The organism is Streptomyces sp. NPDC048481 (assembly GCF_043200075.1).
Lineage (GTDB): Bacteria > Actinomycetota > Actinomycetes > Streptomycetales > Streptomycetaceae > Streptomyces.
Genome location: NZ_JBICXC010000006.1, coordinates 224,909 through 282,579 on the forward strand (window position 1 = coordinate 224,909; position 57,671 = coordinate 282,579).

Below are 57,671 nucleotides of genomic sequence, written 5' to 3' on the forward strand. Positions count from 1 at the left end.
GAGCTTCAGCGGCGCGAAGCCGTAGCCGGTGATCCCGAGCCGCGAGAACTGCTTGGCGTCCGTGCCGCCGGACATGCAGTACGGCACCACGTGCCCCTCGGGCGCGAACTCCTCGACGGCGGCCCGCATCCGCGCGTACAGCGGGGCGTCCACCGGTGCCTGGAGGGCGACTTCGCGGTGGTGGAACTCCCAGTCGACGTCGGGGCCGGTGAGTTCGTCGAGGGTGGCGCGGAACTCGTCCTCGGCGCCCGCGAGGAACCGGCCGTCCACGAACGCGACGGCCTCCCCAGGGATCACGTTCACCTTGTAACCGGCTTCCAGCATCGTGGGGTTGGCGCTGTTGCGCACGGTGGCCTCGACGAGGGCGGCGGCCGGCCCCAGCTTGTCCAGCAGGGCGTCCACGTCGTCCAGGTCGGGGTCGACGCCGTACAGCGCGGCGAGTTCGGTGAGCGCGGCGGCGACGGTCGGGGTGAGCCGGGGCGGCCAGACGTGCTCGCCGATGCGGGCGACGGCCGCGGCCAGCCGGGTCACCGCGTTCTCCCGGTTGACCTTGGAGCCGTGCCCGGCGCGGCCCCGGGCGGTGAGCCTGAGCCAGCCGGTGCCGCGCTCGCCCGCTGCGACGGGGTAGATCCGGCGCCCGGCCCCGTCGTGGAAGGTGAACCCGCCCGATTCGCCGACGGCCTCGGTGCAGCCGTCGAACAGGTGCGGGTGCCGGTCGGCGAGGAACCCGGCCCCGTCCGCGGCGCTGGCCTCCTCGTCGGCGGTGAAGGCGACGACGAGATCGCGCCGGGGCCGCACGCCCTCACGGGCCCAGGCCCGCAGCACGGCCAGGATCATCGCGTCCATGTTCTTCATGTCGACCGCGCCGCGCCCCCACACCACCCCGTCGCGCACCTCGCCGGAGAACGGGTGCACGCTCCAGTCGGCGGCCTCGGCGGGGACGACGTCCAGATGGCCGTGGAGCAGCAGCGCGTCGGCGCAGGGGTCGGCGCCCTCGACGCGGGCGACGACGTTGGTGCGGCCGGGAGTGCGCTCCAGCAGGACCGGCTCGATTCCCGCCTCGGCCAGCAGCGCGGCGGCGTACTCGGCGGCCGGCCGCTCGCGGCAGTCCCCGCCGCCCCGATTGGTGGTGTCGATGCGGATGAGGTCCGAGGTGAACCGGACGACCTCGTCCTCCGCCTGTGCGTCAGCCATGCCGCTCCCGTTCCCCTTCCGCTGCTTCGCCGCCGCTCCCGGCGTTCCCGGCCGCTCAGCCATACTGCTCCTCGATCGCGGCCGAGACGATCGTGGTGACCGCCTTGAAGGTGCGGATCGTCTCGTACATGGTGGCGCCGGTGTACGCCGCCTTGCGTTCGCCGGCCTGCTCGACGCCGGGCACGACGGTGGCCGCCGACGCGAGATGCTCGGCGTCGAACTCCACCTCCACGGTGAACGGCCCGGCGTCCACCGGTTCCTGACGGACCGCCAGCGCGGTCGCCGTCTTCGCCGCGGCCCGGATGTCGGCGGCGGTGCGGGACGGGGTGCGGCACACGGCGGCGTAGCGCGAGACATGGTCCTTGACGGCGACCTTGGGCGCCTGCGGCGCGTAGCCGAGGGCGTCCTCGCAGGTGACGTCGTCGCCGGTGACCAGGACGACCGGCACGCCGTACTCGGCGACGACGTGCGCGTTGAGCAGCCCTTCGCTGGCGCGCACGCCGTTCAGCCGGACGCCGGTGATCGAGTTGGCGAGGTAGGTGTGGGCGAGGACGCCCTCGGCCCCGGCGCCCGCGTGGTAGCCGACGAAGGCGACGCCGTCGACGTCGCCGTACTGGACGCCCTCCACCATGGAGAGGGCCTTGTGCCGTCCGGTGAGCATCTCGACCCGCTCGTCGAGCCGTTCGAGGAGCAGGTTGCGCATGGTCCAGTGGGCCTCGTTGACCAGGACCTCGTCCGCGCCGCCGTCGAAGAAGCCCTGCGCGGCGGCGTTGACGTCCGAGGTGAACATCGGCCGGCAGCGCTCCCACTGCGGGGTTCCGGGCAGCACGTCGGCCGGCCAGGTGACGCCGGTCGCGCCCTCCATGTCGGCGCTGATGAGGATCTTCACGTCCGCCTCCCGCCCTCTTCGGGCCGCCGTCTTCGGGGCTGTCCTCCAGGAGGCCCGAGCCTAACCGGCCGTCCCGCGCGGGAAGACGTTGGCGCGGCCGGGCCGCGACGTGCTGTGATCGGCGCGCACACACCGACACAGCGGCGCCGCGAGTCAGCCGGCCGGCGAACCAGCGCAACGGCGACCGGGCCACCCGGCCGCACGCGACGCGGCCGCACCACGGACGGGGACCTGCCATGACCACCCACACCGCACTGCCTCCGGAGCGCTTCGAGGCCGAACGGCCGCATCTGCGCGCCGTCGCCTACCGCATGCTCGGCTCGCTCGCCGAGGCGGAGGACGCCGTGCAGGAGACCTGGCTCCGGGCGGCGGCCGCGGACGTCGCCGCGGTGGACAACCTCGGCGGCTGGCTGACCACGGTGGTGGGCCGGATCTGCCTCAACATGCTCCGCTCGCGCAGGACCCGGCCCGAGGTGCCGCTCGACGACCGGCCGGCCGAGCCCGTCGCCGGCCCGGGAGAGGGCGGCGACCCCGAGGAGGAGGCGCTGCTCGCCGACTCGGTGGGGGTGGCGCTCCTCGTCGTCCTGGACGCCCTCGCCCCGGCGGAACGGCTGGCGTTCGTCCTGCACGACCTGTTCGCCGTCCCCTTCGACGACATCGCCCCGCTGATCGAGCGCACCCCGGCCGCCACCCGGCAGCTGACCGCCCGCGCCCGCCGCCGGGTGCGGGGCGGCGGGACGCCGGCCACCGACCCGGCCCGCCGCCGTGAGGCCGTCGACGCGTTCCTGGCCGCGACCCGCGCCGGCGACTTCGAGGCGCTGCTCGCCCTGCTCCACCCGGACGTGGTCCTCACGGCCGACCGCTTCGTGGTTCCGACGCCGCAGCCGGTCACGATGAGCGGCGCCCGGACCGTCGCGCAGAGCGCGATGGCCGCGACCGGCCGGGCCCGGTTCACCGGAGCGGCCCTGCTCGACGGCCGGGTGGGCCTCGTCATGGCCCCGCAGGGCCGGCTGCGGGTGGCCCTGCTGTTCACCGTCGCGCCCGACGGGATCACCGGCATCGACGTCGTGGCGGACCAGGAGCGGCTGGCCGCCCTCGACGTCGCGGTGCTCGACGCCGGGGACGACCCGCTGGCCGCGGACGACTGACGCGGGACACGGGGGCGGGGGCGGCCGGGGTTCCCGGCCGCCCCCGCCCCTCCCGGCCCGGTCAGAAGGCCAGGACCAGGGAGGCCACCGCGGGCGCCGCGTACACCAGCGGGAACGCCACGTGCGAGAACCAGCGGGCCCGCGCCACGGTGACGGCGGCCCCGAGGAAGTACAGGACGAGGCCGATCGCGGCGAGCACGCCGATCACGGGCACGAACAGCCCGGCCAGCAGCCCGGCCGCGCCGGCGGCCTTGGCCGCGGCGAGCCACGACCACCACGAGCGCGGCACTCCGTAGTCGGCCAGCGGCTTCACCGTCCACTCGGCGCCGAAGAAGAGCGAGCCGGCCGAGAAGGCCGCCATCGCGGCTCCGACGGCGGTGACGACGACGTAGGCAGTGGACATCTCGGGCTCCTCATCAGGGGTTCGTGCGTTGCTTCATCCCCCTGACACGGCGCGGCCCGCGGATGTGACAGCCGACGACCCCCTTTTCGTGTGACGGCGCTCACACCTTCCGCGGTGGGGCCGCTCACTCCTCCCGGGCGGTCACGAACCACCGGGACGGCAGCTCGATCCGGCTGCCGTCCGGCGTGAACTCGGTGGTGGCAAGCGGCAGTTCTCCGCAGGCCAGCAAGGTCAGGCCGGCCGCCCGCAGATGGCCGGGCACCGCGTCGTCGGCGACCTCGCCCGGAGCGATGCCGTGCCGGAGGACCGGCGCCAGCTTGGGCGGCGGCCCCGCCGGATCCTGCGCCAGCGCGCCGAGGACGGGCCGGGCGGTCTCCGACAGTTCCACCAGGAGGGCCCGGCCGCGCCGGCCCAGCAGCGCGGCGATCCCGTCCACCAGCGGCTGCCGGTCACCGGGTTCGCACTGGTGCAGCACGCCCCGCACATACACGTTGGCGTCCCCCGCTTCGGCGTGCAGTGCCTCGACCCCGGCCTTGTCCGTCGCGTCCAGCAGCCGGTAGGCGGCTCCGCGCCCGGGATCGGCGCGGCGGGCGTGGTCGAGGGCCGCGGCGGACAGGTCGACGCCGATCACCTGGTCGAAGCGGTCCGCGAAGTAGCGGGTCTGCGTGCCGTTGCCGCAGCCGAGGTCCACCAACGGCAGTTCGGGGTCGGTCAGATGGGGTTCGAAGAGGGCGAGGTGCAGGGCGGCGGTCACCTTCGCGTCCGCGTCCCAGAACACCCCGCCGGGCTCCCCGGGTGCCTCCCGCCAGAAGCCTTCCCACGCCGCCCGGTACCGACTGTCCACGCTCATGCCCAACTCCCCAGGACGCAAGGCCGATCCGTCGTCAGCGACGGGCGGATACGGTCTACCGCCCCGCGGCCGCCGCTACAAGCGCGGTACCCGTTCCCGCCCGCAGCATCCGGGATCCGCGCGCCGCTTCCCGCGGGGCGGCCGGAGCGGGGCGGGCGGGCCGCCGGGCGGACGGCCGCGTCCGGGCGAGGGGCGGTGGAGGGGGCGGCGGAGCGGATTCAGCGGTGCGGCAGCGCCAGTTCGAACCAGACCGACTTCCCGTCCGCCGTGCGGCTCGCACCCCACTCGCGGGCCAGCGCGCTCACCACGCGCAGCCCGCGCCCGGATTCGTCGCCGGGTCCGGCGCTCAGCAGGTCGGGCAGCTCGTGGTCGTCGTCCTCGACCTCGCAGAGCAGGGTGTCGCCGCGGACGAGCCGCAGTCCCGCGGGACGTCCGCGGGAGTGCCGCACGGCGTTGGTGACGAGTTCGCTCACCATGAGTGCGGCGGTGTCGGCGAGGGCGTCCAGTCCCCAGCCGTGCAGCCGCTCGCGGACCGCGGCACGGGCCCTCGCGACCTCGGCCGGGTCGGGCGCGAGGAGCAGTTCGGCGACGTCTGCGGGCTCGATGCCGCCGAGCCGGGCCATGAGCAGGGCGACGTCGTCCTTGCGGTCACCGTGACCGGCCCGCGAGAAGGCCGCGGCGAGGGCGCGGACGATCGTGTCGCAGGCGTCGTCCATGGAGGCGGCCGGATGGGCCGCGGACTCGCACAGGGCCGCCAGCCCCACGCCGATGTCCTCGCCGCGCATCTCCACCAGCCCGTCGGTGCACATCACGAGCCGGTCCCCCGGCTCCACGCGCACGCGGACAGCCTCGAAGGGCACCCCGCCGACGCCGACGGGCGCGCCGGTGGGCAGGTCGAGCAGCTCGCTGCGGCCGTCGGCGGCGCGCACCAGCACCGGCGGGATGTGTCCCGCGTTGGCCAGGGTCAGTTCGCCCGCGATCGGGTCGTACACGGCGTACAGGCAGGTCGCCAGATAGGTGTCGCCCAGGCGTTGCGCGAGATCGTCGAGGTTGCGCAGGAGCTGGGCGGGCGGCAGGTCGAGCGCGGCCAGGGTCTGCACGGCCGTGCGCAACTGGCCCATCATCGCGGCGGAGTTGAGGCCGTGCCCCATGACGTCGCCGACGACGAGCGCGGTGCGCGCGCCGGGAAGTTTCACCGAGTCGAACCAGTCCCCGCCGACCCGGCCCAGCAGGGTGCCCGGCAGATAGCGGGTGGCGAGGTCGCAGCCGGTCCTGCGCGGCGGGATGTGCGGCAGCATGCTGTCCTGGAGGGTCTCCGCGACGCTTTCCTGGTGGGTGTACATGCGCGCGTTGTCGAGCACCAGGCCTGCGCGGGCTGCGAGTTCGGCGCCCGTGACGCGGTCCATGTCGTTGAAGACGGCGCGCTCGGGGTGGCGCAGCAGGATCATGAAGCCGAGGACGACGTCACGGGCCTTGAGCGGGACGACGAGCATGGAGCGGCCGGTGATCAGGGGCCGGATGTCCCGCTTCTCGAACTGCGAGGCGATGGCGTGGCCCAGCTGCTCGCTGATCCGGGGCACGAGGACGGGCTCGCCGGTGGTCATGCACTGGAAGAACGGGGTGTGGGCGGGGAACGGCATGGCCTCGCCCACGGGCACGACGTCGTCCCAGCGGCCGGGTTCGTCGGTGTGCTCCAGGGCGACGCGGTGCCACAGGGTGGTGGTGTCCGGCACGCCGCGGGGGAATCCCTCGCCGGCGACGACCTGTTCGCGCAGATACGTGCCGGCGACGTCGGTGAAGCGCGGGACGACGGCGCGGCTGACCTCGACGATGGTGCGGGACAGGTCGAGGGAGGTGCCGATCCTCCCGCTGACCTCGTTGAGGAACTCCAGCCGTTCGCGGACGGCGGCGTGTTCGAGGTCCTCGCCCTCGTCGGCCGGGTCCTGCGGTATCGGGAGCCCTTCGGCGGCGGCGCGGGCGGCGCGCGCCTGTCGGGCCCTGCGTTCGACGCGCCGGGCCACGCCCCAGTCGGGGGTCACGGGCACCCGGTCGTTCTGGCTGAACTCCATGACGGGGTATCCGAGTTCGAGGACCTGGGCGACGATGCGGGCGCTTTCGCCGACGCTCATGCTGGGCAGGATCTCGGGCAGTTTGCGGGCGAGGTCCTCGGCGCCGGGGAAGTCGGTGTGCAGGGCGAAGCCGGGGGCGATGCGTTCGACGGCCGACGGGTTCGCGGGCTCCTCGGGGCGCAGGGCGGTCGCGTCGGCGGCCAGCACCAGCAGCCGTTCCGTGCCCGGTCCGACCAGCGGGTAGGCCCACCACAGCACGTCGGCGCGCGCGTGGCCGGCGTCGGGGGCGGGCACCGTCAGCCGGGCCCGGCCGGCGGCCGGGTAGCCGAGCCCGCGGCCGAGGGAGGAGTCGAGGCCCGGGCCCACGCCGTCGGCGGCGGTGTACTCGCCGTAGGGGTCGTCGGCGAAGTCGGCGAAGTCGTCGTCGGGGTCGGGGAGCGCGCCGGAGACGGGGAGCAGGTCGATGGCGGGCTGCCCGATCGCCTCGTCCTTGGCGACGCCGAACAGCCGGCGTGCGCCCGCGCTCCAGTGGGAGACCAGGCCCTCGCGGTCCACGACGACGACGGCGAGGGGTACGCGCCCGGCGCCGGCGGGTGCGTCGGCGCCCTCGGGACGCGGCGATCCCCGTTCCGGCCCGTCCGTCGCCTCGCTCGCGGTTCCGCGGCGGGGAGGCGCGTCCCTCTCGGTGCCACGGTCCATGGCGCAGGCCCTCTCTCCCCAGAGCTGTGCAAGATCTGTCCCGCCGTCCCCACCGTACGGCGCACGCCGCTCGATGCGGGCGTCAATCCTGGAATTGGTTTCGGCGCGGTGCGCCGGGGTACGCCCTTCGTTCCGCCCGCGCCCGCGCGCCGTCAGTCCTCCTGGCCGAGCCGCAGGTCGCGTTCCGTGCGACCGCCTCCGGCGACCCGCAGGACGGTGGCGACCGGCGGGTAGCCGGCGGCGATGACGGTGTACTCGCCGCAGGACAGATCGCCGAACCCGAACGTGCCGTCGGCTCCGGTGGTGAGGGTGGCGACGACGTTGCCCGCCGCGTCGAGCAGGGTGACGCGCGCGTCCTCGACCGCCCGTCCGCCGGTGGCCCGGACGGTGCCGCGCAGCAGTGCGCCACCGGCGAGTTCGACGTCCCGGCGGGTCTCGCGGGCGGCCTGGACGGTGACCGGCACGGCGGCCGGGCGGTGGCCGGGGGCGCCGGCGGCGAGCGTGTAGTCCCCGGCGACGAGCCCGGCGAGGAGGTAGCCGCCGTCGCGGCCGGTGCGGGCGGAGGCGACGACCTCGCCGCGGGCGTCGGTGAGGGTGACGGCGGCGTCCGGCACCGGGTCGCCGCCGGCGGTGACGACGCTGCCGGTGAGCCGGCCGGCCCCGCCGAGGACGATGTCCAGCTCGACGGGGTGCTCGCCGACGGTGACGGACACGGCCTGGGGCTGGTGGCCGCCCGCCGCGGCGATCAGGACGTACGTGCCGCGGTCCGGCGCGGGCAGGGTGTAGCGCCCGTCCTCGCCGCTGGCGCCCCGGCCGGTCTGCACGCCGCCCGCGTCGACGAGGGTGAGCGCGGCCCGGGGCACGGCGCTTCCGTTCGGATGCCGCACGGTGCCGTGGACGAGGGCTCCCGCGGCGGTCGGGGCGGGCGGCAGGGCGAGCGGGGTCGCGGGCGCGGGCGCCGTCCCGGCTTCGTGGGGGGACACGAGCGGTTTCTCCTTGAGGAAGAAGGCGATGAACAGTCCGAGGACGAGCACCGGCACGAGCCAGAGGAAGATCCGCGGCATGGCGTCCGCGCAGGCGGCGACATACGCGTCGCGCAGCGGGGCGGGCAGCGCGCGGACGAGTTGCGGGGTGAGCGACTCGGGGGCGGGCAGCGCGGTCGCGGACCCGGCGGGCAGGCGGGTGCGCAGGCCGTCGGCGAGCCGGTCGGCGAACAGGGCGCCGAAGACGGCCGCGCCCACGCTGCCGCCGATCTGACGGAAGTAGGTGTGGGCGCTGGTCGCGGCGCCGAGGTCGCAGGGGCGCACGGAGTTCTGCACGGCGAGGACGAGGACCGGCATCACGAGGCCGATGCCGGCGCCGAGGACGGCCGTCCAGAGGCCGTACTGGAGCCGGGGGGTGTCGGCCTCCAGCCGGGACAGCAGCCACATGCCGAGGACGGACAGGGCGCTGCCGATGACGGGGTAGATCCGGTAGCGGCCGGTGTGGGTGATGAGCTGTCCGGACAGGATCGACGCGACGACGACGCCGCCCGTCATGGGCAGCATCAGCAGGCCGGACTCGGTGGCGCTCGCCCCGTCGACCATCTGGAGGAAGGTGGGCAGGTAACTTGCGGCGCCGAAGAGGGCGACCCCGGTCACCAGGCCGACGAGGGCGGTGACGTCGAAGACGGGGTCCCGGAACAGCCGCAGCGGGACGAGGGGTTCGGCGGCCCGGCCCTCGACGAGGACGAAGCCGACGGCCGCGGCGGCCGCCCCGGCGGCGAGGGAGTGGACGACGGCGGAGTTCCAGGCGTACTCGGTCCCGCCCCAGCTGGTCAGCAGGATCAGGCAGACGGAGGCGGCGGCGAGCAGCAGGGCGCCGAGGACGTCGAAGCGGGGCGGGGCTGCGGGCTTGGGCAGTTTCAGCACCACGGTGACGACGGCCAGGGTGAGCAGCCCGAACGGGACGTTGACGTAGAAGCACCAGCGCCACGAGAGGTGGTCGGTGAAGTAGCCGCCGAGCAGGGGTCCGGCGACCGAGGCGACGCCGAACGCGGCACCGATCAGGCCCATGCAGCGGCCGCGCCGCCGGGGCGGCACGATGTCGGCGATGATCGCCTGGACGCCGGTCAGCAGCCCTCCGGCGCCTGCGCCCTGGACGGCGCGGAAGGCGATCAGGCGGTCCATGGTGTCCGCCCGCCCGGCGAGCGCCGAGCCGAGGACGAAGACGACGATCGCGAACTGGAAGACGCCCTTGCGGCCGAGGAGGTCGCCCAGTTTGCCGTACACGGGGAGGGTGACGGTGGCGGTGAGCAGGTAGGCGGTGATCGCCCACGACATCCGGTCCAGGCCGTGCAGTTCGCCGACGATCCTCGGCAGGGCGGTGGCGACGATCATCTGCTCCAGCGCCGCGAGGAGCAGCGCGAGCATGAGGGCGGGGAAGACCAGCCGCTCCCGGCGCCGGGCCGCTCCCGAGGGGCCGGCGGCCGCCGGCGGGGCTTTCGCGGGAGTCGCCGTGACCGGCTCGTCCAGCAGCGAAGTGGTTGCGCCCATCAGCCGTTCCCCTCGTCGCACCCGCCACACGGTTGTCGCGTCAAGCGACAACCACGGGCGAGTGCGACGGGTTACGGCGCCGTCCCGGTCACGAGGGGGAACCACTCGATCCGGTGACGATGATCAACGCGCCGGGGGACGCGGGGCGTTGGGCTACTTCTCGACCTCGGCGGCGAGGTTGGCGAGGACGGCGTCGTGGATCCGGCCGAGGCCCTTGGGGGCGAAGGTCTTCTCGAAGAAGCCGCCGATGCCGCCGGCGCCGTTCCACGTGGTGGTGACGACGACGCGGGACGCGCCCTCGCCGGCCGGGGTGACACGCCAGACCGTGACCATCGAGGAGTTGCGGTCCTTCTCCACGAGTTCGCCGTCGGCCGGTTCGGAGACCTCCAGGAGGCAGTCGCGCACGCGCTTGCTGGTGGCCTGGAGCTTCCAGTGGACGAGGGTGCCCTCGCCGTCGCCGCCCTCGCGCACCTCGTACTCGCTGAAGTGCTCGGTCAGCAGCTTCCCGCGCGTGCCGCTGTAGTCGGCGATCGTGTCGAACACCTTGTCCGGGTCCGCCGCGACGACCCGCTCGGTGGTGGCCTCGACCTGCGCCATGGGGTTCCTCCAGGTCCGTGTTGCTCAGGGTTGCTCAGGGGTGCCTCAGGTTCGGGGCAAGCCAACCACCCCGGTCCTCGGCCGCCCAAATCGGGGCCCGCGAAGCGATCGCGGGCCGATCGCAAACCGGTCGGGAAAGGTCCGCCGCACGATCATGGGAACAGATGTTCTATTGTGGGGGCAGTGCTACCGAGGAGGCGTCATGCGCTGGGAGAACCTCGCCGTGGAGACCCGCCACGACCGGCCGGCGGACGCCGCGCTGTTCGGCGCGGACACGGTCACGACCAGGACGTTCGACACGCCCGAGTTCGCCGGCATCACCTTCCACGAGATCCGCGCCCGGTCGATCCTCAACCGGGTGCCGGGCGCCTCCCGGATGCCGTTCGAGTGGACGGTGAACCCCTACCGCGGCTGCACGCACGCATGCGTCTACTGTTTCGCCCGCCGCACGCACAGCTATCTCGACCTCGACACCGGGATCGGCTTCGACACCCAGATCGTCGTCAAGGTGAACGCGCCGGATCTGCTGCGCCACCAGCTCGCCTCGCCCCGCTGGACCGGCGAACACGTCGCGATGGGCACGAACGTCGACTGCTACCAGCGCGCGGAGGGCCGCTACCGGCTGATGCCGGGCATCCTGTCCGCCCTGCGCGACCGGGCCAACCCCTTCTCCATCCTCACCAAGGGCACCCTGATCCTGCGCGACCTCGACCTGCTGCGGCAGTCCGCCGAGGTGACCGACGTCGGGGTCTCGGTCTCCGTGGGCTTCACCGACACCGAGCTGTGGCGCACCGTGGAGCCGGGCACCCCCGCGCCGCAGCGCCGGCTGGACGTGGTGCGCACCCTCACCGACCACGGCATCGGCTGCGGGGTGCTGATGGCGCCGGTCATCCCCTTCCTGGGCGACGAACCGGCTCAACTGCGCGCCACCGTCCGGGCGATCGCGGCCGCCGGGGCCACCTCGGTCACCCCGCTCGCCCTGCATCTGCGCCCCGGTGCCCGCGAATGGTTCATGGCCTGGCTCGGACAGCACCACCCCCACCTGGTGCGCCGGTACGAGCGGCTGTACGCGGACGGCGCCTACGCCCCGAAGTGGTACCAGCGCCGGATCACCCGTCAGGTGCACGAGCTGGCCGAGGAGTACGGCATCGGCCCCACGCGCACGGGGACACCGCGCCGCATCCGCCCGCCCGCCCCGGCCGAGCCCCCCGCCGCACCGGGACCCACCCAGCTCACGCTGCTCTAAGAGGCGTTCGAGCGCATCCGGGTACTCGAACGGGTCAATAAGCCGCAGAACAGGTATTTCCCGACGATCTTTCCGGGACGATCCGGCAAGGGCCGTGACCCGCGCGGTCCGCCTTCGCCGGCCCTTTCGTCCCGGGAGCAGTCCATGAACACACGCGCAGCCGTGCTGTGCGCCGCCGCCGCAGTCGTGGCCGGGACGGTCACGGCCGTGCCCGCCGGCGCGAGCCCGTCACTCCCCGCCTCCCCCGTCTCGGCCGCGAAGCTCGCCTGGAAGAGCTGCGGCATCGCCGACCGGCCGGCCCTGCAGTGCGCGTCGTTGAAGGTGCCGCTCGACCACGCCCGGCCGGACGGCAGGCAGATCACGCTGGCGCTGTCCCGTGTGCCGCACACCGCGAAGACGTACCAGGGCCCGCTGCTGGTCAATCCGGGCGGACCGGGCGGCCAGGGGCTGAGCCTCGCCGGGTTCGTCGCCTCCGCGCTGCCCAAGGCGGTCGCGGCGCAGTACGACGTGATCGGCTTCGATCCGCGCGGGGTGGGCAGGAGCACGCCCGCCCTGAACTGCCGGCCGGGCCACTTCGCCCCCGTCCGGCCGGACTCCGTGCCGGTCACCGAGGCGATCGAGCGGGCCGGCCTCCAGCGCGCCCGCTCCTTCGCCGAGGCCTGCGGCAAGAAGTACGCCGACGTCCTGCCGTACATCGACACGATCGACGCCGTCCGGGACATGGACGCGATCCGCGCCGCGGTCGGCGCCGAGCGGCTCAACTACTTCGGCTACTCGTACGGCACCTACCTCGGCGCGGTGTACGCCAAGCTCTACCCGCAGCGGGTGCGGCGCCTGGTCCTGGACTCGATCGTCGACCCGACCGGCGTCTGGTACGAGGACAACCTCACCCAGGACCTCGCCTTCAACGACCGCCACCGCGCCCTGATGGCGTGGATCGCCCGGCACGACAAGGCCTACAAGCTGGGCGTCGACCCGGAGCGGGTCGAGGCGAAGTGGTACGCGATGCGGGCGGCGCTGGCGAAGAAGCCGGCCGGCGGCAAGGTGGGCGCCTCCGAGCTGGAGGACACGTTCATGCCCGGCGGCTACTACAACGGCTACTGGCCCCACCTCGCCGAGGCGTTCGCGGCCTACGTGAACGCCGGGAACACCGCCCCGCTGGTCGAGGCGTACGAGAACTTCGCCGCGGTCGACGCCGCCGGCGACAACGGCTACAGCGTCTACACCGCGGTGCAGTGCCGGGACTCCTCCTGGCCCGGCGACTGGGACGAGTGGCGCTCCGACAACTGGTCGGTGCACGCCAAGGCGCCCTTCATGACGTGGAACAACGCCTGGTACAACGCGCCGTGCGCGTTCTGGCCGACCCGGCCGCAGACTCCGCCGAACGTCGTCAACGGGAACCTGCCGCCGGTCCTGCTGTTCCAGGCGACGAACGACGCGGCGACCCCGTTCGAGGGCGGTGCGACGGTCCACGCGCTGCTGCGGGGCTCCAGCCTGGTGGTCGAGGAGGGCGGGCAGAACCACGGCATCACGCTCAGCGGGAACGCCTGCCTGGACAAGCACCTGGCTGCGTACCTGGCCGACGGCGTGGTGCCGCGCGGGAGCGGTGAGGCGGACGCGGTCTGCCCGGCGCAGCCCGACCCCGAACCGCTGGACTCGAAGGTCGCCCAGCGCTCGGCCCACGGCACGACGCTGCACGGCCTCCTGGGCTTCCGCGGCTGACCGGCGCCCCGGGCCGGCCGGGGCGGGGGCGTCGTCGGGCCGCGGTCATCATGGACGCATGAGCGAACCGACCAGGACGACCGCCCCCGACGGCGCCGCCCCCGCGACCCGGTACTCCGGCGCGGCCCCGGTGGTGCGCGAGATGACGCTCGCGGACGTCGGGCGGGTCTCGGAGATCCGTGTGCGCGGCTGGCAGCGGGCCTACCGCGGCCTGATGCCGCAGGCGTACCTGGACGCGCTGAGCGTCGCCGAGGACGCCGAGCGGCGCCGGGCGGGCTTCGGGCGAGGCAGGCCAGGCGTGGTGAACCTGGTCGCCGAGCGTGCCGGGACGGTGGTGGGCTGGGCAGCCCTCGGCCCCTGCCGGGACAGCGAAGTCCGCACGCCGGACGCCGAGTTGTACGCCCTCTACGCGGCCGTCGACCACTTCGGCACCGGCGTCGGACGCGCGCTCCTCGGGGAGGCCGCGCGGCGGGCCGAGGCCCTGGGGCACCCGGCCATGCGGCTGTGGGTGCTCAGGGACAACCTCGCGGCCCGCCGCTTCTACGCGCGAGCCGGGCTTCCCGCGGACGGTGCCGAGGAGTCCTTCGAGGTGGCGGGCGTCGCCGTGCCGGAGGTGCGCCACGGGGGCGGTCTGCCCCTGAAGCGGCCCTAGCCGACGGTCATCTGAGGCGCCGTCAACGCTGACGGGGGATCCGCGCGAGGGCCTGCACGGCCGCCTGCGCGAGCACCGGATGGGCCAGGGCGTCGTTGAGCACCGGGCGGGCCCGGCGGTCGCCCAGCGCGCCCAGCCCTTCGACGCAGGCGAGGGCCACCCTCCGGTAGGGGTCGTGCGGGCGCAGCCGCCGTTGCAGCGTCGTGATCAGAGCGGGCACCGACTCGGGTGCGCGCAGTTCCACGAGCAGCCGGACGGGGTGCAGGGCATAGGCGACGCGCAGTTCGTTGGTGGCCAGTGCGGCCGCGGCCCGGGCGGTGCGGGGGTCGCCGAGGCGGGCGAGGGCGTGGGCGGCGGAGGCGCAGCGCGGGGGGTCGCGGTGGTTCAGCAGCAGGACGAGCGTCTCGAAGGCCCGCCGGTCTCCCGCGAGTCCGAGCCGGAACGCGGCCAGCTCCCTGGCCCACAAGGGCTGTCCGGGCTCGGTGAGAACGTCCGCCAGTTCGTCGGGGTCCGCGGCGCCCGCCAGCCGCTCGTACGCGGCCGTCGCGCCGGACTCGTGCCGTAAGCGCTCCGTGAGGGATCGCAACTCTTCGTCCATGCGCCGAGCGTAGGACAAGCGCCGGTGGCGCACGGAGCGCGGCGGCGCACGGGAGCACGACCGGGCGCACAGCCCGTGCCGTCCCCGCGCCGGGGAAGACCGCACGACGGTCCGACGGCGGTGCCGCCTCGACGTCCGAGGCCTGACCGGTGCGGGACACGTCACAGAACGGATCGGCGGAAGAGGGCTGGCGCGCTCGTTACCCACCGGTTAAGCTCATACGAGCGAGACACCCACTCGCACCTCCTCGTGGCGGCCTGGTGACGCAGTCGCCGCGAGACGTCGGTTCGGTACCACGTGTACCGCTGTACGACCCGGCCACGGGACAGGGCCGGTCGGATCCGCCGTTCGGCCCCGGGCGTGTGCACGCCCTCGGCCACGGCACCGGGCGTGTGCGCTCGCAGCCCGGCACAACACCCGCATTCCTTTTCCGTGCACCCGGTGCGCCCGGGCCTCGCAGAGGTCCCTCGGGCGTACCGGGGCGCGTTCCTTCAGTCGTCACCCTCTTCCTGGAGTCCGCGATGGCCACTCCCCTGTCCGACACCCCTCTGTCCCCGCTCCGGACGATCGCCGTCATCGGCCTCGGCACCATGGGCACCGGCATCGCCGAGGTCCTCGCCAAGGCCGGCCGTGAGGTGATCGGCGTCGACGTCAGCGAGGCCCAGGCCGCGCGGTCCGTCGCCGCGCTGGAGACGTCCACCGCCCGCGCCGTGCAGCGCGGGCGGCTCACCGAGCAGGAGCGCACGGCCGTCCTGGGCCGCGTCCGCGTCTCCACCGACCTGCGCACGGCCGCCGAGGCCGACCTCGTGATCGAGGTGGCTCCCGAGTCGTACGAGATCAAGCAGCAGATCTTCCGTGAGCTGGACTCGGTCGTGCGGCCCGAGACCATCCTGGCCACCGGGACCAACGCGCTCTCCGTCACCCGTCTCGCCGCCGAATCCGCCCGTCCGGAGCGGGTGTTGGGCCTGCACTTCTTCAACCCGGCGCCGGCGATGAAGCTGGTCGAGGTGGTCTCCTCGGTGCTGACCGCGCCGGCCGCCGTCACCGCCGTCACCGAGCTGGCCGTCGACCTCGGCAAGGAGCCCGTCGCGGTGGGCGACCGGCCCGGCTTCGTCGCCGACGGCCTGCTGTTCGGCTACCTCAACCAGGCGGCCGCGATGTACGAGGCCCGCTACGCCTCCCGGGAGGACATCGACGCCGCGATGCGGCTGGGCTGCGGACTGCCGATGGGCCCGCTCGCCCTGCTGGACCTGATCGGCGTGGACACCGCCCGCACGGTCCTGGAGGCCATGTACGCCGAGTCCCACGACCGGCTGCACGCGCCCGCCCCCATCCTCAAGCAGCTCAGCGAGGCGGGCCTGACGGGCCGCAAGGCGGGCCGCGGCTTCTACACCTACGACTCCCCCGGCAGCGCGACGGTCGTTGCGGACGCGCTGACGCCGTCGTCCGGCGGGACCGGCGCCGCGGGCCGCGAGGTCTCCTCGGTCGGGGTCGCGGGCTCGGGCACCATGGCCTCGGGCATCGCCGAGGTCTTCGCCAAGGCCGGCTACGACGTCGTCCTCGCCGCCCGCAGCGAGGAGAAGGCGCAGACCGCCAAGGCGCGGATCGGCAAGTCGCTGTCCCGCTCGGTCGACAAGGGCCGGCTGACCGCCGAGGCCGCCGCGCAGATCCTGGACCGGATCACCCCGGCCGGCTCCTACGACGCCTTCGCCGACGTCGACCTCGCCCTGGAGGCGGTCGCCGAGGACCTGGAGGTCAAGCAGCAGCTGTTCGCGGCCCTGGACAAGGTCTGCAAGCCCGGCGCGGTCCTCGCCACGACGACCTCCTCGCTCCCGGTCGTCGCCTGCGCCCGCGCCACCTCGCGCCCGCAGGACGTCATCGGCATGCACTTCTTCAACCCGGCACCGGCGATGAAGCTGGTCGAGGTGGTCCGCACGGTGCTCACGGCCGAGGACGTCCACGCCACGGTCCGCGAGGTGTGCGCGCGGATCAAGAAGCACGCCGTCGACTGCGGGGACCGCGCGGGCTTCATCGTGAACGCGCTCCTCTTCCCGTACCTGAACAACGCGATCAAGATGGTGCAGGAGCACTACGCGACCCTCGACGACATCGACGCGGCGATGAAGCTGGGCGGCGGCTACCCGATGGGCCCCTTCGAGCTGCTGGACGTCGTCGGACTCGACGTCTCGCTCGCGATCGAGAAGGTCCTGCACCGCGAGTTCCGCGACCCGGGACTGGCTCCGGCCCCGCTCCTGGAGCACCTGGTGGCCGCGGGCTGCCTCGGCCGCAAGACCGGCCGTGGCTTCCGCGAATATGCCCGCCGCTGACGGGCTGGGCGACCGCCGCCCGGCGCGCGGGGACTGGGGCGGGCTGCTCGGGCCCGCCGGCCGGTCCCCGTCCGCCGGGGCCGGGGCAGGACCCGGACCTGCGCACCGAGCTGCGCGCATGCAGTACGTTCAGGTCATGTCCCAGCCCGCCAGGTCCTCACGCACACCCGTCACGCCCGACGCGCCCGAGAGCGCCGCGGGCAGCCGCGCGGCCGCCCAGCGGCTCAAGATGCGCCGAGAACTGGCGGCCGCGGCCATGGAGCTGTTCTCCACCAAGGGCTACGAGGCGACCACGGTCGACGAGATCGCGGCCGCGGCCGGGGTCGCGAGGCGCACCTTCTTCCGGCACTTCCGCTCGAAGGAAGAGGCGATCTTCCCCGACCACGACGACACCCTGATCCGGGCGGAGGCCGTTCTCAACGCGGCCCCCGCGCACGAGCACCCGCTCGACACGGTGTGCCGTGGGATCAAGGAGGTCATGAAGATGTACGCGGCCCGGCCGGAGATCTCGGTCGCCCGCTACCGGCTGACGCGCGAGGTGCCCACCCTGCGCGAGGCGGAGATCGCGTCGGTGGCCCGCTACGAACGCCTCTTCACCCGCTACCTGCTCGGCCACTTCGACGAGCACGCGCACGACGACGACGCCAACGACGACCCGCTGCTGGCCCGGGTGGCCGCGTCCGCCGTGGTCACCGCCCACAACCACGTGCTGCGGCGCTGGCTCAGGGCCGACGGGCAGGGCGACGTCGAGGCCCAGCTCGACCACGCCTTCGCGATCGTGCGCCGCACGTTCGGCACGGGCATCGGGGCCGGACGCAGCGGCGGGGGCGCCCCGCAGCCGGCTCCGGCGTCGGTCTCCGCGCACGGCGAAGTGCTGGTGACGGTCGCCCGGACCGACGCCCCGCTGGACGAGGTCATGCGCACCATCGAGCAGGCGCTCAAGGAGCGCTGAGACCTCGCGGGTCCCCTCGGGTCCGCTTCCCGCTGTGATGACGGCCACCCCTCGGGGTGGCCGTTTTGGCATGTCAGAGGCCCTTTTGGCGCGGAATTCCGAGCCCGTTCGATCGATCATCGCTCATATGTTGCGTAAAGATTTCATCTGAGTGGAACTTCTGGCACTCAGTGCCTTGCGAGGTGACACGCGGTGTCATACGTTGAAGGTGTCCGGGCGGCCGGCGTGCAGCGATCACACGTACGCCGGCTGTCCCCGCAACCTCATGGGTCGCGCGCCCGGACGCCTGCGTCACAGGCAACCTCCCGCGCCACAAAGCGCCGCCGAACAGCACACCGCCGAACCGACGGCACCTTCCATCACACCCTCAGCAGCACCGCCGTAACCCTCAGCGCCCCTCCCTCAGGGCGTTCACCGCCGGAGGCAACACCGTGACCATGCAGAAGATCCTGGACGCGATCCAGTCGCCGGACTCGACGTCGGCCGACTTCGCCGCCCTGCCGCTCCCCGAGTCCTACCGCGCGATCACCGTGCACAAGGACGAGGCGGAGATGTTCGCGGGCCTGGAGACCCGGGACAAGGACCCGCGCAAGTCGATCCACCTGGACGAGGTGGCCCTGCCCGAACTCGGCCCCGGCGAGGCCCTGGTGGCCGTCATGGCCTCCTCGGTCAACTACAACTCCGTGTGGACCTCGATCTTCGAGCCCGTCTCGACGTTCTCCTTCCTGGAGCGCTACGGCAGGCTCAGCGAGCTCACCAAGCGGCACGACCTGCCGTACCACGTCATCGGCTCCGACCTCGCGGGCGTCGTCCTGCGCACCGGTCCCGGCGTCAACGCCTGGCACCCCGGCGACGAGGTCGTCGCGCACTGCCTCTCCGTCGAGCTGGAGTCCTCGGACGGCCACAACGACACGATGCTCGACCCCGAGCAGCGCATCTGGGGCTTCGAGACCAACTTCGGCGGGCTCGCGGAGATCGCGCTCGTCAAGTCCAACCAGCTGATGCCCAAGCCGGACCACCTGAGCTGGGAGGAGGCGGCCGCCCCCGGCCTCGTCAACTCCACCGCCTACCGGCAGCTGGTCTCCCGCAACGGCGCCGGCATGAAGCAGGGCGACAACGTCCTGATCTGGGGCGCCAGCGGCGGCCTCGGCAGCTACGCCACCCAGTTCGCGCTGGCCGGCGGCGCCAACCCGATCTGTGTCGTCTCCTCGCCGCAGAAAGCGGAGATCTGCCGGTCCATGGGCGCCGAGGCGATCATCGACCGCACCGCCGAGGACTACCGGTTCTGGAAGGACGAGAACACCCAGGACCCCAAGGAGTGGAAGCGCTTCGGCAAGCGCATCCGCGAACTCACCGGCGGCGAGGACATCGACATCGTCTTCGAGCACCCCGGACGCGAGACGTTCGGCGCCTCCGTGTACGTCACCCGCAAGGGCGGCACCATCACCACCTGCGCCTCGACCTCGGGCTACATGCACCAGTACGACAACCGCTACCTGTGGATGTCCCTGAAGCGGATCATCGGCTCGCACTTCGCCAACTACCGCGAGGCCTGGGAGGCCAACCGGCTGATCGCGAAGGGCAAGATCCACCCGACGCTGTCGAAGGTGTACTCGCTGGAGGACACCGGCCAGGCCGCCTACGACGTGCACCGCAACCTCCACCAGGGCAAGGTCGGCGTCCTCGCGCTGGCACCCGAGGAGGGCCTGGGCGTGCGAGACGAGGCCAAGCGCGCCCAGCACATCGACGCCATCAACCGCTTCCGCAACATCTGAGACACCCGGGGTCATAGATGACTGAGCGTCAGTCCGCCGAAGGAAAGCGGGAGAAGGACCGGCCGTGGCTCATGCGCACGTACGCCGGTCACTCCACGGCCGAGGCGTCCAACGAGCTGTACCGGCGCAACCTCGCCAAGGGGCAGACGGGTCTGTCGGTCGCGTTCGACCTGCCGACCCAGACCGGGTACGACTCCGACCACGTCCTCGCCCGCGGCGAGGTCGGCCGGGTCGGCGTGCCGGTGGCCCATCTCGGCGACATGCGCAGGCTGTTCCAGGACATCCCCCTGGAGCAGATGAACACCTCGATGACGATCAACGCCACCGCCATGTGGCTGCTGGCGCTCTACCAGGTCGTCGCCGAGGAGCAGGGCGCCGACGTCACCCTGCTCCAGGGCACGACCCAGAACGACATCGTCAAGGAGTACCTGTCCCGCGGGACGCACGTCTTCCCGCCGGGACCGAGCCTGCGCCTGACGACGGACATGATCGCGTACACGGTCTCCCACATGCCGAAGTGGAACCCGATCAACATCTGCAGCTACCACCTGCAGGAGGCCGGGGCCACGCCGGTGCAGGAGATCGCGTACGCGATGTCCACGGCGATCGCCGTGCTGGACGCCGTCCGGGACTCCGGGCAGGTGCCGGCCGAGAAGTTCGGCGACGTCGTCGCCCGCATCTCCTTCTTCGTGAACGCGGGCGTCCGCTTCGTCGAGGAGATGTGCAAGATGCGCGCCTTCGGCCGCATCTGGGACCAGGTCACCCGTGAGCGCTACGGCATCGAGAACCCCAAGCAGCGCCGCTTCCGCTACGGCGTCCAGGTCAACTCGCTGGGGCTGACCGAGGCGCAGCCGGAGAACAACGTCCAGCGGATCGTGCTGGAGATGCTCGCCGTGACGCTGTCGAAGGACGCCCGCGCGCGTGCCGTGCAGCTGCCCGCCTGGAACGAGGCGCTAGGGCTGCCCCGGCCCTGGGACCAGCAGTGGAGCCTGCGCATCCAGCAGGTCCTCGCCCACGAGAGCGACCTGCTGGAGTACGAGGACATCTTCGACGGTTCGCACGTGATCGAGGCCAAGGTCGCCGAGCTGGTCGAGGCGTCCCTCGCCGAGATCGGGCGGATCCAGGAGATGGGCGGCGCGATGGCCGCCGTCGAGTCCGGCTACCTCAAGTCGCAGCTGGTCTCCTCGCACGCCGAGCGCCGGGCCCGGATCGAGTCCGGGCAGGAGAAGATCATCGGCGTCAACATCTTCGAGACGACCGAGCCCAACCCGCTGACCGCCGACCTCGACACCGCGATCCAGACGGTCGACCCGGCTGTCGAGGCCCGCGTCGTCGCCTCCCTTCAGAACTGGCGCGACACGCGCTACCAGCCGCCCTTCAACCACCCGCGCCCCTGCAAGGCGCTGGAGAAGCTGAAGGAGGCCGCGAAGGGCACCGCCAACCTCATGGAGGCCACCCTGGAGTGCGCCCGCGCCGGGGTCACGACCGGCGAGTGGGCCGGGGCGCTGCGCGAGGTGTTCGGCGAGTTCCGCGCACCGACGGGCGTGTCGTCCGCGCCGGTGGCGGTCCCCGCGGAGGAGGGTTCGGCCATGTCCGACGTGCGCCGCAGGGTCGACCTGACCGCGAAGGACATGGGCGTGGGCAAACTGCGCTTCCTGGTCGGCAAGCCGGGCCTGGACGGTCACTCCAACGGCGCCGAGCAGATCGCCGTGCGCGCCCGTGACGCCGGGTTCGAGGTGGTCTACCAGGGCATCCGGCTGACGCCCGAGCAGATCGTGGACGCCGCGCTGGAGGAGGACGTCCACGCCGTGGGCCTGTCCATCCTCTCCGGATCGCACGCCCAGCTGGTGCCGGACGTCCTCGAACGGCTCCGTGTGGCCGGTGCCACAGACATCCCGGTGATCGCCGGTGGCATCATCCCGAACGGGGACGCCGAGCAGCTCAGGGCCGCGGGCGTCGCCGCGGTCTTCACCCCGAAGGACTTCGACATCACCGGAATCATCGGCCGCATCGTCGACGAGATCCGCAAAGCGAACAAGCTCGACCCCCTGGAGGTCCCCGCATGACTGTCAACCGTCTTCGTCCGCGGCGCTCCTGTCTCGCCGTTCCGGGCAGCAACCCCCGCTTCCTGGAGAAGGCGCAAGGTCTGCCGGCCGACCAGGTCTTCCTGGACCTCGAGGACGCGTGCGCGCCGCTCGCCAAGCCCGAGGCCCGGCACACCATCGTCAAGTTCCTCAACGAGGGCGACTGGACGGGCAAGACGAGGGTCGTGCGCGTCAACGACTGGACGACCGAGTGGACGTACCGCGACGTCGTCACGGTCGTCGAGGGCGCCGGCCCCAACCTCGACTGCATCATGCTGCCGAAGGTGCAGAACGCCCAGCAGGTCGTCGCCCTGGACCTGCTCCTGACGCAGATCGAGAAGACCATGGGCTTCGAGGTCGGCCGCATCGGCATCGAGGCGCAGATCGAGAACGCGCAGGGCCTGAACAACGTCAACGAGATCGCGCAGGCCTCGCCGCGCATCGAGACGATCATCTTCGGCCCGGCCGACTTCATGGCCTCCATCAACATGAAGTCGCTGGTCGTGGGCGAGCAGCCGCCCGGTTACCCGGCGGACGCCTACCACTACATCCTGATGAAGATCCTGATGGCGGCCCGCGCCAACGACCTCCAGGCGATCGACGGCCCCTACCTGCAGATCCGCAACGTGGACGGCTACCGCGCGGTCGCGCAGCGCGCCGCCGCGCTGGGCTTCGACGGCAAGTGGGTGCTGCACCCGGGCCAGGTCGAGGCGTCCAACGAGATCTTCTCGCCGTCGCAGGAGGACTACGACCACGCCGAGCTGATCCTGGACGCCTACGACTACTACACGTCCGAGGCGGGCGGGAAGAAGGGCTCGGCGATGCTCGGCGACGAGATGATCGACGAGGCCAGCCGCAAGATGGCGCTGGTCATCTCCGGCAAGGGACGGGCGGCCGGCATGCGGCGCACGTCGAAGTTCGAGACCCCCGACAACTAAGGAGCGCTGGGCGCGATGCAGTTCGGACGCACCTACGAGGAGTTCGAGGTCGGGGCGACGTACAAGCACTGGCCGGGCAAGACGGTCACCGAGTACGACGACCACCTGTTCTGTCTCCTCACCATGAACCACCACCCCCTCCACATGGACGCGAACTATGCGGAGAAGACGACCGATTTCGGCAAGAACGTCGTCGTGGGCAACTACATCTACTCGCTCCTGCTCGGCATGTCCGTGCCGGACGTCTCCGGCAAGGCGATCGCCAACCTGGAGATCGAGTCGCTCAAGCACGTCGCGCCGACGTTCCACGGCGACACGATCTACGGTCAGACCACCGTGCTGGACAAGTGGCCGTCCAAGTCGAAGAACGACCGCGGCATCGTGTACGTCGAGACCAAGGGCTACAAGCAGGACGGCACCCTGGTCTGCGTGTTCCGCCGCAAGGTGATGGTGCCGACCGAGACGTACATCAAGGAGCGCGGCGGCGAGCAGCCCGGCCGCCCGGAACTTCAGGAAGGCTGATCGATGGCCCGCCTCGCCCAGACCGCCGGTCTGACCGACGTCCAGCAGGAGATCCTCTCCACCGTCCGCGACTTCGTGGACAAGGAGATCATCCCGGTCGCGACCGAGCTGGAGCACCGCGACGAGTACCCGCAGCAGATCGTCGACGGGCTCAAGGAGTTGGGCCTGTTCGGCCTGATGATCCCCGAGGAGTACGGCGGTCTGGGCGAGTCGCTCCTCACCTACGCCTTGTGCGTGGAGGAGATCGCCCGTGGCTGGATGTCCGTCTCGGGCATCATCAACACCCACTTCATCGTGGCGTACATGCTCAAGCAGCACGGCACGCAGGAGCAGAAGGACCACTACCTGCCGAGGATGGCGGCCGGCGACATCCGCGGCGCGTTCTCCATGTCGGAGCCGGCCCTCGGCTCGGACGTGTCCGCGATCACGTCGAAGGCGGTGAAGGACGGCGACGAGTACGTCCTCAACGGCCAGAAGATGTGGCTCACGAACGGCGGAACCTCGTCCCTGGTGGCCGTTCTGGTCAAAAGTGACGAAGGACACCCCGAGGGCACGGCGCCCCACAAGTCCATGACGACCTTCCTCATCGAGAAGGAGCCCGGCTTCGGCGAGGTCCGCCCCGGCCTGACCATCCCGGGCAAGATCGACAAGATGGGCTACAAGGGCGTCGACACCACCGAGCTGATCATGGACGGCCTGCGGCTTTCCGCCGATCGGGTGCTCGGCGGGGTCACCGGACGAGGTTTTTACCAAATGATGGATGGGGTCGAGGTTGGCCGCGTCAATGTCGCGGCGCGTGGCTGCGGCGTCGCTCAGCGTGCCTTCGAACTCGGCGTCCGGTACGCCCAGCAGCGGCACACGTTCGGCAAGCCGATCGCCCAGCACCAGGCCATCCAGTTCAAGCTGGCCGAGATGGCTACCAAGGTCGAGGCCGCCCATGCGATGATGGTGAACGCCGCACGCAAAAAGGACTCGGGAGAACGAAACGACCTCGAAGCAGGGATGGCGAAGTACCTCGCCTCCGAGTACTGCAAGGAGGTCGTGGAGGACTCCTTCCGGATCCACGGCGGGTACGGCTTCTCCAAGGAGTACGAGATCGAGCGCCTCTACCGCGAGGCCCCGATGTTGCTGATCGGTGAAGGCACCGCCGAAATCCAGAAAATGATCATCGGGCGCAGATTGCTCGAGGAGTATCGGTTCCAGGGCTGATTGTCCCGGTTGGGGGTGTTTTCTTCGAGAAGAAGATCACACCCCGTCAACTTTCCCCGGCCGTCGACTCCGCTTCCTGGCTTACCCAGTTGTGGCCCCGAACCGCTACGATCGCGGAAAGCCGCCGTCCCCCCGTCGAAGCGCGGCATCATCCGCTACGAAGGTCATCCATGCCCCACAGCCAAACCTCTGCACACCGCGACAGCCTGGTAGGCGCACGCCTCGCGCGCGGAGCATCGCCGTGGCTCCTGCCGACCGTCGCCACCGCAGCCGTCAGCCTGCTGCGCGCCCGCCGCTCGGGCGCCGCCAAGGCCGTCGCCGTGCCCGCCACCGCTCTCGCGGCGGGCATGCTGTGGTTCTTCCGCGACCCGGAGCGCGAGATCGCCCCGGGCCGGGTCATCTCGCCCGCCGACGGTGTGGTGCAGAGCATCATGCCGTGGAAGGACGGACGCACCCGGGTCGCGATCTTCATGAGCCCGCTCAACGTCCACGTCAACCGCGCGCCGCTGGCCGGCACCGTGACGTCGGTCGAGCACATCCCCGGCGGGTTCGTGCCGGCGTTCAACAAGGAGAGCGAGAACAACGAGCGCGTCGTCTGGCACTTCGACACCGAACTCGGTGACATCGAGATGATCCAGATCGCCGGAGCCGTCGCGCGCCGCATCGTCCCCTACATCCCCGAGGGCACGAAGGTCGAGCAGGGCGAGCGGATCGGCCTGATCCGTTTCGGCTCGCGCGTCGACGTCTACCTGCCCGAGGGCGTGGAGGTCGCGGTCGAGGTGGGGCAGAAGACCGTGGCAGGGGTGACTCGCATTGACCGTGATTGACCCGGAGACCCAGGCGGGCTGGGTGCCCGAGGCCGACGACGTGGACGACGACGAGGAGATGCCCCTCTCGCTGCGTCTGTCGATAGCGGACACCCTCACCCTCGGCAACGCCACGTGCGGCTTCATGGCGGTGTACTTCACCACCACGGGCATCCTGATCCCGCACCTCACCGGCAGCCAGGAGTCGGGCATGGCCCGGCACAGCGCCGCCACGGCGGTCATCCTGATGCTCTGCGCGGCCGTCTTCGACCTCTTCGACGGCCTGGTCGCGCGCAAGCTCCGCTCCTCGCCGATGGGCGCCGAGCTGGACAACCTGTCGGACCTGATCAGCTTCGGCCTGGCCCCGGCGTACTTCGTCCTGGTCTACGGCATGGTCGCCGACGACGCGCACCAGCGGGTCGCGGCGGTCGGCGCGATCGTGGTGCTGCTGGCGGTGGTGCTCAGGCTCGCGAGATTCTCGTGCGTCACCGTCAAGGACGGCACCTTCCAGGGCATGCCGTCGCCGTTCGGCGCGCTCACGGTCGTCTCCATCGTGCTCCTCGAGCTGCCGTTCGCGGCGACGCTCATGGCCATCCTGGGCACCGCCTGGCTGATGGTGAGCCGGGTCGAGTACCCGAAGCCGCGGGGCCGCCTCGCCGGCGCGATGCTCGCCTGGATCGTGCTGTCGATGGGCCTGCTGGCGGCCTGGGCGTTCGACGCCCCGAGCGGTCAGCTCCTGCTCCAGACGGGCTGCGCGCTGCAGCTGGTCATGGGCGCGGTCATCCCGCTGTTCGCCACGGCCCGCCGGGTGAACAACTTCCGCGACAACCGACGCGAGGCCCGGGCGGCGCAGCTGCCCTGACCTTGTCACGGCGTATGACGGGTGTGGCCCGGACCATCGAGGTCCGGGCCACACCCGTTTCTCGTTCAAGGACGTCCGTCGTGTGCTCTTGACCCGTCAACTACCCGCGATCCGCGCGCGGTTGCGGAGAGTGAGGAGGAAGAGGACCGGGGAAAGGGGGGATTATGACACATTCGCCCCTCTTCGCACCTTTCGGAGCTGAGCCATGCCCTCACTCGTCCTCAGAGAACATTTGGTGCCGCACGTCTCGAAGATCCCGGCGAACTACGGGGATCCGGTGCAGCTCCCCGTCAGGGAGTACGACGGCATCCACGGCGACAACCCCCACAAGCCCGTCCTCATGCTGCACGGCCGAAGCGTCCCGGCACTGGCGGGGTTCGACCTGGCGCCGGTGCCCGGGGGCCGCGCCACCCGGTACAGCTGGGCCCAGGAACTCGCCCAGGACGGATACGACGTCTTCCTCATGGATCTCCAGGGCTCCGGCCGGTCGCCGCACCCGAGGGTGATGGACGAGCCCTGCAACGCCAATCCGACGCAGCAGCAGTCGGTCCTCGTCCCCCATCCGCTCCCGGAACCGTGCTCCGCCCTGCCCCCGTACCCCCACGAGCTGGGCAACACCGAGAGCGAGACCGCGGAGCTCGAGACGGTGGTCCGGTTCATCAGGGACCTGCCCGGACTGGACAAGCCGGTACGGTTCGTCGGCTGGTCCGCGGCCGCACTCGTGATGGGCCCGTACGCCCTTCAGCATCCCGGGGACGTCGAGAGCATGTTCCTGCTCGCCCCGATCTTCCCGCCGAAGGGGCGCTGGTCGGAGAAGCCCGACGATCCCTTCGGACGCCCGCCGGACGCCGCGACGCTGCCCGTGTCCAGGCCGGCGAACATGTTCGGCTTCCCGATGCACGTCGCCGGCAAGACCGGCTTCAAGGCGTCGCTGGCGAGCACCCCCGCGTTCTGGGAGCCCGGGGTGGACGAGCGCGCCTGGGACGCCTGCGTGCAGGACGACCCCGTCACCGCCAAGTGGGGACACGAGGAGGCGCCGGGCGTCTACGAGGGCGTCCTGCGGTACCGGAACACCTACTCCTGGGGCTGGAACAGCCGGACCGCCCCGCACGAGGACCCGGCCGGGACGCGGGTCCTCGGCACGAGGATCCCCCTGCTCATCGTCCACGGCGAGCTGGACCGGACCGCCAACAGCCCCGCGACGTTCCCGGACGTCCTGCGCTTCTCCGTGCCGGCCCTCTACGACGCCGTCAAGGGAGCGAAGACGCTGATGTTCTGCCTGGCCGGCGCGGGTCACTCCCTGGTCTGGGAGACGACCGCGGAGACCGTCCACACCATGTCGAGGCAGTGGTTCCACAACGGCAAGGTGGAGGGCCTGGGCCACGGCAGCTACTTCCGGCAGACCGACGGCGAGCTGATCCCGCTCCCCTAGGTCAGGAAGTCCCGGCCGATCCGCTCCGCGACGCGCTCCAGGATCGGTCCCGCGTCGGCGATGCAGGCCGCCACGTCCGGCTCCTCGTCGGTCAGGGGGTAGGCCCGGCGGATCCCGGCCCGTCCCAGTGCCTCCGGCGGGAGCTGGAGGCGGCCGCACACCGCGACGACGTCCTTGCCGGCCGCGCGGGCGGCCGCGGCCACGCCCGCGGGAGCCTTGCCGTGCAGGGTCTGCTCGTCGAGCGAGCCCTCCCCCGTGATGACCAGCTCGGCCGGCTCCAGCGCCGCCGCGAAACCCAGCACGTCGAGCATGACCTCGATGCCGGCGCGGAAGCGGGCGCCCACCAGCAGCGCCCCGTAGCCGATGCCGCCCGCGGCGCCCGCGCCTGGCGCCGCCGCGTACTCCGCGGCCCTCGGGCCCGCCTCGGCCTCCAGGATCTTCGCGAAGTGGACGAGCGCCGCGTCCAGCGTCCCGACGTCGTCCGGCGAGGCGCCCTTCTGCGGCCCGTAGACGGCGGGCGCGCCCTTCGGACCGGTCAGCGGGTTGTCGACGTCGCTCGCCAGGACCAGCTCCACGGCCGGCAGCCGGGGGTCCAGCCCCGACAGGTCGGCCCGCGCCAGGTCCGCGAGACCGCCGCCGCCCGGCGCCACCGGCTCGCCGTCCGCGTCGAGGAACCGCGCGCCGAGGGCCGACAGCATGCCCGCGCCGCCGTCCGTCGTCGCGCTGCCGCCCACGCCGAACACGATCGTCCGGACGCCTTCGTCCAGCGCGGCGCGCAGCAGCTGCCCCGAGCCGTACGTGGACGCCGTGAGCGGGGCGAGGACGCCCTCGGGGAGCCGTTGCAGCCCGCTCGCCTCGGCCATCTCCACCACCGCCGTGTCGCCGCGCACCGCGAACGCCGCGGTCACCTCGTCGCCGAGGGGTCCGGCGACCCGCACCTCCCGGCGCTCGAAGCCGGCCGCGACCGCCGCGGCCACGGTGCCGTCACCGCCGTCGGCGACGGGCAGGGCCGTCACCTCGACGTCCGGTACGGCCCGGCGCAGCCCCGCCGTCACCCGCTCGGCGACCTGCACGGCCGTCAGCGAGCCCTTGAACTTGTCCGCGGCCACGAGCACCCGTCGGGTGCCCTGCGTTGCAGCGTCCGCCACCTTGCCATCCCCTTGCTCTCCGGGCCCCGCGCACGTCAGGGCCAGTCGCGCCGCTGTGACCTTAACCGCACGACGCCCCCGCCGTCATGCGGCGCCCGCACCCTGGACGCGCCCGCCGGAGCGGCGCGGACCGGCCCCGGACCGGGGAAGACCGGGCGGGATGCGCCGCGATCGGGTAGACCGGAGGAATGACCGCTGTGGCCGACGGACCGGAGCTCGCCGACCGCGTCCTCGGAGGCTGGCTGGGCCGGATCGCGGGCAACATGCTCGGCAAGCCGGTCGAGCAGGGCGAGGTGTGGACCCGCGAGCGCATCGACCGCTTTCTGCGGCGGGCCGGCGCCCTGCCGCTCACCGACTACTTCCCCGAGCCCGCCGACGACGAGGACACCCGGCTGCTGCGCCCGGAGTGGCGTGAGTGCGTACGCGGCCGGATCCACGGCAGCTGCCGCGACGACGACGTCGACTACGCGATCCTCGGACTCGACCTGCTGGAGACGCACGGCTTCGGCTTCACCACCGAGCAGGTCGGCGAGCTGTGGCTGCTGCGGCTGCCGTATCTGCAGACGTTCACCGCCGAGCGGGCCGCCTACCGCAACCTCACCGCCGGACTGAAGCCGCCGCTCACGGCGACGTACGACAATCCCTGGCAGGAGTGGATCGGCGCTTTGATCCGCGCCGACATCCACGGCTGGACCTGCCCGGGTCGCCCCCGCCTCGCCGCCGCCCGGGCCCGCCGCGACGCGGTCCTCTCGCACACCGGCAACGGCGTGTACGGCGCGATGTTCGCGGCGGCGCTGGTCTCCGCGGCGTTCACGGCGCCGACGGTGCGCCACGCGCTGGACGAGGCACTCGCCGTCGTCCCCGCGGGCAGCCGTCTGGCGCGTACGGTGCGCCGGGTCGCCTCCCTGCACGCCGCCGGTCTGAGCTGGGAGGACGCCCTCGCGACGATGACACGGGAGACCGCGGGCGCGCACTGGATCCACGTCGTCCCGAACGTCGCCGTCCTCACCGCGGGACTGCTCTACGGCGGCGGCGACTTCACCGCGACGATCGCGCTCACCGTGCGCGGCGGCCTGGACACCGACTCCAACGGGGCGACGGCCGGTTCGGTGGCCGGGGTCCTCGTGGGGGCCTCGGCGATCCCCTCCCGGTGGACCGAGCCCCTCCAGGACACCGTGCGCAGCGCGGTGTCCGGTTTCGACGGCTCACGCATCGGCGATCTGGCGCGCCGGACGCTGCGGCTGGCCGAGTCGCGGGGCGCTCACGGGGAGGACCCGCGGGACGCCGGACCGGCCGGGGCGCCGCCGTCTACCCTTCCCTGATGAGCACTTCCAGCAGCGACTTCGCCGCCTACGTCGCCTCCCTGCCCCGTGTCCTGGCCGGCGCGGCCACGATCTTCCGTGACGCCGGGGGGCGGGTCCTTCTCGTCGAGCCCAACTACCGGGCGGGCTGGGCCCTGCCGGGCGGCACGATCGAGTCCGACGAGGGCGAGAGCCCGCGCGCCGGGGCACGCCGCGAGACGCTGGAGGAGATCGGCCTGGACCGCGAGCCCGGACGGCTGCTCGCGGTGGACTGGGTGCTCGGTGCGCACCGGCCGCCGCAGGTGGCGTACGTGTACGACGGCGGCGTCCTGGACGAGGACGATCTCGGGGCGATCCGGCTCCAGGAGTCGGAGCTGTTGTCCTGGCGGCTGGTTGCGCGCGAGGAGCTGACCGGCTTCCTGCTGGGCTCGCTGGGCCACCGGGTGCTGGCGGCGCTGGACGCCCTCGACGACGGCTCGCTGACCGCCGAGCTGGAGAACGGCCGCCCGGCGGGCTGAACGCCGCCCCGCCGATATCCGCTCGCGACGGCGGCGCGCCCCGCCCTACGCTCCCCTTCATGAGCAAGCCCCTTGTCGCCCTCCTCAGCGGGGCCGGGATCTCCACCGACTCCGGCATCCCCGACTACCGCGGTCCCGACGGGCTGTGGCGGCGCGATCCCGAGGCCGAGAAGCTCGTCACATACGCGTCCTACATGGGCGATCCCGAGATCCGCCGGCGGTCGTGGCAGATGCGTCTGCGGGTCGGGGCCCTGTCGGCCGGGCCCAACGCGGCGCACCGCGCGGTGGCCGAACTGGAGCGTTCGGGGACGCCGGTGCGGGTGATCACCCAGAACGTGGACGGGCTGCACCAGCTCGCGGGCATGCCGGCGCGCAAGGTGTTCGAGCTGCACGGGACGGCACGGCGCGTGGTGTGCACCGCGTGCCACGAGCAGGGCCCGATGCGGGACGCGCTGGCGCGGGTCGAGGCCGGGGAGGCGGATCCGCCGTGCGGGCGGTGCGGCGGTGTGCTGAAACCGGCGACCGTGATGTTCGGTGAGCGTCTCGACCCGGTGGTGCTGGGCCGGGCCGCCGCCGTCGCCAAGGCGTGCCAGGTCTTCCTCGCGGTCGGCAGCAGCCTCCAGGTGCATCCCGCCGCCGGGCTGGTCGGCGTCGCCGCCGACCACGGGGCCCGGCTGGTCGTCGTCAACGCCGAGCCGACGCCGTACGACGAGATCGCCGACGAGGTCGTCCGGGAGCCGATCGGGACGTCGCTGCCCAGGCTGCTGCGCGAGCTGGCCGGTTCCGGCGCGGTCTGAGCCCTCGGGGGCGCATCGCCGGCGGGGGTCCGCCGGCCCTCCCCCGCCGACGCGCTTCAGAACAGCGTGCCCCCGGAGGGTGCGCCCCGTTCGAAGTCCAGCAGGCGCTGTTTGCGGTCCAGGCCGCCGCCGTAGCCGGTGAGGCCGCCGCCCGCGCCGATCACGCGGTGGCAGGGGACGATGATGCCGACGGGGTTCCTGCCGTTGGCCAGGCCCACCGCGCGGGAGGCGGCGGGGCTGCCTAGGGCTCTGGCGAGTTCGCCGTAGCTCCGGGTCTCGCCGTACGGGATCGACCGCAGCCGGTCCCAGACGCTGCGCTGGAACGGGGTTCCGTGCAGGCGCAGTTCGAGGGTGAACTCCTTCGACTCGCCGGCGAAGTAGGCGGCCAGCTGTTCCTCGGCCTCGTCGAAGGGGCTGTCGTCGCGGGGGCCGAAGTCCTCCTGGGGCGGGCGGTGGCGCTGTCCGGTCATGTAGAGGCCGCACAGGACGCCGTCGTCCGCGACGAGGGTGAGGTCTCCGTAGGGACTGTCGACGACGGTGTGCTGTTTCACGGAACGTCCTTATACCGGGAGGAAGTTGACGGGGTGGCTGTCGGTCGCCCACAGGTACTGGACGGCGTACGCCCGCCAGGGCCGCCAGGCGGCCGCGCGGGCGGTGAGCGCCGCCGGGGTGGCGGGCAGGCCCAACTCGCGTGCGGCGCGCCGGATTCCGAGGTCGGTGGGCAGGAAGGCGTCGGGGTCGCCGAGGGCGCGCATCGCGATGACGTCGACCGTCCAGGGGCCGAAGCCGGGCAGTGCGAGCAGCTGTTCGCGCGCCTTCGCCCAGTCGCTCTCCACTCCCAGCTGGAGTGTGCCGTCGGCCAGCCGGCCGACCAGGCCGGTGAAGGTGGCGCGCCGGGCGCGGGGCATCGCCAGGGAGCCGGGGTCGACGGCGGCGAGCGCCTCGGGAGTGGGGAACAGGTGGGTGAGGCCGCCTTCGGGGTCGTCGACCGGATCGCCGTGGGCGGCGACCAGCCGGGCCGCGTGGGTGCGGGCCGCGGCGGTGGAGACCTGTTGGCCCAGCACGGCGCGGACCGCGAACTCGGCCTCGTCGACCGTGCGCGGCACGCGGCGGCCGGGGGCCTTGTCCACGAGGGGCGCGAGCAGCGGGTCCGTGCGCAACTGGTCGTCGACGGCGACCGGATCGGCGTCCAGGTCGAGCATGCGCCGGCACCGGCTGATGGCGACGGTGAGGTCGCGCAGGTCGCTGAGGGTGAGACGGCAGCCGATGTGGTCGGGGCGCGGGGTGAGCGCCACGACGCCGTGCCCGTACGGCAGCCGGAGCGTGCGGCGGAACGCGCCGCCCCGCCACTCCTCCACCCCGGGGACGCCGGTCGCGGCCAGATGCCCGAAGAGGTTGTCCGGGTTGAGGGGGGCGCGGAACGGCAGGCGCAGGGCCAGTGTGCCCGCGCCGGCCGCGGGAAGCTCCGGTGTGCGGTGCGGGACGCGGGCGCGCAGTTCGGTCGGGGTGAGTGCGAAGACCTCGCGCACGGTGTCGTTGAAGGTGCGCACCGAGGAGAAGCCGGCGGCGAACGCGACGTCCGCCATGGGCAGTTCGGTCGTTTCGACGAGGAGCCGGGCGGTCCGGGCGCGCTGCGCCCTGGCCAGCGCCAGGGGGCCGGCGCCGACTTCGGCGAGGAGCTGGCGTTCCACCTGGCGGCTGCTGTAGCCGAGCCGGGCGGCGAGGCCGGGCACGCCCTCGCGGTCGACGACGCCGTCGGCGATCAGCCGCATGGCGCGGGCGACGAGGTCGGCGCGCTGGTTCCACTCCGGTGAGCCGGGGCTGGTGTCGGGACGGCAGCGCTTGCACGCGCGAAAGCCGGCCTGCTGGCAGGCGGCGGCGCTCGGCTGGAACACCATGTTCCGCGGCTTGGGCGGCACGGCCGGGCAGCTGGGCCGGCAGTAGATGCCGGTGGTCAGCACCGCCGTGTAGAACCAGCCGTCGAAGCGCGCGTCCTTGGACCGGACGGCGCGCACACAGCGCTCCCTGTCGGTGTACATCCCGTTCCGCATGCGTCCAGGATCGCCCCGCGGCCGCCGCGTCGCTGGCGGGAATCCGACATCGACGCCGGGCGTCCCGCACCGGCGCAACGCTCACGTCACGTCACGTCACGTCGGGGCGGGTGGCGCCGGCCGGCCAGGTCGTCAGGGAGTGGATCACGAACACGTCGATCGCCATGAGGGTGAGCGACCAGAGCGGCGCGTGGGGCAGGAACAGGAACTGGGCGACGAGACTCAGGGCGGCGAGGAGGACGCCCGGGTGGCGGGCGCCCCTCACGCCCTTGAGCAGGGCCGCGCCGGTGACGGCCGCGAGGGCGCCGAACACGATGTGGATCCAGCCCCAGCCGGTGAGGCCGAGATCGTAGACGGAGGAGCCGACGCGGGCGTACACGTCGTCGTCGGCGACGGCCGCGATGCCCTGGAGGACGGCGAGGACGCCGCCGCACAACATGAGGACGCCGGCGAAGACCACGCCGTCGGGCCGGCGGGCGGGAGGAGCCGGCCGGGGCGGGCCGCCGCGCGGGACGGACCAGGCGGTGCCGATCTCACCGTGCGGGCCGTCGGCGGCCGGGCGGCCGTGCGGGTTGCCGGCCGGGCCGCCGTGCGGGGAGGTCGGGCTCATCGGGCGTGCTCCTCTCGGCGGCGCCGGAACGCGAGGAGGTCAGCACATCGCGGACGCGCGGCGGCGGCGAGCGCGGCGGGCCCGTCCGGGTGAACGGGCCCGCCGTGCGCGTGCGCGGGAGCTACATGTTGATCATGTGGCCGGCCAGGCCGTGGACGGCCTCCTTGACCGCCTCGCCCAGGGTGGGGTGGGCGTGCACGTTGCGCGCCACCTCGTGGACGGTGAGGTCCCACTGCTGGGCCAGGGTCAGCTCGGGAAGCAGTTCGGTGACGTCGGGGCCGATGAGGTGGCCGCCGAGGAGTTCGCCGTAGCGGGCGTCGCTGATCAGCTTGACGAAGCCGGTGGCGTCGCCGAGGCCGTGCGCCTTGCCGTTCGCGGTGAACGGGAACTTGGCGACCTTGACGTCGTGGCCGAGTTCGCGGGCCTGGGCCTCGGTGTAGCCGAAGCTGGCGATCTGGGGCTGGCAGTAGGTCGCCCGCGGGATCATGACGTAGTCCAGCTCCATGGTCTCCGCGTCCGCGAGGGTCTCCGCGGCGATCACGCCCATCGCCTCGGCGGTGTGCGCGAGCATGAGCTTGGCGGTGACGTCGCCGATGGCGTAGATGTGCGGCACGGAGGTGCGGCAGCGGCCGTCGACGTCGATCGCGCCGCGGTCGGTGAGCTTGACGCCGGTGTTCTCCAGCCCGTACCCGGTCACGTTCGGGGCGAAGCCGATCGCCTGGAGGACCTTGTCGGCCTCCAGGACCTGCTGGGCGCCGTCCTTGCCGGTCACGGTGACCCGCACCTGCGGACCCGACTCGTCGATGGACTCGACCCGGGTGGAGGTGAGCACGTCGATGCCCAGCTTGCGGTACTGCTTGGCGAGCTCGGCGGAGACCTCGGCGTCCTCCAGGGGCGCGACCCGGTCCAGGAACTCGACGATCGTGACCTTCACGCCGTAGTTGTGCAGGACGTAGGCGAACTCGATGCCGATGGCGCCCGCACCCGCGACGACGATCGACCGCGGGAGGTCGTCGGCGAGGATCTGCTCCTCGTACGTCACCACGCGCGCACTGCGCTTGGTGCCGGGGAGCAGCTTGGGGGTGGCGCCGGTGGCGATGACGCAGTGGTCGAATCCGAGGGTGCGGGTCTCCCCGTCGTAGCCGGTCACCCGGAGGGTGTGGTCGTCGACGAAGTCGCCCCGGCCGTCGAACTCGGTGATCTTGTTCTTCTTCATCAGGTAGTGGACGCCCTTGACCCGGCCGTCGGCGACCTTGCGGCTGCGCCGGTACGCCTCCCCGTAGTCGAAGGAGACCTGCCCGTCGACCTTGATGCCGAAGGTCTTCGCCTCACGGGTGACGATGTGGGCGAGTTCGGCGTTGCGCAGCAGCGCCTTGGTGGGGATGCAGCCCACGTTGAGGCAGACGCCGCCCCAGTACTTCTCCTCGACGACGGCGACGCGCTTGCCCAGCTGGGCGGCGCGGACCGCGGCGACATATCCGCCGGGCCCGGCGCCGAGCACCACGACGTCGAAGCGTTCGTCCTGCTCGGGCATGAAGTCTTCCTTTTCCGTGAAGTCCGCGAATCCCTCGGAGTGGCTGTCGTACATCCCGACCCTACGAGATCCCGCCGCGGTCCGAGTGCCCGGGCCGCGGGACGCGGGCCCCCCTGCGCCCGCGTCCCGTGCCCCCGTGACGGCCCGGCCCCTCCCGCTCTCGTCTGCCGCCGGGCGAGACCGCTACGACGTCGCGGTGGGCCGCCGGGAGGCTCCGGTGGCCCCGGCGACGTCGGTCAGCGGCCGCAGCCGGTAGGTGTACGCGTAGTCGCGGTCGGCGAACAGCTTGTACTCGTCGTGGGTGTGCGCGCCCCAGCTGTTGTCGCCGCCCACGCCCATCTGACGGTGGTTCAGGCGCAGGACGACCTCCTTGCGCGGGGTGAGCTGGTAGTCGTGCCGCGCCCCGACCGACAGGTCCTCGGGGGTGAAGTGCGAGGCGTTGACCTCCAGGAGCGGTTCGCCGCTGACGAGCAGGCCGGCGCCGTGGGCGTCGGTGAGGGCGGCCCAGCGGACGTCGGTCTTGTTGCCGCTCTCCTGCGGGCGCAGATAGGGGGTCCGCTGGGCGGTGACGGCGCCGGAGTACAGGCCGACGTCGGTGGCGTCGTTGCGGTCCCAGTGGTTCTCCTCGGGGCCGCGGCCGTAGTAGTGCAGGTGCTCCAGGCGGGCGGGCAGGAAGAGCAGGGTGCCGACCTCCGGGATGTAGGGCAGGTTCGGGGCGCCGGGGTGGAGCGTGTTGTCGACCTTGATCTCGCCGTTGCCGAAGACGGTGTAGACGGTGGTGCAGGCCGAGGGCGTCGTCGTGGGCAGGGTGCCGGTCACCTTGATCTCCACGGCCCGGTCGCGCAGCGCGCGGACGCGCACCTCGGTCACCGTGCGGCGGGCGCCGGCGTCGCGCCAGGTCTGGTTGCGGGTGTGCTGGCCGTTGCCGCGGTCGTTGTCGGTGGGGGCGCGCCAGAAGTTGGGCGCGGGCCCGGAGACCAGGAGGGGGACCCCGCCGGCCCGGTAGGAGGTGATGAGGCCGCTGCGCTTGTCGACGGTGACGGTGAAGTCCCGGCCCGTGACGGTGACCGTCGTGGCGCCGTCCCGGTGGCGCAGGGCCGGGACGGAGCCCAGCGGCACGGGGGTGACGGCGGGTGCGCCGGCGTCGACGGGGAGCTGCCGGCGGGCCACCTCGTGGCCGGCCTTCGCCCACTTGGCGTTCTCCCTGGTGGTGAACGACAGGTTGAGGAAGTACTCCGTGCCCGGGGCGGGGTCGCGCGGCAGGCTGAACGGCACGGTGACGTCCTTGGCCGACAGCGGCGCGACGTCGAGCTGGGCGCGGCTCAGCCGTCCGTGCTGCACCGCCTTGCCGTCGGCGACGAGTTCCCACCGGCCGTCGAACGCGCGGACGCCGGTGAAGAGGTACTCGTTGGTGAGGGTGACGGCCGCGCCGGGCACGAGGGGGCGGCCGTCGGCGGGCTCCGCCTGGATCGCCTGGTAGACGCGCTTCACCTCGGCGGACTTGCCGGTCGGTGCGCGGTCGGCGGTGACGATGCCGTCGCCGGAGAACGCCCCGTCGTTGGGGTTGTCGCCCCAGTCGCCGCCGTAGGCGCGGAAGGTCCGCTCGCGAGGCCGCTTCTCGGTGAAGGCGACGGTGGCCGCGTCGAACCAGAACCGCACGCCGTCGTCGCCGGGACCGCGTCCGGCGTCGGCCAGTTCGGCGGCGGTCAGCGCCCGGGCGTACACCCGCGCCCGCCGCACGGTGCCGCTGAACTCGCGGGTCGGGTTGTCGACGTCGGTGGCCAGGGACAGGGGCGCGGTGTTCACGGCGGGGCGCACGGTGGTGGTCCGGGTGGCCCGGCGCACGCCGTCGGCGTACAGGGTCACGGTGCCCGCCGTCGCGTCGAAGACGCCCGCCACATGGTGCTCGGCGCCGGTCCAGCCGTCCGGCAGCGGCCAGTCGGCGGCCGCCCACTGGCCGCTGCCGTAGATGAAGAACTCCAGTCTCGCGTCGGACTGCTTGAGGGCGTAGTGGGTGTCGCCCTTGGCGAGGATGGGCTGGTGGTAGCCGGTCACCCCCGGCGTGACCCAGGCCTCCAGCGTGAGGGAGCCGGTGAGGTCGAGGCGCTCGTCCCGGGCGAAGACGGTGCCGCCGCTGACCCCCTTGTCACGGGTGAAGGCGCCGCTGGGGGCGACGATCTCCCCGCGCAGCGCGGCCGGTCCGGCCTCGGTGAACAGCTTGCGGGTCGGGGTGGGCCAGTCGAGGGCCTGGTCGGCGAAGTCCCAGATCCAGCCGCCCTGGAGCACGTCGTGGCGGCGCACGAGGTCCCAGTACTTCGTGAAGTTGCCGCTGGAGTTCCCCATGGCGTGCGAGTACTCGATCATGACGTACGGCCGGGCGTCGCTCGTGTCCGCGGCCCGTGCCGCGACGCGGGCGGGGCTGTCGTACATCTCGGAGCGGATGTCGCTGATCCCGGGGCGGTCGTCGCCCTCGTACTGGATGACGCGGGTGGTGTCGTAGGAGCGGATCCAGTCGTGCATGGCGGTGAAGGTGCTGCCGCCGCCGGCCTCGTTGCCGAGGGACCAGATGACGACCGACGCGTGGTTCTTGTCGCGGTGGACCATGCTCTGGGCGCGGGCCACGCAGGCGGCCGTCCACTCGGGGTGGTCGCCGGGGTACTCGCCCCGGATGCCGTGGGTCTCCAGGTTGGTCTCGTCGACGAGGTACAGGCCGTACTCGTCGGCGAGTTCGAGCCACTGGGGGTTGTTGGGGTAGTGCGAGGTGCGGACGGTGTTGATGTTGAGCCGTTTGATGACGCCGATGTCCTCGACCATGTCCGCGCGGGTGAGGGCGGAGCCGTGCCGGGGGTGCATCTCGTGGCGGTTGGTCCCCCGCAGCGACACCGGCTTGCCGTTGATGCGCATCAGGCCGTCCTTGAGGGCGAACTCGCGCAGGCCGACCCGGTGGGAGAGCGTCTCGATCACCGTGCCGGCCGGGTCGCGCAGGCGCAGGACGGCGGTGTACAGCTCGGGGTGCTCGGCCGACCACAGGCGTGGCGAGGGCACGGCCCTGGCGGCCCGGACGGTCTTCTCGTCGCCCCCGTCGAGGGCGACGGCCTGTTGCAGGGGGCGCGGCCACACCGGGTGCCCGCCCGCGTCGTAGAGCTGCGTCTCGACGGAGTAGCGGCCGGCGCCCCGGCCGCCGTAGTCCCGCACGCTCGCGGTGACCGCCAGCTCGGCGGCCCGGTGGTCGTCGCTGAGCGGGGTCTCCAGCCGGAAGTCGCGCAGGTGCACGGACGGCGCCGACCAGAGGTAGACCGAGCGGAAGATGCCGCTCAGCCGGATCATGTCCTGGTCCTCCAGCCAGTCGCCGTCGGAGTAGCGGTAGACCTCGACGGCGATCCGGTTGACGCCCGGCCGCAGGTGCGCAGTGATGTCGTACTCGGCGGGGTCGTAGGAGTCCTCGTGGTAGCCGACCATCGTGCCGTTGATCCACACGTAGTGCGCCGACTTGACCCCCTCGAAGTGGAGGAACGTCCGGCGTCCCGCCCAGCCGCGCGGGACGGTGAAGGTGCGCCGGTACTGGCCGACCGGGTTGCGGCGGGTGGGTGCGGCGGGCGGCCGGGCCTCCTCGCCGAGGCCGTTGGGTCCCCACCAGGGGTAGGTGATGTTGACGTAGATGGGGCGGTCGTAACCGTGCAACTGCCAGGCGGAGGGCACGGGGATCGTGTCCCAGCCGCTGTCGTCGAGGTCGGTGCGGTGGAAGTCGGCGTCCCGGTCGGCGGGGCGGTCGGAGTAGGCGAATCTCCAGGTTCCGTCGAGGCTCAGGCGGTACGGGGAACGGGTGCGGTCGGCGGCGAGGGCCTGGGCGAGGTCCGCGTACGGCATGAGCGTGGTGTGCGGGGCCTCGGCGCCGAGGCGGAAGAGGTCGATCCTGCCGTTCCACTCGGGCGGGGCGTCCGCCGCGACGGCCCGGTGGCCGGTGGAGGGGGCGGACAGGGCGAGCGCGCCGAGGACGGCGGCCGACCCTTCCAGCAGACGGCGGCGGCTGACCGCCGGCCTCGGCGTGCGGTGCGGTTCCGCCGGGCGGGGGCGGTCCGTTCGGTCCATGGACGACTCGTGCGAGTGGGTCATGACACGACCTTCCTCAGGGCGAACCGTGCGGCTCCGCACGGACGGGAGGGTGCGTCAGATCTTGTCCACTCCTGTTGGATAAACGAACACAGACGCGCCGCGATGGCTGAATATCAACTCTCTTCGGCGGAACGCCACTTGATGCACCCGCGCATCCCGGTCACTTTTGGTGACTCCCGTCAGTACACGTCCCGCACGTACCGCTTGTCCGAGGCGAGTTGCTTCACATGGGCCGCCGCCTCCGCCTCGCCCAGACCGCCGTGGACGACGGCGACGTCGCGCAGGGCCCGGTCCACGTCCTTCGCCATGCGGGAGGCGTCGCCGCAGACGTAGAGGTGGGCTCCGTCCTGGAGCCACGACCACAGCTGGGAGCCGTGCTCGCGGATGCGGTCCTGGACGTACACCTTGGCCCGCTGGTCGCGCGAGAAGGCGGTGTCGAGACGGGTCAGGGAGCCGTCGGCGAGCAGAGCGGTCAGCTCCTCCTCGTAGTAGAAGTCGGTCGCCCGGCGCTGCTCGCCGAAGAACAGCCAGTTGGGGCCCCGGTGCCCGCGCGCCCGGCGTTCCTGGAGGAAGCCGATGAAGGGCGCGACGCCGGTGCCCGGCCCGACCATCACCATCGGGGCGGCCGGGTCGGCGGGCGGGCGGAAGTGCGGGGAGCGCTGGACGTGGACGGGGACCTCGGCGCCGGCAGGCGCGTCGGCGAGGAACGGCGAGCAGACGCCCTGGCGGGGCCGTCCGGCCAGGTTCTCGTAGCGCACCACGGACACCGTGAGCGAGACGAGGTGGGGGTCGGTCAGCGGGCTGGACGATATGGAGTACAGCCGCGGCTGGAGCCGCCCCAGCAGTTCGGCCCATTCCTGGGCGTCGGCGCGGACCCCGGATTCCGCCACGACGTCGACGGCCTGGCGGCCCCACGACCACTTGGCCAGCTCGTCCCTGTTGTCGGGGCGCAGCAGCTTGCGCAGTTCGCGCGGGTCGCGGGTGCGGTCGGCGGTGAAGCGGAGCAGGGCCGGGGTGATCCGGGTGATGTCGAGGTGGCGCAGCAGCGCCTCACCGAGGGGGGCCTCGCCGACGGCGTCGAGCCGCACGGGCGTGTGCGCCTCCAGCCCGGTCGCGGCCAGCCACTCCGCCACCAGGGCGGGCGAGTTGAGGGGCCGTACGCCGAGCGCGTCCCCGGCCTCGTAGAGGAGCGGGGTCTCGCTGTCGCGGGTGTCGAAGGTGAAGCGCCGGACCTCCTTGCCGGAGCCGGGGCGGCTCAGCAGCCGGTTGCCGGTGAGGCGGGCGATGACGGGGGCGGGACGCCGGGACCGGGGCGCGGCCGCGGGGGCCGGGCGGCCGGCCGCCGGGACGGCGGCGGAGGCAAGGGCCGTGGGGGCAACGGGCGTGGGGCGGGAGAGGGTGGCGGTGGGCGGGGTGAGCGCGGCGGACGGGTGCCCGGCCGGGGCGGCCGGTCGCGCGGCGCGGGGCCCTGCGAGGGCCTCGGGCCGCAGCTCCGTGGCCTCCTTCAGCGCGGTGAGCACCTGGTCCAGCCAGGCCTCCGCCTCCGTCTCGTAGTCGGGTTCGCAGTCGGTGCGCGGGGCCAGCCGGAGCGCGCCCAGCTCGTCCATCCGGTGGTCCAGCCGTCTGCCGTGCCCGCAGAAGTCGTCGTAGGAGGAGTCCCCGAAGGCGAGGACGGAGTAGCGGCGGCCCGCCAGCCGTCCGGTGTCCAGCGCGGCGAGGCCGTCCCAGAAGCCGGCGCCGTTGTCGGGCGCGTCGCCGTCGCCGAAGGTGCTGGTGATCAGCAGCAGGTCGGCGTCGGAGGGCAGGGCCGCGGGGTCGGCCTCGTCCATGGCGATCAGGGAGGCCGCGTGTCCGCCCTCGGTGATCCGGGTGGCGGTGGCGGCGGCGAAGTCCTCCGCGGTGCCGGTCTGCGACGCCCAGAGGATGACGACCTGCCGCGCCGGGGCGGCCGCGGGGGCGGCGGCGCGGGAGTACATGCCGGCCAGGGCGCCGTTGACCCAGTCGGCGTGTTCGGGGCTGAACGGGGCGTCCGGCGGCAGGACCGGGACTCCCGGAGCGCCGGCCGGGATGCCCGCGAGGAAGCCCACCAGATAGCGGCGTTCCGGTTCGGTCAGGACCGGCGGCGGGGCCGGCTCCAGGCCGAACACGGCGGCCGCCGGGGCAGGGACGCCGGTGGGGACGAGCGCTCCGCCGAATGCCGCCTGCGTGCCCGTGCCGGGGCCGTGGGCCGAGTCCGCAGCGGCCGGCACGCGGGCCCCTGCGGCGAGGGGGGCGGCCGGTGTGGCCGGCGCCCCGTCCGGCGGGAGCTGCACGGACACCGGTGTCGACACCTTCGTCAGGGACACCGCGCACACCTTGAGTTCGGGCTGGAAGGACAGCGGGTCGACGGCGTCGCCGGTGACCGCGTTCACGCTGAGGTACTCGCCGAACAGGTCGTTCCAGTGGAAGGGCGCGAAGCAGGAGCCGGGCAGCACCCGGTCGGTGACGACGGCGGGCAGCACGGCCCGCCCGCGCCGCGAGGCGACCTCGACGGAGTCGCCGTCGGCCAGGCCCAGCGCGGCCGCGTCCTCGGGGTGCACCTCGACGAACGGGCCGGGGTCGAGCTTGTTCAGCCTGGCCACCCGGGCGGTCTTGGTCAGGGTGTGCCACTGGTGCTGAAGACGGCCGGTGTTCAGCACGAACGGGTAGTCCTCGTCGGGCATCTCGGCGGGCGGGACGTGCGGACGCGGATGGAAGACGGCGCGGCCGGACGGGGTCGGGAAGGTGGGCGAGCCGTCGTCGTTCACGTACCGGACGGGGTTGCGGTCGGGGCCGTCGGCGGCCGGGGCCGGCCACTGCACGGGGCCGGAGCGCAGCCGGTCGTAGGTGACGCCGCGCAGGTCGTACCCGGTGGCGGGATTGTGCGCCTGCTTGATCTCCTCGAAGATCTGCTCCGCGCTGTCGTAGGAGAAGCCGCTCTCGTACCCCATGGCGCGGGCGACGGCCGCGATGAGCCGCCAGTCGGCCATGGCCTCTCCCGGCGCGTCGGCGGCGGGGCGGGCGAGGGTGAGATTGCGTTCGCTGTTGACGAGGACGCCCTCGGTCTCGGTCCACAGGGCGGCGGGCAGGACGACGTCGGCGTAGGCGTTGGTCTCGGTGTCGGCGAAGACGTCCTGGGTGACGACGAACTCGGCGGCCTCCAGGCCCTCGATGACCGTCCTGCGGTTGGCGACGGAGGCGACCGGATTGGTGCAGATGATCCAGCAGGCCCGGATCTCCCCGTCGGCCAGCTTGCGGAACATCTCCACGGTGCCCTTGCCGACGCCGTCGGCCCTGATCGTGCCCGGTGCGAGTCCCCACATCCGCTCGACGAAGGCGCGATCGCCGTCCACGAGGACGGAGCGCTGTCCGGGCAGCCCCGGCCCCATGTACCCCATCTCCCGGCCGCCCATGGCGTTGGGCTGGCCGGTCAGGGAGAAGGGGCCGCTGCCGGGGCGGCAGATGGCGCCCGTGGCGAGGTGGAGGTTGATGAGCGCGTTGGTGTTCCAGGTGCCGTGCGTGGACTGGTTGAGGCCCATGGTCCAGCAGCTGGTCCACTCCTGCGCCTCGCCGATCAGCCGGGCGGCCTCGCGCAGGTCGGCCTCGGGGATGCCGGTGAGCCCGGCGACGGTGGCCGGCGGATAGTCGGCGAGGAAGTCCGGCATCGCCTCCCAGCCCTCGGTGTGCGCGGCGACGAAGTCGGGGTCGGTGTGGCCGTTCTCGTGCAGCAGGTGCAGCAGACCGTTGAGCAGGGCCAGGTCGGCGCCGGGTCTGATCTGGAGGAACAGGTCCGCCTTGGCGGCGGTGGCGGTGCGGCGCGGGTCGACGACGATCAGTTTCGCGCCCGCTTTCACCCGGTCCATCATGCGCAGGAAGAGGACGGGGTGGCAGTCGGCCATGTTGGAGCCGATGACGAGGAAGACGTCCGCCCGGTCGAGGTCGTCGTAGGAGCCGGGCGGGCCGTCGGCCCCCAGGGACAGCTTGTAGCCGGTCGCCGCACTGGCCATGCACAGCCGGGAGTTCGACTCGATGTTGTTGGTGCGCAGGTACCCCTTGGCGAGCTTGTTCGCCAGGTACTGCGCTTCCAGGCTCATCTGCCCGGACACGTAGAGGGCGACGGCGTCGGGGCCGTGCTCGTCGACGATCTTCCGCAGCCGTCGCGCCGTCTCGGCGATCGCCGCCTCGACGGGGGCGGCCTCCGGTTGCTCGCCGCGGTCCGCGCGCACCAGGGCGGTGCTCAGACGGCCGGGCGCGGCGAGCATGTCGGCGGTGGTCGCGCCCTTGGTGCACAGCCGGCCGAGGTTCGCCGGATGCCGTTTGTCGCCGGACGCCTTGAGCACGGTGCGACGGCCGTCCGGCCCGGAGCCGATGTCGAGGACCATGCCGCAGCCGACACCGCAGTACGAGCAGACCGTGCGCACGCTCGTCTCGGTCGCGCTGTCGGTCCGCGGGTCCGGCGCGGCCACGGGCGCCCCTTTCTGTCTGACGATCAGCCTGGTGAGAGCCTCTGCAAGCCTCTGTGACGGTACGAACCGTGCATTACGCAGGTGTCTCCCGGACCGGCGGCCGGGGGTTAAGCCCGGCGCACAGCGCGCGCCGGCCGGTTGTGAGCGCCGCCCGTCCGTCCCGAGGGGGGCGGACGCGGCGGGTCCGTGAGTCGGGACGACCCTTTGCCGACCCCTTATGGCATGGTCGCGTCAAATCTGTCACGCTTCCGGCAGCCGTCGCGCACCGCCCTCCGGCACACCCACACCGTGAGGGACAGCAACCGAGCAGGCCGGAGACCCGGCCGCCGCAAAGGAGCCACGTGTGAGACCCACGCCCCGCAAGGCCCTCGCCGCGAGCGCACTCCTCGCCGCGCTGGCCGCCCTGTCGCTCCCCGCCACTCCCGCGACAGCCGCGTCCGCTGCCGCTTCGACCGCACGGGCCGCCGCCGTGCCCGCCGCCGCGCCCGCGGACACCGCACCGGCCGCGGCCGCGGACGCCTGCACGCCCGCCCAGGTCGTCGCCAACGGAGGCTTCGAGAGCGGCGTCCCGCCGTGGACGCAGTCCGCCACCCGTGTGATCACGAGCCGTACCGGCGAGAGCGCCCACGGCGGCGCCGCCTTCGCCTGGCTGGGCGGGGTCGGCAGCGCCCACACCGACACGCTCTCCCAGAGCGTCACGATCCCCTCCGGGTGCGCGGCCGCCACCCTCACCTTCTGGCTGCACATCGACACCGCCGAGACGACGTCGTCCACCGCGTACGACAAGCTGACGGCCAAGATCGGCACGACCACGCTGGCCACCTACTCGAACCTCGACAAGAACACGGGCTACCTGCTCAAGTCGTTCGACGTGTCGGCCTTCGCGGGCCGTACCGTCACGCTCGCCTTCACCGGCACCGAGGACTCCAGCCTCCGGTCGAGCTTCGTCCTCGACGACATCGCGCTCGACACCTCCGGCGACACCGTGCCGCCCGCCGACTCCACCCGCACCCCGGCCGCGCCGTCCTACACCGTCAGCCTGGCCTCCGACGCCGCCGGCACCGTCTGGACGGGCCACGAGAGCGCGACCTTCACCAACGCCTCCGCCTCCCCGCTGACCGAGGTGTACCTGCGGCTGTGGGACAACTACCACGGCACCTGCTCGGCGATGCCGGTCACGGTCTCCGCCGTCACCGGCGGGACCGCGGGTGCCCTCTCGGTGGGCTGCACGGCCCTCCAGATCACCCTCGCCTCCCCCCTCGCCCAGGGGCAGAGCGCCACGATCGGCTTCGACCTGGGCATCACGGTGCCCAGCGGCGCCGACCGGTTCGGCCACGACGGGGCGTTCAGCTTCATCGGCAACGCGCTGCCCGTACTGGCGGTCAGGGACGGGGCGGGCTGGCACCTGGACCCGTACACGAACAACGGCGAGTCCTTCTACTCACTGGCCGCCGACTTCAAGGTCACCCTCGACCACCCGACGAGCCTGCTGGTGCCGGCCACCGGGACCTCGGTCGACACGCCCGGCTCCAGCGGACGCACCGTCACCACGGCGACCGCCTCCCAGGTGCGCGACTTCGCGTGGGCGGCCGGACCGTTCAGCAAGATCTCCGGAACCTCGGCCGCGGGCACGGCGGTCAACGTCTACTCCGTCTCCGGCATCAGTTCGGCGAGCGCCCAGTCGATGCTCACCACCGCCAAGTCGGCCGTGGACGCCCACGCGGCCCGCTTCGGCGCGTATCCGTACGGTGAGCTGGACGCCGTCATCGACAACAACTACTGGTTCGGCGGCATGGAGTACCCGGGGTTCGTCCTGGACCTCGTCAGCACCACGGCGCTGACCCACGAGATCGCCCACCAGTGGTGGTACGGGATCGTCGGCGACGACGAGTACGACAGCCCCTGGCTGGACGAGTCCTTCACCGACTACGCCACCGACCTGGCGCAGGGCAAGACGGGCAGCGGCTGCTGGAGCGGCGTCTCGTGGGCCTCGTCGGCGGAGAAGATCACCAACTCCATGGCCTACTGGGACGCCCACTCCTCCCGGTACTCGACGGTCGTCTACGGCTACGGCAAGTGCGCGCTGCACGACCTGCGGCGGCTCGTCGGCGACACGGCGATGGCCCGGCTGCTGAAGGACTACGCCACCTCGCACTGGTACGGCGTCTCGACCACGGCCGAGTTCAAGGCCGCCGCCCAGGCCGCCACGACCACCGACCTGACGTCGTTCTGGACGACCCACCGCATCGAGGGCTGACCCCCGGCGTCAGCCGGCCTGCCGGGCGAAGGCCTCGTAGGCCGGCTCGTCGAAGAGGACGAACCTGACCTCCTCGACGTCCGTCCGCGCGGCCCGGACCGTCTCCACGGCGATCCGGGCCGCGTCGTCCATCGGCCAGCGGTAGACGCCCGTCGAGACGGCCGGGAAGGCGACGGTCCGTGCGCCCTTCTCGTCCGCGACCCGCAGCGACTCGCGGTAGCACGAGGCCAGCAGGTGCGACCGGTCCTCGGTGGCGCTGTACACCGGGCCCACCGTGTGGATCACCCAGCGCGCGTCCAGATTTCCGGCGGTCGTGGCGACCGCCCGGCCGGTGGCGAGCCCCCTGCCGTACGAGGAGGCGCGCAGACGGCGGCAGTCGGCGAGGATCTCGGGGCCGCCCCGGCGGTGGATCGCGCCGTCGACGCCACCGCCGCCGAGCAGCGAGGAGTTGGCCGCGTTGACGATGGCGTCGACGGACTGGCGGGTGATGTCGCCCCGGACCAGGGTGATCGTGGTCATGACCGTGTGTATACCCCACCGGAGCCGCCGCCCGCCGTCATGGCCGAGGTCATGCCCGCCGTCATGGCCGCCGCAGCCTGCGCCACACGGCCTTCGCCGCGTTGTGGCCCGACATGCCGTGCACGCCCGGTCCGGGCGGGGTGGCCGACGAGCAGATGAACACGGCCGGATGCGGAGTCGCGTAGGGGAACGCGGTCAGCCGGGGGCGCAGCAGGGCCTGGAGCCCGGAGACCGCGCCGGTGGCGATGTCCCCGCCGACGTAGTTGGCGTTGCGGGCGGCGAGTTCGGCGGGGCCGGCCGTGGCACGGGCGAGGACCCGGTCGCGGAACCCCGGCGCGAAACGCTCCAGTTGGCGTTCCATGACGTCGGTGAGGTCGCCGGTCCAGCCGTTGGGCACATGGCCGTACGCCCAGAAGACGTGTTTGCCGGCCGGCGCGCGGGTGGGGTCGACGACGCCGGGCTGCACCGTGATCATGAAGGGCCGGTCGGGCGCCCGGCCCTCGCGTGAGACGGCCCGCAGGGCGGCGCCGATCTCCGCGCTGTCCGCGCCGATCTGCACGGTGCCGGCGCTCCGGGCCGCCTCGGCCGTCCACGGGACCGGCCCGTCGAGCGCATAGTCGATCTTGAAGACGCCGGGTCCGTACGTGTACCGCTCGTAGTGGTTGCCGAAGCCCGCGATGCGGGCGAGGGCGGTGGGCGAGGTGTCGAAGACGTAGGCGCGGGCCGGCGGCAGGTCGTCCAGGCGCTTGACCTCGTAGTCGGTGTGGACGCTGCCGCCGAGGTCCTCGAAGTAGGCCGCGAGCGCGTCGGAGAGGGACTGGGAGCCGCCGCGGGCCACCGGCCAGCCGCGTGCGTGCGCGGCGAGGGCGAAGACCAGGCCGACGGCGCCGGTGGCGAGCCCGGTCAGCGGGGCCATGACATGAGCGACGAGTCCGGCGAAGAGGGTCCTGGCCGGCTCGTCGGCGAAGCGCCGCACGAGCCAGCTGGACGGGGGCAGACCGGCCAGGCCGAAGCGGGCCAGGGTGACCGGGTCACGCGGCAGCGCGGTCAGCGGCAGCGACATGAAGTCGCGCACCAGGGTGTCCCACTTGGGCAGGAAGGGCTCGACGAGGCGGCGGTAGGCGCCCGCGTCGCGCGGACCGAAGGAGGCGGCCGTCTCGGCGACCGACCTCGACAGCACCGCGGCGCTGCCGTCCAGGAAGGGGTGGGCCATGGGCAGTTCGGCGTGCAGCCACTCCAGCCCGTAGCGTTCCAGGGGCATGGCGCGGAAGGCGGGCGAGTTCACGGCCAGGGGGTGTGCCGCGGAGCACGGGTCGTGCCGGAATCCGGGCAGGGTGAGCTCCTCCGTGCGGGCTCCCCCGCCCACGGCGTCCCGCGCCTCGAACAGCGCCACGGAGAAGCCGCGTCTGGCCAGCTCCACCGCTGCGGTCAGCCCGTTGGGCCCCGCTCCCACCACGACCGCATCGAGCATCGACGGCACTTCGACCCCTTCGTCAGCCGGTGACCCCCGTCGACCGGCGGCCCCCGCGCTCAGGATATGCCGGGGGTACGACGACACCGGCGGCGCGGTGGCCGAACCGGCCGGGGAGGAGCCGAACAGGCCGGAGTCGCGAGACCGGCGGGAGGGACCTGAGGGACCGGACCGGACCGGGCCGGCGCGGGCGCCCTCCGCCTGCCCGGCACAGACCGTCCCCGAGGAACGAGCCGGCCCGAGGCGTGAACCGCCCTCGGACGCGGACCGCCCCGGGGACGCGAGCCGCCCTCACCCATGAGCCGGCGCCGGGCGGACGGGCCGCATCGCCGGTGACCCCCCACTGCCGGTGAGCGGTCACTGCGGTCCGTCCCCCCAGGGATCACGGCCTCGCGCAAGCCCTGGCCCCCGCCGGGGCCGGTGCCCCCGGCGCGGCGGACGGCCCCGCCCGGCAGGGCTGACGGCGGCCCCCGCTCAGGAAGCCTCGCGGAGGGACTCGGTGTCCGAGAGGAGCCGCATCACGCGTCGGGCCGTCGCCTCGTCCCGGGCCGCGGTGAAGGGCAGGGAGTTGCCGCCGGTGATGCGGAACGGCTCGCCGCCGAGGGTGAGATGGGCGCCGCCCGCCTCCTCGACCAGCAGCAGTCCGGCAGCGTGGTCCCAGGCCGCCTCCCAGGAGAACGCGGTGGCGTCCACCTCGCCCCGGGCGACGGCGAGGTACTCCAGCCCGGCCGAACCGCAGGGGCGCGGGGCCACGCCGTCGCTCCACAGCGGCAGCAGGGCGCGCTTTTGCTCGTCGGTCGTGTACAGGGGGTGCGAGGTGGCCACCCTCAGGGCGCGGCCGGGCTCGGGCGGTCCGGCGAACAGCCGCTCGCCGTCGAGGAAGGCGCCGCCGCCGCGTACCGCCGTGGCCAGTTGGTCGCGAGCCGGGGCGTAGGTCCAGGAGGCGAGCAGCACTCCGTGCCGGACGAGGGCGACCAGGGTGCAGAAGCCGTCGTCGCCGTGCACGAACTGACGGGTCCCGTCGACGGGGTCGACGATCCAGACAGGCGTGTCGCCCTGTATCGCCCGGTACGTGGCCGGGTCGGCGTGCACGGCTTCCTCGCCGACGACGACCGATCCGGGCAGCAGGGCGCCGAGGGCCGAGGTGAGGAACAGTTCGGCGTTGCGGTCGGCGTCCGTCACCAGGTCGTGCGGGCCGGCCTTCTGGTCGATCTCGTGCTCCGCGAGCTGCCGGAAGCGGGGCATGATCTCGGCCGCGGCGGCCGCGCGGACCGCCTCCTCCACGTCGGCGTGGTGGCGGGCGAGAAACTCGTCGATGGTTTCCTTGTCTTCGATCATGCCTCCATGAGAGCACGCCCCACTGACAATCCCCGCCCGCCCGGTGCATCCCAGGTGGAATCGGGATGAAGAGCGGGGGCGTGAGCGGCGCGCGCGGTCAGCGGCCGACCGCGTATCCCTGCATCCCGCGCGGGTTGGCGGCCGCCGACAGCACGCCGGACGCCGGGTCGCGGGCGACCGCGCACAGCCGGCCCTCGGACCAGGGGTCGCCGAGGGCGACGTCATGACCGCGCCGCCGCAGCTCCCGGACCACCTCCGCGGGCATGCGGGACTCCACCGTGACGCTGCCCGGCCGCATCCCGCGCGGGTAGAACGAGCCGGGGAAGGCGTCGTTGTGCCAGTTCGGGGCGTCGATCGCGCCCTGGAGGTCGAGGCCGCCCCGGACTGAAGGGCGGAGCGCGACGGCGAGCAGGAAGTGCAGCTGCCACTGGTCCTGCTGGTCTCCGCCGGGGGTGCCGAAGGCCAGTACGGGCGTCCCGTCGCGCAGGGCGAGCGAGGGAGTGAGGGTGGTGCGCGGGCGGCGGCCGGGCGTCAGCGAGTTCGGCAGCCCCTCCTCCAGCCAGGTCATCTGCAACCGGGTCCCGAGCGGGAAGCCCAGCTCGGGCACGACCGGGTTGGACTGGAGCCAGCCGCCGCTGGGCGTGGCGGCGACCATGTTGCCCCAGCGGTCGGCGACGTCCAGGTGGCAGGTGTCCCCGCGGGTCTCTCCGGAGACGGTGACCTGCGGTTCGCCCGGCACGGGGGACGTGGGGGCCTTGGCGACCGTCGGCTCGCCGGCGCCCATGGGGCTGAAGCCGGGATCGTCCGCGGCCACCACGTGCGCGTGCGCGCTGAGCCGGGGCGCGCGTCCGCCGGGGCTGCCGGGCCGCAGCTCGTACGACGCCCGGTCGCCGATCAGCCGCCGCCGGCGGGCGTTGTAGTCGGCGTCGAGCAGGTCGGCGAGCGGGACCTCGGCCGCGTCGCCGTACCAGGCCTCGCGGTCGGCCATGGCGAGTTTGCAGCCCTCGATCAGGAGGTGGACGTAGTCGGCGGAACCACGGGCCGGCAACTCGGGCGCCAGCAGGGCGAGTTGCTGGAGCAGGACCGGTCCCTGGCTCCAGGGACCCGGCTTGCAGACAGTCCAGCCGTTCCAGTCGTAGGTCGTCGGCGCCTCGTACGTCGCGGACCAGTCCGCGAGGTCGGCGGCCGTGAGGGTGCCGGTGTGGCGTTCACCGCTGGTGTCCAGGGTGGGCCGGGCGGCCTGCCGGACGAGCGCCTCGGCGACGAATCCGGTCCGCCACACCTCCCGGGCGGCGTCGATCCGCGCCTCCCGCCCGCCCGCGCCGGCGGTCTGGGCGAGCAGCCGCTTCCAGGTGGCGGCGAGGGCGGGGTTGCGCAGCAGCTCCCCTGGCCGCGGCGGCCTTCCGCCCGGCAGATAGACCTGTGCCGACGAGGTCCACTCCGTCTCGAAGAGGTGCCGCACGGTCTCGACGGTCGCGCCGACGTTGTCCACGGGCGGGTGCCCGTGCTCGGCGTAGCCGATGGCGTACTTCAGCACGTCGCCGAGGGACTTGGTGCCGTGGTCGCGCAGCAGGAGCATCCAGGCGTCGAAGGCGCCGGGCACCGCGGCGGCGAGGGGTCCCGTGCCGGGCACGAGGTCGAGACCCAGTCCCCGGTAGTGCGCGACGGTCGCGCCGGCCGGCGCCACGCCCTGCCCGCACAGCACCCGCACCTCGCCGCCGGCCGGGGCGAGGAGGATCGGCACCTCGCCGGCGGGCCCGTTGAGGTGCGGTTCGACGACGTGCAGGACGAAGGCCGCCGCGACGGCCGCGTCGGAGGCGTTGCCGTCGTCCTCCAGGACCGCCATCGCCGACTGCGCGGCCAGCCAGTGGGTGGCGGAGACCATGCCGAAGGTTCCCTGGAGCGTGGGCCGGGTGGTGAACCGCATTGCTCGCCGTCTCCCCGTGGTGCGTCGTCGGTGCCGCGTCACCGTCTCGCCGTGGCGCGTCGTCGGAAACCCGTCACAGTATGCCTGAGCACGAAAGCACCACTTCTTGCTGTTTTGCCGTATTTGATACCGATGGACCGTCAATGCCGGGGAACTGGCGCGCCCTTCGTCACCGCCCGTGCACGCAGCGAGTTTTCGCTTCCGCCCCACAGGGAGTCGTGTGACACTGGCGTCCACCGTCCGCACTGCGGACCCCGTCCGCACCGTCCCCCACGAAAGTGCGCCGTGCGCTCTCTCCCACTGCCGCTCGCCCTCACCGCGCGCCTGTCCCCCGTGGCCGTGCTCGCCTGCGCGGGCTGGGCGCTGACGTCCGGACCGCTCACCGCCACACAGGACACCGCGGCCAAGGACACGCAGAAGACCCAGTCCGAGAAGGCGTCCGAACCGGCCACGACGGCCGTGTCCAAGACGTACGGGACCGCGCCCGCCCCCTGCACGAGTCTGGCGGCGAAGACGATCACCACGCTGGTGCCGGGCGTCAAGCCGGCCGGCAAGGAGATCCCGTCCACGGACGCCGGCCTGCGCCGCACCTGCTCGTGGAACGCGCTCAAGGGGTACGACTACCGCTGGCTGGACATCTCCTTCGAGATCACGGACTCGGACGAGGAGGCGCAGAGGTCGTACAAGGAGCGCGTCGAGGAGAAGAGCGGCGGCGGGGCCGTGCCGGGGCTCGGGAACGCGGCCTACTCCGTGGTCAATCTGACGACGGAGGACAAGCAGCAGACCCGGGAGGGCGTCGTCATCGCCCAGGTGGCCAACGCGCTGGTCGTCGTCAACTACAACGGCAGCGACTTCGAGTCGAAGAAGGCGCCCTCCACCGACGAGATCAACAAGGGCGCGATCAGGGCGGCGAAGGAAGCGGCGGCCGCCCTTCAGAACGGGCCGAAGGCCTGAAACCCCGCCCGCCGCGCGTGCGGCGACGGCCGGAGGAGCGTGCTCGCTCCTCCGGCCGTTCTCCGTGCGCGGGCCGTCCCGCGGGTCAGGCGGCGGCCTCCTCCCGGCGGCCGCGCAGCAGCATCAGGGCCAGGTAGACGACGGTGGAGGTGCCCAGGCCGACCGCCCAGCCGTAGTCGGCGAGGGGTTCCAGCGCCGGGACGGGCCGGCCGTCGATCAGCGGCTTGAGGCTGGCGCCGCCGACGGCGAGGACGCCGCCGGTGACGAAGGCGACCACGGCCCGCCAGTTCCAGCCGGCCTCGTACCAGTAGCGGCCGCCCGCGCGGTACAGGTCGGCCAGGTCGAGCTTGCCGCGGCGCAGGATCCAGTAGTCGGCGATGAGGATGCCGGCGACCGTGCCGAGCAGACCGCCCACCAGGCCGAGCCAGGTGAAGATGTAGCCCTGCGGGTCGGAGTACAGCTTCCACGGGAAGATCAGCACGCCCAGGACGCAGGTCGCCAGGGCGCCGGTGCGGAAACTGATCCTGCGGGGCGCGATGTTGGAGAAGTCGAAGGCGGGCGAGACGAGGTTGGCGGCGACGTTCACCGACAGGGTCGCCACCAGCACCGTCACCAGCGCGAACAGCAGCCCGAAGACGTTGTCCGTCTTGGCGGCGAGCTGCACCGGGTCCCAGACGGCCTTGCCGTACACGGCCTGCGAGCCGGAGGTGACCAGCACCGACAGCAGCGCGAACAGCGTCATCGTCGTGGGAAGGCCGAGCGCCTGCCCCCAGGTCTGCGCCTTCTGCGACCGGCCGTAGCGGGTGAAGTCGGGGATGTTCAGCGACAGCGTCGACCAGAAGCCGATCATGCCCATCAGCGACGGCCAGAACAGCTTCCAGAAGTCGCCGCCCCAGCCCAGCTCGGAGGGCTGGTCCAGCAGCGGGCCGAACCCGCCCGCTTTGTCGCTCATCCAGACCAGCATCACGAGCGCGCCGACGAGGACGAAGGGCGCGGCCCAGTTCTCGAAGCGGCGGATGGTCTCCATGCCCCGGTAGATGATCGCGACCTGGATCGCCCAGAAGATCGCGAACGACAGCCACATGGTCCACGGGTGGCCGCCGACCGTCCCGGCGTCGGACCAGCCGTTGCCGATCAGCTTCCCGGCGAGGAAGAAGATCGCCTCGCCGCCGATCCAGGTCTGGATGCCGAACCAGCCGCACGCCACCAAGGCGCGTACGACGGCCGGCAGGTTGGCGCCGCGCACGCCGAAGGAGGCGCGGGCGAAGACCGGGAAGGGGATGCCGTACTTCGGCCCCGCGTGCCCGGTGAGCAGCATCGGGACGAGCACGATGAGGTTGGCCAGGCCGATGGTGAACACCGCCTGCTTCCAGTCCATGCCGACGGCGATCAGACCGGAGGCCAGTGTCCACGACGCCGTGTTGTGGGCCATGCCGACCCACAGCGCGGAGAAGTTGTACGTGGTCCAGGTGCGCTTCTCCACGGGGACCGGGAGCAGGTCCTCGTTGGCGTAGGGGCCGCTGGGCGGCGGTGAGCCCGGGGCGAGCTCCACGCGTCCGTCGGGACGGGTGACTTGGCCGGCCAAGGGTATGGCCGTGGGAGCGGTGTCGGTCATGAGCAGGCCAATCAAACGAGGGGCGGATCCGGAAAGGCCGTGCGGGGTCTCCGGGTCCCCTCCTCCGGGGAGGTGGAGGAGGGAAGAACAGGAGTGGGGGGTTGGGGAGTTGCTCCTGAGGACGAGTGGGCGGGCCCCTGGGGACGGGCCGGGTCAGCCGCTGACGGCGGGGATGACGGTCGCGCCGTAGGCGTCGATGGTGGCCTCCTGGGCGTCGTGCATGTCGTAGAGGGCGAACTGGTCGACGCCCAGGTCGCGCAGCGCCGTCAGCTTCTCGATGTGCTTGGCGACCGGTCCGATGACGCAGAACCGGTCGACGATCTCGTCGGGCACGAACGCGGTGTCGGGGTTGTCGGCCCGCCCGTGGTGCGAGTAGTCGTACCCCTCGCGTGACTTGATGTAGTCGGTGAGTTCGTCGGGGACGGCGGCGGAGTGCGCGCCGTACTTGGACACGAGGTCGGCGACGTGGTTGCCGACCATGCCGCCGAACCAGCGGCACTGCTCCCGCGCGTGGGCGAGTGCCCCGGGCGAGTCGTCCTCGGTGACGTACGCCGGGGCGGCGACGCAGATCTTCACCTCGGACGGGTCGCGTCCGGCGGCGACGGCGGCGTCCTTGACGGCCTTCACCATGTACTCGGTGAGGTAGAGGTCGGCGAGCTGGAGGATGAAGCCGTCGGCCTCCTCGCCGGTCATCTTCAGCGCCTTGGGGCCGTACGCGGCCATCCACACGGGGAGACGCGCGTCCTCCTTGATCCAGGGGAACCGGACGACCGTGCCGCCGAGGTCGGCCTCCCCGCCCGAGCCGAGCGCCCGGATGACCTTCATGGCCTCGCTGATCCGGGCCAGGGTGTTCGGGGCGCGGCCCGCGACGCGCATCGCGGAGTCGCCGCGGCCGATGCCGCACACCGTGCGGTTGCCGAACATGTCGTTGAGGGTGGCGAAGGTGGAGGCGGTGACCTCCCAGGTGCGGGTGCCGGGGTTCGTCACCATCGGGCCGACCGTCAGCCTGCTCGTGTTGGCCAGGATCTGGCTGTAGATCACGAACGGCTCCTGCCAGAGCACGGCGGAGTCGAACGTCCAGCCGTACGTGAAGCCGTTGTGCTCGGCGCGCTGCATCAGCTCGACGACGCGTGAGGCCGGCGGGTCGGTCTGCAGGACGAGTCCGAAGTCCATGTGCGCTGCTCCTAGTCGAGGTACTGGCAGGTGGAGCGCGGGGTGTAGACGCCGTGACCGGCGCGTCCGGTGTACTCCCGCTCGGTGATGACGAGTTCGCCGCGCGAGAGGACCGTCTCGACGCGGCCGGTGAGCCGTTTGCCCTCGTACGCCGAGTAGTCGACGTTCATGTGGTGGGTCTCGGCCGAGACGACCTGTTCGGCGTGCGGGTCGTAGATGACGACGTCGGCGTCGGCGCCCGGGGCGAGGGTGCCCTTCTTGGGGTACATGCCGAACATGCGGGCCGGGGTGGCGCAGGCGATCTCGATCCAGCGGCGGCGGCTGATGTGCCCGTCGACGACGGCCTGGTGGAGCAGGTCCATACGGTTCTCGACGCCCGGCAGGCCGTTGGGGATCTTCGAGAAGTCGCCACGGCCGAGTTCCTTCTGGCCCACGAAGCAGAAGGGGCAGTGGTCGGTGGAGACGACCTGGAGGTCGTTGGTGCGCAGGCCCCGCCACAGTGCGGCCTGGTGTTCCCTGGGGCGCAGGGGTGTGGAGCACACGTACTTGGAGCCCTCGAAGCCGGGCTCGGCGAGGTTGTCCGTGGACAGGAACAGGTACTGCGGACAGGTCTCGCCGAAGACGGGCAGCCCTTCGTCGCGGGCCCGCGCCAGTTCCGCGACGGCCTCCGTCGCCGACACGTGCACCACGTACAGCGGGGCCCCTGCGACCTGCGCGAGCCTGATGGCGCGGTGGGTGGCCTCGGCCTCCAGGAGGGCCTTGCGGACCTCGCCGTGGTACCTCGGGTCGGTCTCGCCGCGGGCCAGTGCCTGCTCGACGAGGACGTCGATGGCGATGCCGTTCTCCGCGTGCATCATGATCAGCCCGCCGTTCTCGGCGGAGCGCTGCATGGCGCGCAGGATCTGGCCGTCGTCGCTGTAGAAGACGCCGGGGTAGGCCATGAACTGCTTGAAGGAGGTGACGCCTTCCTGCACCAGCAGGTCCATCTCCTTGAGCGTGTCCTGGTTCACGTCGGAGACGATCATGTGGAAGCCGTAGTCGATCGCGCAGTTGCCCTCCGCCTTGGCGTGCCAGGCGTCGAGGCCCTCGCGCAGGCCGCGCCCGACGCTCTGCACCGCGAAGTCCACGATGGTCGTCGTGCCGCCCCAGGCGGCCGCCCGGGTGCCGGTCTCGAAGGTGTCGGAGGCGAAGGTGCCGCCGAAGGGCAGCTCCATGTGGGTGTGGACGTCGACCCCGCCCGGGATGACGTACTTCCCGGTGGCGTCGACGACCCGCTCGGCGGTCCAGGCCGCGGCGGCCGGGGTGCCGGAGGCGGCGAGGGCGGCGATCCGGCCGTCCTCGATCAGGACGTCGGCGTGGATCTCGTCGGACGCGGTGATGACGAGACCACCCCGGATGACGGTACGGCTGCTCATACTCCCTCTCCTGCCGTGTTCAACACTGGTGTCGTGCCTGGAGGGCGCCGCCGGTCCGGTCCCCGCGCATCGGACCGGCGGCGGCTGCGGCCGGTTACGGCGCGGTCAGCGGGGGGTAGGCGTCGGGGCGGCGGTCCCGGTAGAACTGCCAGCGGTCGCGCACCTCGCGCAGCTTGGCCATGTCCAGGTCCCGGACGACGAGTTCGCTCTCCTTGTCGCTCGCCACCTCCCCGACGAACTGGGCCTCCGGGTCCACGAAGTACGAGGTCCCGTAGAAGTCGTTGTCGCCGAGCTCCTCGACGCCGACCCGGTTGATCGCGCCGACGAAGTACTCGTTGGCGACCGCGGCCGCCGGCTGCTCCAGCTGCCACAGGTAGGCGGACAGGCCGCGCGAGGTCGCCGACGGGTTGAAGACGATCTCCGCGCCCTCCAGCCCCAGCGCCCGCCAGCCCTCGGGGAAGTGGCGGTCGTAGCAGATGTAGACGCCGACCTTGCCGACGGCCGTCTCGAAGACCGGCCAGCCCGCGTTCCCGGGCCGGAAGTAGAACTTCTCCCAGAAGCCCTTCACCTGCGGGATGTGGTGCTTGCGGTACTTGCCCAGGTAGGAGCCGTCCGCGTCGATCACGGCGGCGGTGTTGTAGAGGACGCCCGGCTGCTCCTCCTCGTACATCGGCAGCACCAGGACGATGCCGTGCTCCTCGGCGAGCGCCTGGAACCGGCGGACGATCGGACCGTCCGGGATCCGCTCGGCGTACTCGTAGAACTGCGGGTCCTGGACCTGGCAGAAGTACGGCCCGTAGAACAGCTCCTGGAAGCACAGGATGCGAGCGCCCTGCGCGGCCGCGTCGCGGACCGCCTGCTCGTGGACCTGGATCATCGATTCCTTGTCGCCGGTCCAGGCCGTCTGGAAGACGGCGGCACGGATCACTTGGCTCATC

At 72.6% G+C, this 57,671-nt stretch carries 42 protein-coding genes (1 of these 42 cut by a window edge); 19 read left to right on the plus strand and 23 right to left on the minus strand.

Going from position 1 to position 57,671, the window contains the following annotated elements:
* Positions 1-1,194 carry the 5' portion of a M20/M25/M40 family metallo-hydrolase gene (locus ACGFSH_RS20480; RefSeq protein ID WP_393350482.1) on the minus strand. It extends 111 nt beyond the left edge of the window, so the window shows 1,194 of its 1,305 coding nt (coding positions 1-1,194); its start codon is at positions 1,192-1,194; its stop codon lies beyond the left edge, outside the window.
* Positions 1,195-1,249: 55 nt separating this feature from the next.
* Complete coding sequence (locus ACGFSH_RS20485) at positions 1,250-2,083, minus strand: M55 family metallopeptidase (RefSeq protein ID WP_393350485.1); 834 nt, start codon at positions 2,081-2,083, stop codon at positions 1,250-1,252.
* A gap of 236 nt (positions 2,084-2,319) precedes the next feature.
* Between ACGFSH_RS20485 and ACGFSH_RS20490 the strand changes: the two genes are divergently transcribed.
* A complete protein-coding gene (locus ACGFSH_RS20490) occupies positions 2,320-3,231 on the plus strand; it encodes a sigma-70 family RNA polymerase sigma factor (protein ID WP_393350487.1) in 912 nt (303 codons plus the stop codon).
* A 61-nt stretch (positions 3,232-3,292) separates the two neighbouring features.
* Here the strand turns inward: ACGFSH_RS20490 and ACGFSH_RS20495 are convergent, their stop codons facing one another.
* The 5 genes from ACGFSH_RS20495 to ACGFSH_RS20515 form a co-directional block, all read right to left on the minus strand.
* Positions 3,293-3,634 (minus strand): DoxX family protein, encoded by a 342-nt coding sequence (locus tag ACGFSH_RS20495; RefSeq protein WP_393350489.1) that lies wholly within the window; start codon positions 3,632-3,634, stop codon positions 3,293-3,295.
* A 124-nt stretch (positions 3,635-3,758) separates the two neighbouring features.
* On the minus strand, positions 3,759-4,484 hold the full coding sequence (locus tag ACGFSH_RS20500) for a class I SAM-dependent methyltransferase (RefSeq protein ID WP_393350492.1): 726 nt from the start codon (positions 4,482-4,484) through the stop codon (positions 3,759-3,761).
* A 218-nt stretch (positions 4,485-4,702) separates the two neighbouring features.
* Complete coding sequence (locus tag ACGFSH_RS20505; RefSeq protein WP_393350495.1) at positions 4,703-7,252, minus strand: SpoIIE family protein phosphatase; 2,550 nt, start codon at positions 7,250-7,252, stop codon at positions 4,703-4,705.
* Between the two features lie 152 nt (positions 7,253-7,404).
* On the minus strand, positions 7,405-9,786 hold the full coding sequence (locus tag ACGFSH_RS20510; protein WP_393350498.1) for an MFS transporter: 2,382 nt from the start codon (positions 9,784-9,786) through the stop codon (positions 7,405-7,407).
* A 153-nt stretch (positions 9,787-9,939) separates the two neighbouring features.
* Complete coding sequence (locus tag ACGFSH_RS20515) at positions 9,940-10,383, minus strand: SRPBCC family protein (RefSeq protein ID WP_393350501.1); 444 nt, start codon at positions 10,381-10,383, stop codon at positions 9,940-9,942.
* Positions 10,384-10,585: 202 nt separating this feature from the next.
* Between ACGFSH_RS20515 and ACGFSH_RS20520 the strand changes: the two genes are divergently transcribed.
* The 3 genes from ACGFSH_RS20520 (at position 10,586) to ACGFSH_RS20530 (ending at position 14,003) form a co-directional block, all read left to right on the plus strand.
* The gene (locus ACGFSH_RS20520) at positions 10,586-11,629 is read left to right on the plus strand and encodes an Rv2578c family radical SAM protein (protein WP_393350504.1); all 1,044 of its coding nucleotides are present in this window, start codon (positions 10,586-10,588) and stop codon (positions 11,627-11,629) included.
* Between the two features lie 144 nt (positions 11,630-11,773).
* Positions 11,774-13,351 (plus strand): alpha/beta hydrolase, encoded by a 1,578-nt coding sequence (locus ACGFSH_RS20525; protein WP_393350507.1) that lies wholly within the window; start codon positions 11,774-11,776, stop codon positions 13,349-13,351.
* A 142-nt stretch (positions 13,352-13,493) separates the two neighbouring features.
* Positions 13,494-14,003, plus strand: a complete 510-nt coding sequence (locus ACGFSH_RS20530; protein WP_393350879.1) for a GNAT family N-acetyltransferase — start codon at positions 13,494-13,496, stop codon at positions 14,001-14,003.
* Between the two features lie 22 nt (positions 14,004-14,025).
* Here ACGFSH_RS20530 and ACGFSH_RS20535 read toward each other — a convergent pair whose 3' ends face one another.
* Complete coding sequence (locus tag ACGFSH_RS20535; protein WP_393350510.1) at positions 14,026-14,601, minus strand: adenylosuccinate lyase; 576 nt, start codon at positions 14,599-14,601, stop codon at positions 14,026-14,028.
* 521 nt (positions 14,602-15,122) lie between these two features.
* On the opposite strand from ACGFSH_RS20535, the gene ACGFSH_RS20540 reads away from it, so the two are divergent.
* The 10 genes from ACGFSH_RS20540 (at position 15,123) to ACGFSH_RS20585 (ending at position 27,508) form a co-directional block, all read left to right on the plus strand.
* Entirely contained in the window at positions 15,123-16,928 is a 1,806-nt protein-coding gene (locus ACGFSH_RS20540) for a 3-hydroxyacyl-CoA dehydrogenase family protein (protein ID WP_393350513.1), read from the plus strand.
* A 136-nt stretch (positions 16,929-17,064) separates the two neighbouring features.
* A complete protein-coding gene (locus ACGFSH_RS20545; protein WP_393350515.1) occupies positions 17,065-17,880 on the plus strand; it encodes a TetR family transcriptional regulator in 816 nt (271 codons plus the stop codon).
* A gap of 437 nt (positions 17,881-18,317) precedes the next feature.
* On the plus strand, positions 18,318-19,655 hold the full coding sequence (gene ccrA / locus ACGFSH_RS20550) for a crotonyl-CoA carboxylase/reductase (RefSeq protein WP_393350881.1): 1,338 nt from the start codon (positions 18,318-18,320) through the stop codon (positions 19,653-19,655).
* A gap of 17 nt (positions 19,656-19,672) precedes the next feature.
* A complete protein-coding gene (locus ACGFSH_RS20555; protein ID WP_393350518.1) occupies positions 19,673-21,721 on the plus strand; it encodes a protein meaA in 2,049 nt (682 codons plus the stop codon).
* Positions 21,718-22,677, plus strand: coding sequence for an HpcH/HpaI aldolase/citrate lyase family protein (locus ACGFSH_RS20560; protein WP_393350520.1), 960 nt, complete (start codon positions 21,718-21,720; stop codon positions 22,675-22,677). Before ACGFSH_RS20555 ends, ACGFSH_RS20560 begins: the two co-directional genes overlap by 4 nt.
* Before the next feature lie 15 nt (positions 22,678-22,692).
* Positions 22,693-23,199, plus strand: coding sequence for a MaoC family dehydratase (locus ACGFSH_RS20565; RefSeq protein WP_393350523.1), 507 nt, complete (start codon positions 22,693-22,695; stop codon positions 23,197-23,199).
* Positions 23,200-23,202: 3 nt separating this feature from the next.
* Positions 23,203-24,408, plus strand: coding sequence for an acyl-CoA dehydrogenase family protein (locus tag ACGFSH_RS20570; RefSeq protein ID WP_393350526.1), 1,206 nt, complete (start codon positions 23,203-23,205; stop codon positions 24,406-24,408).
* 170 nt (positions 24,409-24,578) lie between these two features.
* Positions 24,579-25,235, plus strand: a complete 657-nt coding sequence (locus ACGFSH_RS20575) for a phosphatidylserine decarboxylase (RefSeq protein ID WP_329415105.1) — start codon at positions 24,579-24,581, stop codon at positions 25,233-25,235.
* 22 nt (positions 25,236-25,257) lie between these two features.
* Positions 25,258-26,076, plus strand: a complete 819-nt coding sequence (pssA, locus tag ACGFSH_RS20580) for a CDP-diacylglycerol--serine O-phosphatidyltransferase (protein WP_069771773.1) — start codon at positions 25,258-25,260, stop codon at positions 26,074-26,076.
* A gap of 235 nt (positions 26,077-26,311) precedes the next feature.
* Positions 26,312-27,508: an alpha/beta hydrolase gene (locus ACGFSH_RS20585; protein WP_393350529.1), complete on the plus strand. Its 1,197-nt coding sequence runs from the start codon at positions 26,312-26,314 to the stop codon at positions 27,506-27,508.
* Here the strand turns inward: ACGFSH_RS20585 and ACGFSH_RS20590 are convergent.
* Positions 27,505-28,623 (minus strand): glycerate kinase, encoded by a 1,119-nt coding sequence (locus tag ACGFSH_RS20590; protein ID WP_393350883.1) that lies wholly within the window; start codon positions 28,621-28,623, stop codon positions 27,505-27,507. The genes ACGFSH_RS20585 and ACGFSH_RS20590 overlap by 4 nt on opposite strands.
* A gap of 221 nt (positions 28,624-28,844) precedes the next feature.
* On the opposite strand from ACGFSH_RS20590, the gene ACGFSH_RS20595 reads away from it, so the two are divergent.
* The 3 genes from ACGFSH_RS20595 to ACGFSH_RS20605 are packed head-to-tail and all read left to right on the plus strand — an operon-like array spanning position 28,845 to position 31,272.
* Complete coding sequence (locus ACGFSH_RS20595) at positions 28,845-29,978, plus strand: ADP-ribosylglycohydrolase family protein (RefSeq protein ID WP_393350532.1); 1,134 nt, start codon at positions 28,845-28,847, stop codon at positions 29,976-29,978.
* The gene (locus tag ACGFSH_RS20600) at positions 29,978-30,475 is read left to right on the plus strand and encodes an NUDIX domain-containing protein (RefSeq protein ID WP_393350535.1); all 498 of its coding nucleotides are present in this window, start codon (positions 29,978-29,980) and stop codon (positions 30,473-30,475) included. The genes ACGFSH_RS20595 and ACGFSH_RS20600 overlap by 1 nt, the downstream gene beginning before the upstream one ends.
* 59 nt (positions 30,476-30,534) lie before the next feature.
* Positions 30,535-31,272, plus strand: coding sequence for an NAD-dependent deacetylase (locus tag ACGFSH_RS20605; RefSeq protein ID WP_393350538.1), 738 nt, complete (start codon positions 30,535-30,537; stop codon positions 31,270-31,272).
* A 56-nt stretch (positions 31,273-31,328) separates the two neighbouring features.
* On the opposite strand, the gene ACGFSH_RS20610 is transcribed toward ACGFSH_RS20605, so the two are convergent.
* From ACGFSH_RS20610 to ACGFSH_RS20635, 6 genes are all read right to left on the minus strand, one after another.
* Positions 31,329-31,823 carry a methylated-DNA--[protein]-cysteine S-methyltransferase gene (locus tag ACGFSH_RS20610; RefSeq protein WP_393350541.1) on the minus strand — a complete coding sequence of 165 codons (495 nt, stop codon included), beginning with the start codon at positions 31,821-31,823 and terminating at the stop codon, positions 31,329-31,331.
* A gap of 9 nt (positions 31,824-31,832) precedes the next feature.
* The gene (locus ACGFSH_RS20615; RefSeq protein ID WP_393350544.1) at positions 31,833-33,323 is read right to left on the minus strand and encodes an AlkA N-terminal domain-containing protein; all 1,491 of its coding nucleotides are present in this window, start codon (positions 33,321-33,323) and stop codon (positions 31,833-31,835) included.
* Positions 33,324-33,414: 91 nt separating this feature from the next.
* The gene (locus ACGFSH_RS20620) at positions 33,415-33,933 is read right to left on the minus strand and encodes a hypothetical protein (RefSeq protein WP_393350547.1); all 519 of its coding nucleotides are present in this window, start codon (positions 33,931-33,933) and stop codon (positions 33,415-33,417) included.
* A gap of 121 nt (positions 33,934-34,054) precedes the next feature.
* Positions 34,055-35,467: a dihydrolipoyl dehydrogenase gene (gene lpdA / locus ACGFSH_RS20625; RefSeq protein ID WP_393350550.1), complete on the minus strand. Its 1,413-nt coding sequence runs from the start codon at positions 35,465-35,467 to the stop codon at positions 34,055-34,057.
* Between the two features lie 183 nt (positions 35,468-35,650).
* The gene (locus ACGFSH_RS20630) at positions 35,651-39,556 is read right to left on the minus strand and encodes a glycoside hydrolase family 2 TIM barrel-domain containing protein (RefSeq protein ID WP_393350886.1); all 3,906 of its coding nucleotides are present in this window, start codon (positions 39,554-39,556) and stop codon (positions 35,651-35,653) included.
* Between the two features lie 203 nt (positions 39,557-39,759).
* The gene (locus tag ACGFSH_RS20635) at positions 39,760-44,064 is read right to left on the minus strand and encodes a molybdopterin-dependent oxidoreductase (RefSeq protein ID WP_393350553.1); all 4,305 of its coding nucleotides are present in this window, start codon (positions 44,062-44,064) and stop codon (positions 39,760-39,762) included.
* 343 nt (positions 44,065-44,407) lie between these two features.
* Between ACGFSH_RS20635 and ACGFSH_RS20640 the strand changes: the two genes are divergently transcribed.
* Positions 44,408-46,321, plus strand: coding sequence for a M1 family aminopeptidase (locus ACGFSH_RS20640; RefSeq protein ID WP_393350555.1), 1,914 nt, complete (start codon positions 44,408-44,410; stop codon positions 46,319-46,321).
* Between the two features lie 9 nt (positions 46,322-46,330).
* Here ACGFSH_RS20640 and ACGFSH_RS20645 read toward each other — a convergent pair whose 3' ends face one another.
* From ACGFSH_RS20645 to ACGFSH_RS20660, 4 genes are all read right to left on the minus strand, one after another.
* A complete protein-coding gene (locus ACGFSH_RS20645) occupies positions 46,331-46,840 on the minus strand; it encodes an O-acetyl-ADP-ribose deacetylase (RefSeq protein ID WP_393350558.1) in 510 nt (169 codons plus the stop codon).
* A gap of 61 nt (positions 46,841-46,901) precedes the next feature.
* Complete coding sequence (locus ACGFSH_RS20650) at positions 46,902-48,311, minus strand: phytoene desaturase family protein (RefSeq protein WP_393350561.1); 1,410 nt, start codon at positions 48,309-48,311, stop codon at positions 46,902-46,904.
* A gap of 474 nt (positions 48,312-48,785) precedes the next feature.
* Positions 48,786-49,649 (minus strand): inositol monophosphatase family protein, encoded by an 864-nt coding sequence (locus ACGFSH_RS20655; protein WP_393350564.1) that lies wholly within the window; start codon positions 49,647-49,649, stop codon positions 48,786-48,788.
* 97 nt (positions 49,650-49,746) lie between these two features.
* Positions 49,747-51,576, minus strand: a complete 1,830-nt coding sequence (locus tag ACGFSH_RS20660; RefSeq protein ID WP_393350567.1) for a gamma-glutamyltransferase family protein — start codon at positions 51,574-51,576, stop codon at positions 49,747-49,749.
* A 285-nt stretch (positions 51,577-51,861) separates the two neighbouring features.
* Between ACGFSH_RS20660 and ACGFSH_RS20665 the strand changes: the two genes are divergently transcribed.
* Positions 51,862-52,530 (plus strand): hypothetical protein, encoded by a 669-nt coding sequence (locus ACGFSH_RS20665; RefSeq protein ID WP_393350569.1) that lies wholly within the window; start codon positions 51,862-51,864, stop codon positions 52,528-52,530.
* Positions 52,531-52,615: 85 nt separating this feature from the next.
* Here the strand turns inward: ACGFSH_RS20665 and ACGFSH_RS20670 are convergent, their stop codons facing one another.
* The 4 genes from ACGFSH_RS20670 to ACGFSH_RS20685 all read right to left on the minus strand — a co-directional run bounded on the left by ACGFSH_RS20670 (position 52,616) and on the right by ACGFSH_RS20685 (position 57,670).
* The gene (locus ACGFSH_RS20670) at positions 52,616-54,145 is read right to left on the minus strand and encodes an NCS1 family nucleobase:cation symporter-1 (RefSeq protein ID WP_393350571.1); all 1,530 of its coding nucleotides are present in this window, start codon (positions 54,143-54,145) and stop codon (positions 52,616-52,618) included.
* Positions 54,146-54,298: 153 nt separating this feature from the next.
* Positions 54,299-55,318 (minus strand): TIGR03842 family LLM class F420-dependent oxidoreductase, encoded by a 1,020-nt coding sequence (locus tag ACGFSH_RS20675; protein WP_393350573.1) that lies wholly within the window; start codon positions 55,316-55,318, stop codon positions 54,299-54,301.
* A gap of 11 nt (positions 55,319-55,329) precedes the next feature.
* The gene (gene hydA / locus ACGFSH_RS20680) at positions 55,330-56,733 is read right to left on the minus strand and encodes a dihydropyrimidinase (protein ID WP_393350575.1); all 1,404 of its coding nucleotides are present in this window, start codon (positions 56,731-56,733) and stop codon (positions 55,330-55,332) included.
* Between the two features lie 94 nt (positions 56,734-56,827).
* Positions 56,828-57,670 carry a nitrilase-related carbon-nitrogen hydrolase gene (locus tag ACGFSH_RS20685; RefSeq protein ID WP_393350578.1) on the minus strand — a complete coding sequence of 281 codons (843 nt, stop codon included), beginning with the start codon at positions 57,668-57,670 and terminating at the stop codon, positions 56,828-56,830.
* Position 57,671: the final 1 nt, after the last annotated feature.

Coding starts and splice junctions, on each gene's coding strand:
- ACGFSH_RS20490 (WP_393350487.1), top strand. CDS start 2,320: ATGACCACCCACACCGCACTGCCTCCGGAGCGCTTCGAGGCCGAACGG.
- ACGFSH_RS20495 (WP_393350489.1), bottom strand. CDS start 3,634: ATGTCCACTGCCTACGTCGTCGTCACCGCCGTCGGAGCCGCGATGGCG.
- ACGFSH_RS20500 (WP_393350492.1), bottom strand. CDS start 4,484: ATGAGCGTGGACAGTCGGTACCGGGCGGCGTGGGAAGGCTTCTGGCGG.
- ACGFSH_RS20505 (WP_393350495.1), bottom strand. CDS start 7,252: ATGGACCGTGGCACCGAGAGGGACGCGCCTCCCCGCCGCGGAACCGCG.
- ACGFSH_RS20510 (WP_393350498.1), bottom strand. CDS start 9,786: ATGGGCGCAACCACTTCGCTGCTGGACGAGCCGGTCACGGCGACTCCC.
- ACGFSH_RS20515 (WP_393350501.1), bottom strand. CDS start 10,383: ATGGCGCAGGTCGAGGCCACCACCGAGCGGGTCGTCGCGGCGGACCCG.
- ACGFSH_RS20520 (WP_393350504.1), top strand. CDS start 10,586: ATGCGCTGGGAGAACCTCGCCGTGGAGACCCGCCACGACCGGCCGGCG.
- ACGFSH_RS20525 (WP_393350507.1), top strand. CDS start 11,774: ATGAACACACGCGCAGCCGTGCTGTGCGCCGCCGCCGCAGTCGTGGCC.
- ACGFSH_RS20530 (WP_393350879.1), top strand. CDS start 13,494: ATGACGCTCGCGGACGTCGGGCGGGTCTCGGAGATCCGTGTGCGCGGC.
- ACGFSH_RS20535 (WP_393350510.1), bottom strand. CDS start 14,601: ATGGACGAAGAGTTGCGATCCCTCACGGAGCGCTTACGGCACGAGTCC.
- ACGFSH_RS20540 (WP_393350513.1), top strand. CDS start 15,123: ATGGCCACTCCCCTGTCCGACACCCCTCTGTCCCCGCTCCGGACGATC.
- ACGFSH_RS20545 (WP_393350515.1), top strand. CDS start 17,065: ATGTCCCAGCCCGCCAGGTCCTCACGCACACCCGTCACGCCCGACGCG.
- ccrA (WP_393350881.1), top strand. CDS start 18,318: ATGCAGAAGATCCTGGACGCGATCCAGTCGCCGGACTCGACGTCGGCC.
- ACGFSH_RS20555 (WP_393350518.1), top strand. CDS start 19,673: ATGACTGAGCGTCAGTCCGCCGAAGGAAAGCGGGAGAAGGACCGGCCG.
- ACGFSH_RS20560 (WP_393350520.1), top strand. CDS start 21,718: ATGACTGTCAACCGTCTTCGTCCGCGGCGCTCCTGTCTCGCCGTTCCG.
- ACGFSH_RS20565 (WP_393350523.1), top strand. CDS start 22,693: ATGCAGTTCGGACGCACCTACGAGGAGTTCGAGGTCGGGGCGACGTAC.
- ACGFSH_RS20570 (WP_393350526.1), top strand. CDS start 23,203: ATGGCCCGCCTCGCCCAGACCGCCGGTCTGACCGACGTCCAGCAGGAG.
- ACGFSH_RS20575 (WP_329415105.1), top strand. CDS start 24,579: ATGCCCCACAGCCAAACCTCTGCACACCGCGACAGCCTGGTAGGCGCA.
- ACGFSH_RS20595 (WP_393350532.1), top strand. CDS start 28,845: ATGACCGCTGTGGCCGACGGACCGGAGCTCGCCGACCGCGTCCTCGGA.
- ACGFSH_RS20600 (WP_393350535.1), top strand. CDS start 29,978: ATGAGCACTTCCAGCAGCGACTTCGCCGCCTACGTCGCCTCCCTGCCC.
- ACGFSH_RS20605 (WP_393350538.1), top strand. CDS start 30,535: ATGAGCAAGCCCCTTGTCGCCCTCCTCAGCGGGGCCGGGATCTCCACC.
- ACGFSH_RS20615 (WP_393350544.1), bottom strand. CDS start 33,323: ATGCGGAACGGGATGTACACCGACAGGGAGCGCTGTGTGCGCGCCGTC.
- ACGFSH_RS20620 (WP_393350547.1), bottom strand. CDS start 33,933: ATGAGCCCGACCTCCCCGCACGGCGGCCCGGCCGGCAACCCGCACGGC.
- lpdA (WP_393350550.1), bottom strand. CDS start 35,467: ATGCCCGAGCAGGACGAACGCTTCGACGTCGTGGTGCTCGGCGCCGGG.
- ACGFSH_RS20630 (WP_393350886.1), bottom strand. CDS start 39,556: ATGGACCGAACGGACCGCCCCCGCCCGGCGGAACCGCACCGCACGCCG.
- ACGFSH_RS20645 (WP_393350558.1), bottom strand. CDS start 46,840: ATGACCACGATCACCCTGGTCCGGGGCGACATCACCCGCCAGTCCGTC.
- ACGFSH_RS20650 (WP_393350561.1), bottom strand. CDS start 48,311: ATGCTCGATGCGGTCGTGGTGGGAGCGGGGCCCAACGGGCTGACCGCA.
- ACGFSH_RS20655 (WP_393350564.1), bottom strand. CDS start 49,649: ATGATCGAAGACAAGGAAACCATCGACGAGTTTCTCGCCCGCCACCAC.
- ACGFSH_RS20660 (WP_393350567.1), bottom strand. CDS start 51,576: ATGCGGTTCACCACCCGGCCCACGCTCCAGGGAACCTTCGGCATGGTC.
- ACGFSH_RS20670 (WP_393350571.1), bottom strand. CDS start 54,145: ATGACCGACACCGCTCCCACGGCCATACCCTTGGCCGGCCAAGTCACC.
- ACGFSH_RS20675 (WP_393350573.1), bottom strand. CDS start 55,318: ATGGACTTCGGACTCGTCCTGCAGACCGACCCGCCGGCCTCACGCGTC.
- hydA (WP_393350575.1), bottom strand. CDS start 56,733: ATGAGCAGCCGTACCGTCATCCGGGGTGGTCTCGTCATCACCGCGTCC.
- ACGFSH_RS20685 (WP_393350578.1), bottom strand. CDS start 57,670: ATGAGCCAAGTGATCCGTGCCGCCGTCTTCCAGACGGCCTGGACCGGC.